This window comes from Micromonospora sp. CPM1 (assembly GCF_023896895.1).
Classification (GTDB): domain Bacteria; phylum Actinomycetota; class Actinomycetes; order Mycobacteriales; family Micromonosporaceae; genus Micromonospora; species Micromonospora tulbaghiae.
The window spans coordinates 1-56191 of the sequence record NZ_JAMHIU010000011.1 but is presented as its reverse complement, the minus strand read 5'-3'; the positions used below and the strand labels follow the sequence as shown (position 1 = coordinate 56191).

Genomic DNA, 56191 nt, shown 5'->3' with positions numbered 1-56191 from the left:
GCTTCACCCGACATGGTTCTCTCCGACCTTCGCGAGGCGTGGCGCGAGGCGCTGGCCGACCGCCTTCTGGGCCTGTACCTGCACGGCTCACTGGTGGCAGGCGACTTCGATCTGGGCCGCAGCGACCTGGACCTGCTCGCGGTCCTCGCCGGCGACCCGGACGAGAAGCTCCTCGACGTACTCGCCGGACTGCACGCGGATCTCGACCGGCGGCATCCGCAGTGGGCGGGCCGGATCGAGGTGGAATACGTGTCACTGGACGCGGTGCGCGCCGTCGGCGGCCGGGACCACCTGATCGCCCGGATCAGCCCCGGCGAGTCGCTGCACCTGCTGCCCGCCACCACTCACCGCGTCGTGACCTGGGTCGCCGTGCGCGACTACGGCCGTACGCTGCTGGGACCGCCGGCCGGCGAGCTGCTGCCCGTCGTCGACCCCGGCCTGGTCCGCGCGGCTCTGCTCGGCCACGTCCGCGACTGGCCGGCCTGGGTGCTCGAGATGACCCCACCCGGAGCCCAGTCGTACGCGGTGCTCACGCTCTGCCGGGCCTTCCAGCGGCTGCGCAACGGCCGGCAACTGTCCAAGCGGCAGGCCGCCGAGCAGACCGCCGCCGCCCTCCCGCGATGGGCGGACCTGATCGTCTGGGCGCGCGACTGGTGGTACGACTCCGGCCACGACACCGATCCCGGCCGGTTCGACGAGGTCCGGGCATTCGTGAACGAGGTCAGCGCCGCCATCCTGGCCGCGGAACGACGCAAGGCGTACACCGACCGCGCCCGGTGAATGCCGGCCCAGGATTGGGAACAGTGCGCCGAAGGGCACGGTCAGGCCAACCTGCCGGGGGCGTCGCTGACATGCGCCCACCCGTCGTTCATTCGGGCGGCAGCGCTGCCCGGTAGCGAAACGCGTCACCGATCATCTGACGGGCGGTTGCGGGGTCTGCGATGAGCTGACCTCCTCCGCCGCCTGCGAGGATGTCGGCTTGATGCCGGGCATGGTCACCTGCTCACCACCCGCCCTGGGCGTGGCGGATTCGGGCGCGGCGAAGGTGACCGGAGCACCGAATGCGGCCCGCCGGGCGGCGCGGCGCAGCGCGGCCAGGACGGCCGGGCCGGCGAGGACGATCGCCACGGCCGTGGTGATCGCCCGGCCGGTGTCCCAGCCGAAGGTGGAGGTGACGGCGGTGAACAGGGCGAGGCGGTGCAGGTTCTCCAGTACGGGCGCGCCGGCGACGTACGACAGCTGGGTGTCCGCGCCGACGCTGAACGGCCAGAACCACAGGTTCATCAGCAGGCCGTAGCCGTAGGCGGCGAGCACGCCGTACCCGGCCAGGACGGCGGTCTCGGCCCGGCCGCGCAGCCGGGCCGGGAGCAGGCCGGCGCCGAGGCCGATCCAGGAGGCGCAGAGCATCTGGAACGGCAGCCACGGTCCGACGCCGGCGGTGAGCAGGGCAGAGGCGAACAGCGACGTGGCGCCGAGCAGGAACCCGAAGCCGGGTCCGAAGACCCGGCCGGCGAGGACGAGCAGGAAGAACACGGTCTCGATGCCCGCGGTCCCCGCACCCAGGGGACGCAGGGCGGCGTTGACGGCGGCGAGTACGCCGAGCATCGCCAGGGTTTTGCTGTCGATGCCGCCGGACGTGAGTTCGGCGAGGACGAGCGCCACGAGCACCGGCAGCATGACGATGAAGACCAGCGGCGCCTCGCCGGTGCGGGCGGTGGTCTCCGGGTGTGCGGGGACGAAGAAGGGCCAGGTGAAGGTGGCCAGCGCGGCGGCCGAGGCGAGGGTCAGCACCACTGCGGTACGCGGGGCGACCCGCAGCACGTTCATGCCGGTTCCCTGGTCGCGCTGAGCGCGGCGGCGACCTGTTCCACTGTCAGCCAGGGTGCGGGGGCGAGGACCTTGGCCACCTGCGGCGCGAACGCCGGCGAGGCGAGCATGACCTCTGCGGTGGTGCCGTCGGAGACGATCTCCCCTTGGGCCATCACCATCACCCGGTCGGCGAGGGTCGCGACGAGTTCGACGTCGTGGGTGGCGACCACCACGGCCCGGCCGTTGCCGGCCAGCATCCGGACGACGGCAGTGAACTGCCGCTTGGCGTGGTAGTCCAGGCCGCGGGTCGGCTCGTCCAGCAGGACCACCGGCGGCGCGGCGGTGAGCTGCACGGCGAGCGCGAGGGCGAGCCGCTGGCCCTCGGACAGGTCCCGGGGGTGCCGGTCACCGGGTAGGCCGGGGACGAGCTGGTCCACCAGCGCCCGGCAGGTGCCGGCCGGCACGTCGGTCTCCCGGTCGGCCTGGGCGCACTCCGCGTCGACGGTCTCCAGGTAGAGCAGGTCGCCGGAGTTCTGCGGGACGAGGCCGACGTGCCGACGGGCCTGACCGGCACGCAGTGCCTTCGGGTCGGCAGTGCCCTCCGGACCGGTCACGGCGACGGTGCCGCCTTGGCGGGGCCCGCTGCCCTGCACCGCCCAGAGCAGGCTGGACTTGCCGGATCCGTTGCGGCCCATCAACGCGACGACCTGGCCAGCTCGCAGATCGAGGTCGACGCCGGCCACCGCGACGGTCCCCGGGTACCGTACGACGATCTTCCGCGCGGTCAGCGTGGGACGGGTGTCCGCGACCACCGGGGCCGGCGGCGGCTCCGCGACGGCGAGCCGGTGCCGGAGGTCGGACGCCCGTCGGCGGGCGTCACGGACCGACAGCGGCAGCGGTGTCCAGCCGGCGAGGCGGCCCAGCTCGATCAGGGGTGGCGCGATGTCGACGTGGGCCAGCCCGGTCGCCGGTGTCCCGTCGTGGACGTGACCGTCGCCGGGCAGGTACAGCAGCCGGTCGGCGTACTGGAGCACGCGCTCCAGCCGGTGCTCGGCCAGGACCACTGTCACGCCGAGGTCGTGCACCAGCCGGGTGACTGTGGCGAGCACGTCCTCCGCGGCGGTGGGGTCCAGCGCGGAGGTGGGTTCGTCGAGCACCAGCACGCGGGGATGTGCGGTGAGCACCGCGCCGATGGCGACCCGCTGCTGCTGGCCGCCGGACAGCGTCCGCAGGGGCCGGTCCCGCAGGTCGGCGATGCCGAGCAGGTCCAGCGTCTCCTCCACCCGCTTGCGCATCACCGCCGGCGACAGGGCGAGCTGCTCCATCCCGTACGCCAGTTCCTCCTCGACGGTGTCGGTGACGAAACCGGCAAGCGGGTCCTGGCCGACCACGCCGACGACGTCGGCGAGGTCGCGCGGCGGGTGCGTGCGGGTGTCCCGGCCGTCGACGGTGACGGTGCCGTGCAGGGTGCCGCCGGTGAAGTGCGGGACGAGGCCGTTGATCGCCCGCAGCAGCGTCGACTTTCCGGCGCCGGTACGGCCCGCGACCAGGCAGAGTTCGCCCTCCTCAATGCGGAGCGTCACGTCCCGCAGCGGCGGCGGGCCGCCCTCGGCGTAGTGGACGGTGACCCGGTCGAAAGTGATCATGGACGGTCTCCCGGTGTCGTCGCCGTCGCGGCGCGCCCTCCGTCTGCCGGTACCTCCGTGACGGGGATCGGCCGGTCCACCGCCGGCGGGCGTCCGGCACGTGCCGTCGGCGGTGGTGGCGGCGCCAGCCAGGCGGGTGCGGCCGCGACGCCGACGGCGAGAAGCATCAGCGGGGTCAGCTGGGGCCAGGTGAGCGGGCTGACCGGCGGGTAGAGCAGTTCCGGGTCCACCGAGCCGGCGAGCATGGTCAGCGCCGCGGCGGCCACCCCGCAGCCGGCCATGATCAGCTCGGCCGGGCGCCAGCGGTCCGGCCGGTAGCGGCTGCGGCGGACCCGGCGGCCGGCCAGCAGCATGCCGGTCACGGCGGCGGTCAGTCCGGCCAGGAGCATCGGCAGTCCCAGGTAGCCGGGTGCGGCGGTGTCGAGCAGCCCGTAGGTGCCGGCGCAGACGCCGACCAGCCCGCCGAGCCCGAGCGCCCCGGTGACGGTTCGCTGCCCGGCGGGCACCGCGCCGGTGCGGCCGTAACCGCGGGAGTCCATCGCCGCCGCGAGGGCCAGGGACCGGTCCAACGCGTCGGCCAGCACCGGCAGGGCGATCCCGCGCAACGCCCGCATCCCCCGCCCGGTCGCGCCGCGCAGCCGCCGGGCCCGGCGGACCCGGAGCACGCTCTCCACCAGTTGCGGGGCGACCGACAACGCGACCACGACGGCGGTGCCGACCGCGTACAGTGCGCCGGGTACGGCCTTGAGCAGCCGTTTCGGGTTGGCCAGGGCGTTCGCCGCACCGAGGCAGATCAGCATCGTCGCCAGCCGCAGCCCGTCGTAGAAGCCGCCGAGGATCTGCTCGACGGCGACCGGTCCGAACAGGCGGATGCCCGCCGCCCACGCGGGCAGCGGGATCTCCGGCAACCGGACCAGGATGTGCTCGCCCTGGCCGCCGCCGAACACGATGCGAAACACGACCCGCATCGCGACGATCACCACGCCGAGCCAGACGTACATGCGAAACGCCAACGCCCACGGCGCGTCCCCACGACGGCGCACCACCACCAGCCCGGCGACTGCCACGAGCAGTGCCAGCGGCAGCGGATTCGTGGTGTGGCTGGCCGCGGTCGCCAGGCCGAGCGCCCACAGCCACCATGCGCCCGGATGCAGCCCTCGGGGCAGCCACCACACCGACCACCGGCCCGGCAGACGACCGGCGGCAGCGGCCGGCGACCCGGTGGCCGCGGCGTCAGTCATCCGGGCCGGCGGCACGCCGCCGCCGGGCCGCGACCAGCGCGCCGGTGGCGAGCACGGCGAGCAGCAGCACCCCGGCGATCGTGCCCAGTGGCGGGCCGTCGTCGTCACGGGACGCGGCGACATCGGTCGCCACCGGCTCGTCGGAGGAGCCCTGCGGTGCCGTGCTGTTGTCAGCACCCGGCGTCGCCGCCAGGGGCGGCGTACCGGCCGTCGGTGACGTGCCGGCGGAGGTCGGCGGGCTGACGGAGGCCGGCGGGCCGGCGGTGCCGGCCGGCCGGGTGGGCTCACCGGGCCGGCCACCGCCGACCGGCGGCGCCACGACGGCTCCGCCCGCCGGTGGTGGCACCGCCGGCCCGCCGCCGGTGGGCGGCGGAGGGGCCGGTGGCGGAGAGGGCGGCGGCGCGGGTCGTTTCGGCGCGACGCCGGGACGAGGCGCGTCGTTGGCGTTGCGGTTGAGCGAGAACGACCAGCCTTCGAAGCTGCCGGCCGCCGGCTTGCGGTTGAGCACACCCTTGTCGCTGTACGTCCAGCTGCCGCCGTTCGGCGCGTGCCAGTACGACCAGTAGGCGCTGGCCGGTGGGGTGTCGACGCACTTCTCCGCCGCGGCGGACGGCTTGCCCTCGATCCGGCAGATGAACCCCTCGCCCCAGCGCAGCGTGCCGGTGATCGGGAAGCCCGCGTTCTTGAGCGCGGCCAGCCCGGTCGCCTGGGTGCCCGGTGCGCACCGCACCACTGTTCCGCCGCCGAGTTCGTTGAAGTCCACCACCACTGTGACCCCGGAGGCGTCCGGGCAGTAGCCGGCCGACCCGGCGGCCACCGCAGGACTGCCCGGTCCGATCGTTGTGCCTGCGGTGACCAGGGCGACGACCAGCGCGCCGCGGGCGGCACGGAGGCTCATCCCGCCCGCCGTCGGCCGAGCACGAGCAGTGTCACTCCGCCACCGATCAGCAGCAGCGCGATCAGCAGATGGCTGCCGATCGCCGCGCCGGTGGTCGGCAGCCCGCCCAGCCCCGACGCGGCCGGGGTCGTGATCGGCGGAGCGGCGGTGGTCGGCGCCGCGGTCGTGGGGACGGGTGTCGCCGGAGGGCTGGTCACGCTCGGCGTCGGGCCGGCGGTGCCGGTCGGCGGAGGCGACGTGGTGAGCGTGGGAGACGCGGGGGGCGTGGCGGGCACGGTGGCCGAGGCCGTGCCGGTCGGGGTGGGATGTGACGTGGGCGGCGGGTCGAGGCCGATCCGGCCCAGCGGGACCTGGGCCAGCCCGAGCAGGGCCTGCGCGGTGGCCCGGCGCCACTGGTCCCGGTCGGTGTCGGTGATCCCGGCCGACGTGGCGGCCGTGAATCCGTCGGTGTCGTAGGCGATCGCGCCGGCGTCGGCGGAGGCCGCCCCGCCGTTGCCCGTGGTGAGCTGCAGCGCGGCCAGAGCCTTCGCCGCGCTGGCGGCCTCGTCGTCGCGGCCGGCGGCGGCGAGGGCCTGCCCGGCCAGGCCGGTGCTGTTGGAGTTCGCGCCGGTGGTCGGTCCCGAGCCGCCGAAGGAGCCGTCGGCGTGCTGCTGGGTGACCAGCCAGTCGGCGCCCTTGCGCGCGGCGTCGCCGGCGCCGGTGGCGCCGTCCTCGGCCGCGGCCAGCAGTGCCTGCACGGCCATCGCGGTCGAGTCGACGTCGAGGGTGGCTCCGGGCTGGTCGTCGCAGGACGGCGACGGCCCGCCGGCGGCGTCCGGGTAGAGCCGGAAGCCACCGGCCGCACACTGCTGCCGGATCAGGAAGTCCACAGTTTCCTGTGGTAGGTCGCCGCTGCGGGCCAGGCCGAGCACGGCGAACGACTGGTCGAAGGTGTTGCTGTCGTCCGGGCCGCTGTCGGCCGTGGTACGGCTGGTGATCCGTCCCCGCTGGTGCCCGGCGTCGGCGCCGGCGATCAGCGACAGGGTCTCCGCCCGCAGGTCGTAGCCGCCGAAGTCGGTGGGGTCGGCGCCGGCGGCGGAGGCGGCGTAGAGCAGCTTCGCGGTGGCCCCGCCGTCGGTGAAGCCCTCGATGCCCCAGTCGTCGTAGCTGTTGTAGGAGCGCACGTGCTTGGCGACCTGCGCGGTTGCCGCCTGCCGGGTGGGCGCGTCCACGCCGGTGGCGGACAGCGCGACCAGGCCGTCGATGGTCAGCCCCCAGTCCTCGGGGGTGAACGGGCCGGGCAGGGAGCCGTCGGCGAACTCGCCGGCCAGCCAGGACGCGGCGTCGTGGGCGGCTGTGACGTGGGCCGGGGCGGGTGCCGCGACAACGGTCAGAGGGGCGCCGGTGATAGCGGCGAGGGTCGTGACCGTGGCTATACCGAGACCGGTGGTGAGACGCCGGGACAGGGGCATCAGGGGTGCCTTTCGCAGAGCGGTCGGTGAAACCTCCGGAAAGCACCCCGAGAAACTGACACCCCGCTCCGCGTGCTGCGGTGAGCGGGGGTGGTCGGACCTCGGCGGCCCGGACTTCACCCTGTAGACCTCGACAGTGGAAGCCGCTCGTCCCGGGCGGGGCATTCCGGCTCGCGAGAAGGCACTCTCGCTCACGGTTGCGGGTCAGCGCCGGCTTCGAACCGGCTTCCCCCCACACGGGACGTATGCAGTTGTGTGCCCGGCGCACCGGGTGCCGACACCGTACCGCCCGGGCGCGCGACGACGCCAGAGCAGCTGCCGGCACCCGGTGCGCCGCTGGTCACACCTAGGGAGCGGCGATGCTCGGCGGGGCGCCGGCGCCGAAGGACCAGCCCTCGACACTGCCCGGCGCTGGGTTGTAGCTGGTCGCCCCCGAGGTGCTGTAGGACCAGGAGCCGCCGCTCGGGGCGTGCCAGTACGACCAGTACGCCGTGACCGGCGGGGTGTTGACGCACGGCTCGGTCGCGGCGGTGGGCTTGCCGTTGATCCGGCAGACGAAGGCCAGGCCCCAGCGGGCGGTGCCGGTGACTGTGAAGCCGGCGGCCTGTAGCGCGGCCAGCCCGGTGGCCGGGTCACCCGGGGCACATCCGACCTGGACGCCGCCGCCGAGCGCGGCGAAGTCGACGACCACTGTGACTCCCGAGGTACCGACGCAGGCGGCGGCGTGCGCCGCCCGGGGCGCGGGTTCGGCGGCGGTCAGCGCGACGCCCGCCACGGCGGCGGCCAGCAGGCCGGCCAGCCAACTGCGGACTGTGGAACGGTGACGGAACACGGGTCCTCCTGTGATCGGGTGAGCGGCGAGGGGGTTCACGGGCAGGCGAGCGCCGGCGCGCCGGGTTCGGCACCGGCGGCGGACAGGCGGGCGTACCCGGTCCCGGTGAGACCGAGGACAGCCTGGGCGGTGGCTCGCGGTGCGGTGGCCGGGTCGAAGCCGCCGCCGTCGAAGTCGACCGCGCCCCGGTCCGCCGGTGCCCCGGCGCAGCCGACCTGGAGTCCGGCGAGGAACGCCCGGGCGCGCGCCCAGGCCACGGGCCGGCTGCCGTCGCGCAGGGCCTGCGCGGCGAGGCCGGTGCTGTTGGCGTTCGGCGTGCCGGCGGCGTTGGCGAAGCCGCCGTCGGCACCTTGGACGGACACGAGCCAGCGCAGCCCGGCGGCGGCGTCGGCCGGACGCCCCGCGGCGCGCAGCGCCTGCGTCGCGAGCGCGGTCGCGTCCACGTCGGACACGCAGACCGGTTGCGCGGGCAGCAGCGGGTAGCCGCCGTCCGGGCATCGGGTGCCGGCCAGCCAGGCGGCCGCCGCCGGTGGCGCCCCGGCCGCCGTACGGACCAGCGTGAGCAGCGCGAAGGACTGGCTGAACGCGTTGCTGTAGTCGCCGTACGCGGACCGGTCGCTGAACCTGCCGACCGGCGTCTGGAGCGAGCGCAGCCGGGCGATCAGGTCCACCCCGCCGACGTCGGTCGGATCGCCGCCGCGCACCTGCACGGCGAGGGCGAGCTTGGCTGTCGCGCCCGCGTACGCCTCGGAGACGCCGTCGCCGAGGTAGCCGCCGCGGATGTCCGGCCGGGTGACCCAGGCCAGCGCGTCGGCGCTGTGGTTGTCGGCGGCGCCGGCCGCGGCGAAGGCGAACACGGCGTCGAGGGTCAGCCCCTGGTCGGGGTAGGCGACACCGTCGAAGACCGCCTCGAAGCGTTCGCCGTCGACGAGTTGCCGGGCGAGCCAGCCGGCGGCGGCCTCGGGGCGGGTGACTGCGGCGCGCTCGGGTGCGGCGACGGCTGGTGTGGTGAGGGTGAGGGTGAGGGCGGCGAGCACGCCGCAGAGGAGCGCGAGCAGGCGGTGCCGGCTTCGGCGGACGACCATCGGAAGCGCCTTTCCGGCCCGGCGGTCGTCAAAAGCCCGGCCGACGCGGCAGCGCCGGGTCGGTCGGGACTCCGACCCGTGGGCCACGACGGGTGGGGAGCGGATTCACGCGTACGACGGGTATTCGGGCTCGCCGCCAGAGTCCACTGGACGGCCTACCGTTGCGGGCCAGCGCCGGATTTCGACCGGTCTTCCCCCGCACGTACACGCGGTGGTTCAGTTGTCGCGACAGTCTTATGTGGCCGTAGCCCCGGTGTCAATGCGCCAGGAGCCGCACACGTGCCGTGACGAGCGGCGGAGTCGGCGGTCTCACATTCCGTCGGCCACGACCGCGTTCCCGCCGGCCGGGGACGGGCCGGCGTCCCGGCGTACGCCGGGTTGCTGCTGCGGGCCGGACAGCTCGTGGGTCGCGCCGCTTCAGCGGGCCGGTGCCGGAAGGTGGAGGGCGCCGTCGTGGACTTCGGCGACCTGGTCGGCGGCGGTGAGGTGGGCGCGGTCGTGGGTGACCAGGACCGTGGCGGTGGCCTGCTGGTGGGTGAGGCGGGTGATCAGGTCGATGACGGCGGTGCCGCGTTCGTGGTCGAGGGCGCTGGTGGGTTCGTCGACGAGCAGCACGGTGGGGTCGTTCATCAGGGCGCGGGCGATGTTGACGCGCTGGCGCTGGCCGCCGGAGAGCTGGTGCGGCCGGCGGTCGGCCTGGCCGGCGAGGCCGACCGCGTCGAGGAGTTCCATGGCGCGGGTGCGGGCCGTGGCCGGCGGGCGGCCGTCGATGTGGGCCATGACCTGGAGCTGCTCGGCGGCGGTGAGGGAGGGCAGCAGGTTGGGCTGCTGGAAGACGATGCCGATCCTGCGGCGGCGCAGGTCGGCGAGTTCGCTCCTGATCATGCCGGTGGTGGGGGTGCCGTCGACGGTGACCGTGCCGGAGTCGGGGGTGATGAGGGTGGCGGCGACCGCGAGGAGGCTGGACTTGCCGGAGCCGGAAGGGCCGATCACTGCGGTCAGGCTGCCCTTGGGTACGTCCAGGGTGACGCGGTCGAGGGCGGTCAGGCGGCCCTCGCCGTCGGGGTAGGTGAGGGTGACGTCGGTCAGGTTCAGGCTCATCGGGCGCTCCCCAGGGCGGTCAGCGGGTCGACGGAGGTGATGCGGCGGATGGACAGAGCGGCTCCGAGGGCACCGAGGATGACGATCACGGCCGCGGGGAGCAGGACGGTCATCGGGGTGAGGAGGAACGGCACCGCGGATCCGGCGACGAGGGCGCCGAGGGCGGCGGCGATGCCGGTGCCGAGCAGGGTGCCGCCGGTGAGCAGGACGACGGCCTGTCCGAGGGCGTCCTTGAGAAGGTTGGCGGTGGAGGCGCCGAGTGCCTTCAGCACGGCGACGTCACCGCTGCGCTGGATGGTCCAGACGGTGAAGAAGGCGCCGATGACCAGGGCGGAGATGGCGAACAGGAAGCCGCGCATCAGCTGTAGGGAGCCGTTCTCGGAGGTGTAGGAGCCGATCGCGGACAGCGAGTCGTCGACGGAGACCGTCTCGGTGCCCGCCTGCCGGTCGATGGCCGCCAGATCGGCCCCCGAGGTGGTGGTCAGGGCGACGACGGTGGCCGTCGGGCCGCCGCCACCGGTCCCGGTGGGAGGCGCGATCCTCTGCCACGCGTCCAAGCTGGTCCACACCACAGGGGTGTGGCTGAAGGAGGCGTCGCCCCGTACGGCAGCCACTGTGAGTTGCTGCGCGGCCAGCGTGACCGAGTCACCGGCCTGCACGCCGAGGTCGTCGGCGGCCTTGGTGGACAGCACTGCCGAGCGCCCGTCGATCCGGTCGCTGTCGGGGGCCAGGCGGGAGCCGGGCCGGACGCCGAAGGCGGAGACCCCGGCGCTTCTGTCCCCGGCGGTGGCCTTGGTGGTGGTGATGCCCAGCGGTTCGGCGCCGGTGACTCCGGGGGCCTCGGCCCACCGCTGCCACTGCTTCTCGGTGACCGTGGAGTTGGAGTACGACACGTCCTGGCCGTCGCCGGGTGCCTGGAAGGCGATCCTGTCGGCGGGCAGGCCGGTGATGGCCGAGACGTTCTGCTGGCCCAGTCCGGCCGTCAACCCGGACAGCAGCCCGACCAGCAGGGTGATCAACACGATGACGGTCCCCATCAGGGCAAAGCGCCCCTTGGCGAACTTCAGATCTCTCCAGGCGACGAACACGGCCTCGGCCTGTCCTTTCCAGCGGTGGAAGCGGTACGACTCCACCATCGCGGCCGACGCCGGTGTGCGCGTCTGGCGTAGGACGGCACTTCGCGGGCCGGAAGACGGCACCCGGGTTCGAACTTTCGATAGAGGCCCCCGGACCGCCTGCCTCGGTAACGTGGGACTCACTGTGAGCACCGCTGCCCCCGTCCTGACGCCGACCATCCGGGCCCTGGCCTGGTGCCTTCACCTGCTGATCGCCGGCCTGCTCGTCCTGGCCGCCGGCCGGGCGGTGGCCGTCGACCGGCCCCACGCCGGACTGATCGTCGCTGCTGCGGCGGCGTTCGGCCTGACGTACGCCGCCGGGCCGTTCCTGCCCCGCATCCGCCGTTCGCGGCGGGCCGCCGCGTGGTGGCTGGCGGCCGTGGGCGCCGTGTGGCTGTTGCTGCTGGGCCTGTCCCCCGACGCGATCTGGGTGGCCTTTCCGCTGTACTTCCTCCAGCTCCACCTGCTGCCGCGCCGCGCCGGCCTGGCTGCCGTGATCGTCACCGCCGCGGCTGCCGTCGCCGGGTTCGCCGCCCACACCGGCTCCTTCACCCCGGCTGTGGCTATCGGTCCCGCGCTCGGCGCCGCCGTCGCCGTCGGGGTGGTGTGGGGATACCAGGCCCTGTACCGGGAGAGCGAGCAGCGCAGGCAGCTGATCGAGGAACTCACCGCCACCCGGGCCGACCTGGCCCGGGCCCAGCACACCGCCGGCGTACTCGCCGAACGCGAGCGTCTGGCCCGCGAGATCCACGACACCCTCGCCCAGGGCCTGTCCAGCATCCAACTGCTGCTGCGCGCCGCCGAGCGCGCCCTGCCCGGCCGGACCGACGCCGCCGCCGGCCACGTCGACGCGGCCCGCCAGGTCGCCGTGGACAACCTCGCCGAGGCCCGGCGCTTCGTCGCCGCCCTCACCCCGCCCGCCCTGGAGGGCACCACCCTGGCCGGTGCACTGGAGCGCCTGTGCACCACCACCAGCGCCCGCCACCGCCTCACCGCCCGCTTCCACCTCGTCGGCGACCCCGTGCCGCTGTCGACCCCCCAGAAGGTGGCTCTCCTGCGCGTCGCCCAGTCCGCCCTCGCGAACACGGTCCGCCACGCCCGGGCCACCACCGCCGAGGTCACCCTCAGCCGTCTCGGTGACCACGTCGCCCTGCACGTCGTCGACGACGGGCGCGGCTTCGACCCCGAACGGACGCCCGCCCCCGACGCCGACAGCGGCGGCTTCGGCCTGGCGGCCATGCGTGCCCGCATGGACACCCTCGGCGGCACGCTGGCCGTCGCATCCGCGCCCGGTCACGGCACCGCCCTGACCGCCCAGCTTCCCCTCACCCAACCCACCGAGACCGAGCCCGAGGGCCGCCCGTGACCGACGACGCCCCCATCCGCCTCCTGCTGGCCGACGACCACCCGGTCGTACGGGCCGGGCTGCGCGCCGTGCTGGAAACCGAACCCGGCCTCGTCGTCGTGGCCGAGGCCGCGACCGCCGAGGAGGCCGTCACCCGCGCCGCCGAAGGCGACATCGACGTCGTACTGATGGACCTCCAGTTCGGGAGGGGCATGGGCGGCGCCGAAGCCACTGCCCGGATCACCGCCCGCCCGGGGGCACCGCGCGTGCTGATCGTCACCACCTACGACTCCGACGCCGACACCCTGCCCGCCATCGAGGCCGGCGCCACCGGCTACCTCCTCAAGGACGCCCCACCCGAGGACCTGGCCGCCGCCGTCCGCACCGCCGCCGCCGGACGCACCACGCTGGCGCCCGCCGTCGCGGACCGGCTGATGAACCGCCTGCGTACGCCGGGCACCGCCCTGACCCGACGCGAGACCGAGGTCATCGCGCTGGTCGCGGACGGTCTGTCCAACCAGGCGATCGGCGCCCGCCTCTACCTGACCGAGGGCACGGTCAAGTCCCACCTGGCTCGCATCTACGCCAAACTCGGCGTCGACTCACGCACGGCCGCCGTCGCCACCGCCACCGACCTCGGCCTCATCCGCCGTTGACCGGCTCTCCGACGATCGCCTGTTCCCGCCCGTTGGTCACTGCTCACGCTCCGACGGCCAGTGGCCCCGGTTCCTTGGTCTCCTGCGGTGTCGCCGCGCCGACGCAGGTGCGGCGGTGGGCCGGCTTCCTCGGTGTCCGCTTTCCGGTGCGCGAGTGACCGACAGGTGACTGCGTCGTGACACGCCGTCTATACGCTGCCAACCATGGCCCCCGGTCCGCCGACCCTTCTGGAGGCTGCCGACGAGGCGGCCCGGCCACTGCGCGCCGTGCTGGAGGACGTCTGGCTGACCCTCGACACCACGGTCGAGGGCGAGGGCCGCTGGCTGGAGCTATACGGCGGCGCACCGGCAGATCCGGTGTTCGTGTGCCTCGACGCGATGAGCAACGTCCTGCACGTCCGCTTCGACGGCGCCGATTCGCTGACCGTGAGCTATCTGCCCGGCTGGTGCTACGAGGCCGCCACCGCGGCGCACGCGGACCGGCGGCCGGAGGCGTCCGCCGTCATGGTGACCGACGTCGACGCCGCCCAGCCGCTGGTCTTCGACCTGAGGGTCGAGCACCGGATCGCCGGTGCCGAACGGAGCGTCGTGGTCGGCGGAGAGTCGATCTCGTACGCGCCGCTGCCGATGGGATACGCGTTCACGCCCGCGCGCGCCTTCGAGATCGAGGAGGCGGAGCCGAAGGCCACCCCGCTGGTGCACTGGAGCGCGATGCGGCTGCTGCTGGCCATGGCGCCGGGCGTGTCGTTCTCGGCGCGGCCACTGCTCGGCGCGGACGGGCTGCAGGCGCTGCGAGCCGCGTACCTGCCCGGGGACGGACCCACCCGCTGCGACCAGAGCCTGGCCTTCGAGATCCAGCGCCACCGGCACCCGGACACGCTGCCAACGCTCGGCGGTCCGCTGCGGGCGGCCCCGCTCACCGAGCCCGACCTGGTGGCCGGGACCGTCGCGCTGGACGCGGCGGTCGAGGGGATCGGCGGCGCGCTGCTGCCCACATCCGTCCAGCAGGCCCGGGCGGACGGAGTCGACGTGGTGCTGATCCGCCCCGAGCAGGGCCGCCCGCCTCGCGGTCAGCCCTGGTCCTGGCAGCCCGACTGGTTCGTCGCCGCCGCCTCGGTCCTCGACGACATCGCGTTCACGCTGGCCAAGGACGTGTACGACACCTACATCGACTGGCTGGGCGGGATACCCGGCAGCGCGCCGCTGCCGATCCACATCCGGGTCGACCCGGCCGGCGCCGAGGACCGCTTCGCCTACCGGCTGGATCTGCTGGACTCCGACGGCGAGCCGGTCGCCGGTCCGGCCACCACGACGCCCGACGGACCGGTGTGGCAGCTGACCGTGATCCGCACCGCCGGGGTGCGGGTGTTCCTCGACGACTCGGTCGGCGCCGCCGGGGTGAGCACCGTCAAGGGGATCGTCCGCTACCGGGAGCGGGTGGCCACACACTTCGACGACGTACCCCTGGAGATCACCGACGAAGTGGTGCCGGTGCGGGATCTGCCGGCCCGGCCGGCCACTCTGGAGGAGATCGTCCACGTGGTGACGACGGTGGGCCAGTTCGTCCCCGTTCCCACCGTCCAAGCCATGTACGACCTACGTGATCTCGGTTCGGTCGCCGCGTACGTGTTGACCGGCAGGGACCTCGACGGGGAGCCGATGAGCGGCCTGACGGCCGCGCTGACGCTGGGTGGCGTACTGGTGCCGCCCGTGGTGGACCGGGTCGGTGGCTCGCTGCTGGCCGCCGGCCGGCGGGTGCTGACCCGTGGTGACGTGCCGCTCCCCCGACTGGCACGGGCGGCGGCGGCGGCCGCCCCGGTCGACGCCGACCTGGCCGCCACCCTGATCGACGAACTGCCGCGGGTGTCGCCGTGACCCGGCCGGTGGGGCTGGTGCAGCAGCAGGGGTTGCTGATGGCCCAGCAGAAGCTGACCGCCCAGGCCGCGAAGACGGCGGCGACCAGGGCGGTGACGCCGGGCCCGACCGCGTTTCTGCGCGATCCGGCGCAACTCGTCGACCGTTCCGGTGTCGCGCTGGAATCCGCGTACCTGCAGAATCTCTACCAGGCGGCCCGGCGGGACAACCCTCGGCTGACGACCGGCGAGTTCCTCGCCGGCGGTGCCGCCGACTCGCTGTTCCACGGCATCGTCGACTCGCTGCTCGGTCCCGCCGCCGCGACCATGCTGCGCACCACCGACCCCGACCTGTACCGCCAGGCGCTCGTCCAGGCGTTCCACGACTTCCGGTTCGGCCCGACACCGTACGACGGCGGCATCGCCTACAGCAGGTACCGCTACCAGATCGGGCACCACGTCGCGTTGCCGGAGGAGCTCAACGTCATCCCGATGAACGCGCCGACCGGGCCGGACCTGCACTATCCGGCTTACGGAAAGCTCGTCACCGCCCGCGGCAACCGCACCATCGGGATGGTGATGGCTTCCCGGGCGTGGGGGCGCGACATTCCGCTGGACGCCCGCGGTGTCACCCTGTTCCGGACGTTGGGGCTGAAGAGCGAGGACGTGCTGCACGCCTGGGACTACGACCCCGACCTGCTGCTGTCCGAACCGCAGATCGCCCACATGATCACGACCGGCGCCTCGCCGGTGTACCACTTCAAGCTCGTGCGGGAGAAGGTCAACGACCGGACCGCCGAGCAGGCGCGGTGGGAGTTGGCGGCCCGGCTGGAGGACGAGGCCTTCATCGAGGCCGACGACGCCACGCTGCACCGGCTGTGGAGCCACCACGGCAGCGACACCGCCGGCAGGACCGGAGACCCCACGAACCTCGAAACGCGGTACGCCCGGGATCCGTACTACCGGAGGTCCCGGGACGAGCTGTTCGAGATGGCCCTCCGCCTGCCGGGCGCCTGGAACGTGCGGACCCGCTCCCGCGAATGGGAGCACGGCCTGGTCCAGCGGTTCACCAAGCGCATGAACGACTGGGCGCATCGGCTGGGCAACCACCTGGACGAGACCGTCTGGGCCAGCCGGCTGTCGATGCTCACCGGCGCCGCCGAACCGGCCAACCTCCAGCTCCTCTCCCCCTGGGAGCACGCCCGGGTCGACCTGCACGCCGGTCGGATGTTCGACGGCGTCACGCGCGTCGACAGGTACGGCAACCGGGCCGTACCCACCCTTCGCGATGTGGCGGCGTACGACGACGCCGCCCGTGCGGCCGACTCCCCGCTGACGGGCGGCGGGGCGCTGCGGGCGTTCCCGCTCACCGACACGCCGCGCGCCGACGAACCGATCGTGGCGTTCGACCAGTTCACCCTCGCGGAACTGGTCGGCGCACTGCACGAGGACGAGTGGCAGAAGGCCGTGAAGACGACGGCCGGCCAGAACACACACGTGCGGGCCGAATGGAACCAGCTCGTGGACCGGCTCAACACACACCTCGCCGCGTACGGCATGCCCGCGGCCCTGCACCTGCCGAAGATCTGACCACAAGCGAGTCGGGAGACCGGAGGGGAACCATGACCACCCCTGTCACCACCCACGTGGGCCTGCGGTTCGTCCAGTTGCGCCGGGAGGGCGACGCCGCCCCCGACGCCTGCACCACCGGCCCGAAACTGATCGACGCGGTCGTCGACTTCCGGGACGCCTGGTCGGATCCGGTCCGGGAGGTCGTCACCGAGGGGGACGACGACCGGGCGCAGCGACTGCTGGCCAAACGGCTGGCGGCGCGGGACGACCGCCTCGACGAGCTCGGCAGGCAGACGCTGTGGCTGTTGCTCCGGGTGGCCGTCGATGCCCGGCTGACCGTCGGTGGGCTGCGCGACGGCGTCGCCGGGTGGGCCACCGAGCACGACCTGGACGCCGGACAGCTCACCACGGCCGCGGCGGAACTGACCGGCTGGGTGGTGGACGTGCTGGTGCTGGGCCGGTTCCTGCGGATCCCCCGGTCACCGGCAGCCGTCGTGCTGGTCCGCGTGCTGCGCGGGATGACGCTGCTGCGCCTCGCCCGCTCCGACGCCGACGCGGCGTGCCTGGTCCGGGCCCTGCTCGGCGGACGCGACGTGCTGCTTCCGGACCCGCCGGCGCCCCCGCGGACCGACCCGGACGCCGATCGGGCCGGCCGGTTCGCCGACCTCGGCCAGACCCTGCGGCGGCTACGCGCCCGGGCCGGCGCCGTCGGCCTGACCGACGCCACCGTACGGGACCTGCGGAACAGCGGCTTTCCCGATCTCGGTCCGGCCATCGCGGCCACCACGCAGGCCGCGGCCGACCTGGGTGTCCCGGACACCACGACGCTGAGCCGCCTCGCCCGGGTGTTCTCCGCCGAGCAGGACGACGCCCGGCGCCGGGCGACCGCGAAACTGGACCCCGGTGACGCCGAACCGATCCCGTCGCACCCCGGCCCGGCCGACCCGCTGCCCTACCCGGGGCAGCCGAAGGTGCCGGTACTGGACGCGTACACCCGCATCGCCGGCCGGGGCGACCTCATGGTCATCCGTACCGCGCTGCTGCGCTACCAGCCCGGCGAGATCTCGTACGTCGAGAACGTGCTCGCCAGCGAGACGCGCGGCCGGTCCCACGTGGCCGACACCCGCACCAGCGAAACCGTGACCACGATCAGTAAGACGATCGACGCGTCCACCGAGGAACTCGCGTCCACCGAGCAGAACAGCCTGGACCGGGCGCTGGCGACGGCGGCGTCGCAGCAGAACTCCACCTCGCTGGGCGTCAGCGTGTCCAGCGGCCTCGGGCCGGTCCAGGCCGGAATCGAGATCAACGCCGACCAGTCCACCTCGACCGAGACGAGCAGCAGCTCCGCGGTGTCGTACGCCAAGACGATCACCGAGAGCGCCACGCAGCTCCTGCGTACCGAGACCGGTCAACGCCGCACCACCACGAGCAGCGTCCGGGTCACTGAGACCAACACCCACTCCTTCGACAACGCCGCCGGCGCCGCGAACATCAGCGGCGTATACCGCTGGCTGGACAAGGTCGACCAGGCGCAGGTCTACAACTACGGCGAGCGGCTGATGCTGGAGTTCGTCGTCCCCGAGCCCGCCGCCACGCTGGTCTGGCTGAGCACCCGGACGTCCGAGGACACCAGCGCGGGCGCCGTCCCCAAACCGCCCGCCTGGTTCCTCGACGTCGACGACCTGGACGACGACAACTGGGCCGCCAAGGCCGCCCGCTGGGACGTCTTCGGCGTCGAGCCGCCCCCGGACCCGGAGGTCTTCGCCACCGCCACCTTCGTCGACCCGGCCGCCCGGCCGTTCGACTATCCCAAGAACTCCACCGACAAGTCCCAGCCCGAATGGGGGTACGCCTCCTACACCGGCGAGGTCGCGGTACCGGCCGGCTACGAGGCGAGCAGGGCGTACGTCTGGACCACCTGGGGCCTGTCCGAGGGCGAATACCCCACCGACGTCGGCAACCCGCCGCAGGCCGCGCAGGTCGCGGTCGGGGAGCACCGGGTCACCCTCAACGAGAGCGTCGGCAATGCGAAGATCGACTTCGACTCACCGGTCCCCGGTCCGGTCCCGATCGGCATCAGCACCGACCAGCGGGGCGGGCTCACCGTCGTGGTGCGGGTCCGGTGCACCCGGACCGACGGCGCGTTCGAGGCGTGGCGGCTGCGGGCCTGGGAGACGATCCGAGCCGGATACCTGGCCCAGCGCTCCGCCTACGACAACGACCAGGCACGCCGCCAGGCACGCACCGCCTACCAGGCGAGCGGGTCGGCGGCCGGCCTCCGGCAGCTGGAGATGCTGGAACTCAAGCGGGCCTGCCAGACCGTGCTCACCGGGCAGGAGTTCGACCTGTACGGGGCCCTGGACACTCCCGACGACGAGGCTCCCCGCATCGACCGGATGCAGATCACCGCCGAAGCCGACCACATCCAGTTCTTCGAGGAGGTCTTCGAGTGGGAGAACCTGACCTACCTGTGCTACCCCTACCAGTGGGCGGGCCGGGACCGCTGGGTCACCGTACGCAGCCGCACCAGCAGCGACGCGTTGCATCAGGCGTTCCTGCAGGCCGGCGCGGCCCGGGTCATCGTGCCGGTACGCCCCGGCTACGAGTACGCCGTCGGCGGGTATCTCGCCTCCTCCCAGGTGCCCACCCTGTCGCCACGGCCGTGGCGGGACGGCGGCAATCCGTACCCGCCGATCGAGGAGCTGATCGCCGACGCTCTCGACCGGCCGGGTGAGGAGGTGGCCGTCGGTGATCCGTGGGAGGTCGTCACACCCACCTCGCTCGTCCAGTTGCAGGCCGGCCCCGACCTCAACCCGCCGGTTGGTGAACCGGAGCCTGCCGGCGGTGACACCGACCCGGAGCCCGTCACCGGTTGATCCCGGTGACGAGGTCCGCGTCGGCCGTTGAGTCGGCAGGCGACGGCCGGGCGCCGGGAGGTCACCGCGCTGCGGTCTCCGCGCGCCGGTGTGGTCCGGGGATCCGGCCGGTGCGGTGCCGCACCACCCGCTCCCACCTCTCGCGTACCTGTCAGTCCGGCGGGCGGCGGGCGGGTTGGAACAGCTCGATGAGGTTGCCGGCGGGGTCGGCGAGCAGGACCTGACGTCCACCGGGGCCGCTCACCGGGGGGCTGCGGAACGGCAGGCCGGCGGTGCGCAGTCGGTCGATCTCGGCGTCGAGGTCGTCGACGGTCAGGTGAATCCGGTTGCGGCCGGCGGTGGCGGCGTCGGCCGGGGTGGCCCGGGCGCCGGAGCTGGCCGGCCCGGACAGCAGTAGTCGCAGCGGACCGCGGATCACGTCGGCGAAGGCGGGCGCGGCGCTGGTGTGCAGCGTGAAGCCGAGATGGGCGGTGTAGAAGTCGACGGCGGCCTGGACGTCGTCGACGAGGTAACGGACGCTGGCGTACTGATCGGAGGCTGTCACGGCGGGACCTCTTTCATGGACGGATGGCGTCGAGGACCGGCAGCAGGCGCCGGACGCGGGTGTCGATGTCGGCTGCGACGTGCTGGAAGGCGAGGTAGCCGGCCTGGTCGGTGTCGTCGGCTGCGGGGTCGGGAATGCTCCAGTGCGCGCGCCGGGGACGCCCCGGGAAGTCCGGGACGACCTCGCGGGCCTTGTCACACAGGCTGATCACGACGTCGAAGCGGTGACCGGCGACGGTGTCGAGGTGTCGAGGGCGCTGCCCGGCGACGTCGATGCCGAACTCGTCGTGCAGGACCCGGACGGCGTCGGGGTGAAGGCGGTCCTTGGGACGGCTGCCGGCGCTGATCGCCTCGGCTCGGCCACCGGCGCGATGCCGCAGCAGCGCCTCGGCGACCGGCGAGCGAGCGCTGTTGCCCGTACACACGAACAGCACGCGGACGCGGGGCGATCGGCGCAGGCCGGCCGAGGGCGGCGGGGGTGCCGGTTCGCGACGCAGCTCCGGGTGCAGCGCGGCGCCGGCGTCGGCCAACGCGACCGCGCAGCGGTCCAGGTCCAGGTGGTAGTAGGTGTCGCGGCCGTCGAAGCGGCTGCGCGTGGCGGTGACCAGTCCACCGTCGCGCAGCAGCCGCAGGTGGTAGGAGACGAGGCTCTGCGGCTCGCCCGTCCGCGCCACCAGCTCCCGGACCCGGTAGTCGCTGACGACGAGCTCGGACAGCAGTCGCCATCTCAGCGGATGGGCCGCCAATCGCAGGAATGCCGGGACGAGTCGACTCGACGCCACGATCCGCATAATACATCAAACCAAATTGATGGAATTTGTCCTGGCCGGGCGGTCAGACGTCGAAGCGGGAGCTAGACGGCAGGGCCCGGTCGGCGAAGCAGTCCGTTTGCGACCAGCTCGACGGTCACCGCGACGGCGATCGCCTCGACGGCCAGGAGCGCGACCAGGACCAGTAGTTGGGCCGCCCCGGCCTGGACGGGTGTGCCGCCGCCGAGCAGCACGCCGACGAAGGCGCCGGGGAGCGTGACCAGGCCGACGGTGCGTGTCTGGTCCAGCGCGGGCACCAGCGCCTGCCCCGCGCTGGGCCGGCAGATCTCAAGCGCCGCATCCCGCGGCACGAGGCCCAGCGCCAGGGCCGCCTCGTACTCGCCATGGCGGTCGCGAAGCTCGTCCAGCGCGCGGCGGCCCGCCAGGGACGTAGCCGTCATCGCCCCGCCGATGAGGATCCCGGCGATCGGAACGACCGCGACCTCGGTCAGTGGCACCGTGCCGGAGGCCACGACGAGGGCGCAGGCCGGGAGGGCGCCGACCGCGATCGGCGCCAGCACCGGCCAGCCGAGGCGAAGCGAGCTGACCCGGCGCGCGGAGGTCACCGCCGCGACCAGGATCATCAGCGTGACGAACCCGGCGCTGGCCCACCACGACCGCAGGACGGCAGTGATGAGCAGCGCCACGGCGCACAACTGCACCACCGCGCGCAGCGCCGCCGTGGCGATGCCACGGGCGTGGCCGAGCCGACCGGCCCGCACCGTCGCCACGGCGACGAGCACAAGAGCGACGAGTACGGCGGCGAGCGCCGGACCCACCGCGACCGCACCGTGGTCCATAGGAGCATTCGACCAGCCGGCGCTTGCTCAGATGTTGGAGCCGTCCGGCGGCAGCCCTGGCGGTGGCTGCGGGGATCCGCCCTGGCCGGCAGCCGGTGGACAGGACATGCCCAGGGTGTAGGCCGTCATGGACAACGAGCCGTAGGCGTAGCCGTCGACGAGGACCTCGGTGTCGGGGGTGTCCGTGGCGGCGGCCAGACCGGCGAGATACAACGCGGGGATGAAGTGATCCGGTGTCGGTACCGCACGGCGGAAGTCCCCGTGAGCGTCGAGGGTCGCGTACTCGCCCGGGTCGGTCAACATCCGGGCCTTGGCGTCCTCGTCGAAGCGCCGCGCCCAGTCGAAGCCGTCGTCGGCCAGCGCCCAGTCCATGCCGCGCAGGTTGTGCACCACATTGCCGCTCGCCACGATCAGCACACCGCGCCGGCGCAGCGGAGCGAGCCGGGCGCCGAGTTGAAGGTGGTAGTCCATCGGCTTGTCGGCGTTGATGCTGAGCTGGACGACGGGAATCGACGCGTCCGGAAAAGCGTGCATCAGCACCGACCAGGTGCCGTGGTCGATGCCCCAGCTGTCGACGTCCGCCCCGACCCAGGTCGGATGGACGACGTCACTGACCTCCTCAGCCAGCTCGGGCAGCCCTGGCGCCGGGTACTGCACGTCGAACAGTTCCTGGGGGAACCCGTAGAAGTCGTGAATGGTCCTCGGCCGGGGCATCGCGGTGACGGCCGTGGCGTTGATGTACCAGTGGGCGCTGACCACCAGGATCGCGCGGGGACGCGGCACCGCGGCGCCGAACGCTTTCCACGCCGAGGTGTACCGGTTGACCTCGAGGGCGTTCATGGGGTTGCCGTGGCCCAGGAACGCCGCGGGCATCAAGACCTCCGAGCCCGGATGTACGTCTGAAGGCACGTGAACTTCCCTCCCTGGAGGACCGGTTCGCACGGCGCGGCCTGCCGGACCTGAGGGTCACGATAGTGCCACCTGGCAGCGGTTCCGGCCTGAATCACGCTCCTCCGGAGAGCGGTGATCGAGTCTCCCGGATCGTGGCTGCCGACCGAGTGCGGTCACACCGCGGCGGCAGCCTGTCCGTTCGGGCGGCTGCCCAGTGACTCCTTGCGATGGGAGCATGATCGGGTGACGCCCTTCCGCATCGATGTGCCCGAAGCCGTCCTGGACGACCTGCGCGCTCGGCTTTCGCGGACGAGGCTCGCGCCGGCCGCACCAGGAGAGCCGTGGGCCGCCGGCACCGACCCTGGGTACCTGGCAGATCTGGTGCGGTACTGGCTCGACGGATTCGACTGGCGTGCGGTCGAGCGTGCCCTTAATCGGTACCCCCAGTTCGTCACCACGGTCCGGGGCGCGCCGGTCCACTTCGTTCATGTCCGCTCGGCATCGCCCGACGCCACGGCGCTGATCCTGACCCATGGCTGGCCCGGCACGTACACGGAGATGCTGCCCCTGGTGTCCCGGCTCGCAGACTTCGACCTCGTCATACCGAGCCTGCCCGGCTTCGTCTTCTCCGGACCACTCGCCGAGGGCCCGACGACCGAGGCGGCTGTCGCGGACGTGTGGGCTGAGCTGATGACCCGTCTGGGCTACGACCGCTTCGGCGCCTACGGTGGCGACATCGGTTCCGGCGTGACGACGTGGCTCGGCGCCCGCCACGCAGATCGGGTCATCGGCGTCTTCTCGCAGCACATCAAGTTCCCGCCGGCGGACCGCAGGAACGACCTCAGCCCGGCCGAGGAGGCGTTCGTCGCCATGCTCGACGCGAAGGCCGAGGACGACTGGGGCTACGGAATCATCCAGGAGACACGGCCCGACACCCTCGCGGCCGCGCTGAGCGACTCGCCGTCCGGCCTGGCCGCGTGGATCGTCGAGAAGTACCAGCGCTGGAGCGACTGCGGCGGCGACATCTCCCGTCGGTTCGGCTTCGACGAGCTGCTGACCACCGTGATGCTGTACTGGGTCACCAACTGCGTCGGCACGTCCTTCCGGCCCTACCGTGACGACCACCTGGCCCCGCATCTGCCGATGGTCGACGTGCCCGCCGGCATCACGGTCAGCGTGGAGGACGCCGGCCTGCCCCGGTCGTTCGCCGAACGCACCTACGCCAACCTCACCCACTGGCGCGAGCCCACCGTCGGCGGCCACTTCCTCGCCCAGGAAGAGCCCGACCTGCTCGCTGCCGACCTGCGCGCCTTCTTCAGCGCGCTGCGGTAATCCAGGAGCCCGACCGGCGGCACCGCTGCTGGTCCCGTCAGGGTGGAAGGCCGGCCCGCGGTGGATGCAGCTGAACGCCGTCGGGTGCCGCCGGAAGCCGTTCGACGCCGTTCAATGCACCAGTCTGCTCCCAACCCGCTTCCCTAAGCTCGGCGCGGTGACCAGGTCTGGGAGCTCAGCGACCGGCACGGCGGGCTGAGCGACCCGTGTCCCGGGTCGGCGGGGCCGGACCCCATCGACCCGCCAGGCCATCGGGTGCCTTCGGGACACGTGCCGAATGTGATTGTGGACAACTGATGCGAGGCGCCGCTTCCTCGCCTAAGCTGCGTCACATATACATCGATATTGATCAATAGTAGGTGTCGGCGGCGGCCGGGGCCGGCCCAGCCAACCACGGCCCCCGCATTCACCGACTCCGATGGGAGTACCCGATGACCTGGCGTCCAACCATCGCCGCACTCACCGGCCTGTGCCTGGTGCTCACCACCGCACCGGGCCTCGCCGGTGCCGCACCCCCGGCACCTCGGGACGCCTCTGATGTGAACGTTCACACCTACCCGTTCACCGGCCCACCCGGCGCTCCACCCGGGGCCTGCCCGGAGGGCGCCGGGTACGGCCCGCCCCTGCCGACCGGCTCGGTGTCCGCGACGAAGATCCGGAGCGGGTTCTCGTTCCTCGAAGGACCGGTCTGGATCGCCGACGGCGGCTACCTGCTGATGTCCGACATGGCCGCGGGCACCGGGCCGGGCAACGTGCAGCCCTCCACGATCCGCCGGTTCACCCCGCCGGCGACCTTCGACACCTTCATCGCCGACGCCGGCAGCAACGGCCTGGCACTCAGCCCCGACGCCCAGCAGGTCATCGCCGCCACCCACGACCAGCGGAACGTCTCCGCATACCGGCTGAGCGACCAGGCCCGCAGCACCGTCGCCGCCGACTACCAGGGCCGGGCGTTCAACTCACCCAACGACGTCACGGTCCGGTCCGACGGCGTCGTCTACTTCACCGACCCCAACTTCCAACGCGGCAACCGACCCGACCAGATGAGCGGACGTACCAGTGTCTTCCGCGTCTCCGGCGGCCAGGTGTCGCTGGTGGACGACCGGCTGCGGCAACCCAACGGCATCGCGCTCTCCCCGGACGGCAGCACGCTCTACGTGGGCACCTACTCCGAGAACAAGATCTACAAGTACGTTGTCCAGCCCGACGGCAGCGCCGGCGCCCGCGGCGTCTTCGTGAACTACCTCGGGGGTCCCGACGGGGTCACCATCGACTGCGCCGGCAACGTGTACTGGGCCTCCGGCTCGGACGGGCTGATCCACGTCTACTCGCCCGCCGGCGCGCAGCTCGGCACGATCCGCTCCGGCGGCACCGGCACCACCAACGTGGCGTTCGGCGGACCCGACCGGCAGACCCTCTACATCACCTCCGGCCGGACGAACGACTCGGGCCTGTACAGCGTGCGGCTCAACGTCCCCGGCTACCCGTACTGACCAAGAACCCGGGAAGGAAAGCATCCGTGCGGATCAATCCTCGCCAGTTCCGACACCGCGTACCGCTCGCCCTGCTGATCTGCGCCGGCACCATCCTGACCGGCGTACCCGCCAACGCCGCGACGGCCGCGCCGGCGACCGGGAGCCGGCCGACGGCCGGGCTCGCCGCCGACACCAGCCCGCCCACCCGGCCGACCGGCCTGCGCAGCACCCGGCTGACCTGCCAGTCCGTCACGCTCTCCTGGTACGCCTCCTGGGACAACGTCGGCGTCGCCTTCTACGACATCTACCACGACGGCCAGCTCGTCACCTCGGTCCCGGGCCGGACGCGGACCGCCACGCTCAGCGTCGTGCAGGGCGTCACCTGGGGCTGGTACGTCAACGCCCGCGACGCCGCCGGCAACGTCTCGCAGGCCAGCTCGACGCTCTCGGTCACCCCGCCGTTCTGCCAGCAGGACACGTCTCCGCCCAGCACGCCGGCCAACCTGGCCGCGACTGTGAACGGCACGGACGTGACCCTCACCTGGTCGGCCTCCACCGACAACGTCGCGGTCACCGGCTACACCATCCTGCGCAACGGTACGGCGGTCGGCTCCACCACCGGCACCGCCGGCAACCCTCCGGCGACCACGTTCACCGACACCGGGCTGGCGCCCGACACCGACTACCGGTACACCGTGACCGCCCGGGACGCCCAGGGCAACGTCTCGGGGGCGAGCGCCGCGGTCACCGCGCACACCGGCTCGGGCTGCACGAGCCCGATCTGTGGCGCCACGGCGATCACCACCGAGAAGGACCTGCCCTGGGGCCTGGTGCAACTGCCCGACGGCACGGTCCTCTACGGCCGGCGCGACCTGTTCGACATCGTCGCCATGAACCCGGACGGCACCGACAAGCGCAGCATCGGCACCGTGCCGAACGTGGCCGGCACCAGCGGCGAGGGCGGCGTGCTCGGGCTGGCCGTCTCGGCCACCTTCACCACCGACCGCTGGCTGTACATCTACCACACCACCACGACCGACAACCGGATCGTGCGCATCCGCTACGACGGCACGCTCCAGACCGGCACCGAGCAGGTGCTCGTCACGGGAATCCCGCGCAACAAGTACCACAACGGCGGCCGGCTGCGTTTCGGCCCCGACGGCAAGCTCTACGCCGCCACCGGCGACGGACAGGACCCGGACGTGGCCCAGGACACCAGTAACCTGGGCGGCAAGGTGCTGCGGCTCAACCCCGACGGCACCGTCCCGGCGGACAACCCCTTCGGCAACTACGTGTGGAGCTACGGCCACCGCAACCCGCAGGGACTCGCCTTCGACTCCCAGGGCCGGCTCTTCGAGCAGGAGTTCGGCAACAACGTCATGGACGAGACCAACATCATCGTCAAGGGCGGCAACTACGGCTGGCCCGCCTGCGAGGGCACCTCCGGCGACTGCGCCAACGCGAACTTCAGGGCCCCGATCCGGACGTACCCGGTCGCCGAGGCCTCGTGCAGCGGCATCGCGATCGTCCGGGACGTGCTCTACATCGCCTGCCTGCGCGGCAACCGGATGTACCGTGCGGAGATCAGCGGCAACACGCTCACCAACGTCCAGCAGTACTTCGTCGGGACGTACTTCCGGCTGCGCACCGTCGAACCGACCCTCGACGGCAACCTGTGGCTGACCACGAGCACCGGCGGGGACAAGGACAGCACCCCGAACAACAGCAACGAGAAGATCCTCAAGGTGACCCTCGGTGGGGCGGCGTCCGGCCCCACGAGCTGAGGGCGAGCCGGGAATCCGGCACCGCCGGCCCTCGGAGGGTGCCCGCGTCGCGCGGGCACCCTCCGAGCGGTCCGGGCTGGCACTGAAGCAGACCGGCGCAGCGGTAGCGCCTTGGCGTCAGCCCTGACGGAGGGGGCGCAGGTGGCGGTCGGCCCATTCGGCGAACGTAGTCAGGGGGATGCCGAGGGCGCGCGCGAACTCCGGCCGGGCCGGCTGCCCGGCGACGTTCAGGAACTCGTGGGAGGTGGTTGCCCACGGCGGCATGCCCGCGGCGAGCGCTTCCGCCTCGGTCATGTCGGGAGCGGTGCCGTCGATGCCGAGCGACTCACCGATGCTCTTCGCGATTTCCGTCATCGGCAGGTGGTCGCCGGCCAGTTCGAGTTCGACGCGGTGGAAGCGGTCGGGGTCGGCGACGGCCGCCGCGGCCGCTCGGCCGATGTCGTCGACAGCGATCAGCGACAGGTGGGTCTGCGGCCGGAGGACCGTCGCGAGCCCGCCCGCGATGCCCCGCGGTAGCAGGTAGGCCAGGTCGGGCAGGAAGTTCTCCATGAAGAAGCCCGGCTTGATCAGCGTCCACCGGTCGAAGCCGGCGGCCCGGACGCGTTCCTGCATGCCGGCCTTGGGCAGGAAGACGCGCTCCATCGCGGTCCAGCGCCCGTCGGTCCAGCCGGGGGCGTCCTCGTGCTGCCCGGCGCCGGACACCGAGGTGTGCACGAACTGGGGGACCTCCGCGGCCAGCGCGGCCTCGATCAGGTTGACACCCTGGGCGAGTTCGCTCTCGAAGTCCCAGGTGTCACCGCGCAGCTCCGGCATCTGCACGGAGAAGACGGCGCGGGCGCCCCGGGCCGCCGGGACCAGCGATGCGGGGTCGCGGAGATCGCCGGTGACCAGCTCGGCGCCGAGGGCGGCGACCGCGGCGGCCTTGGCGGCAGCAGGGTCACGGACCAGGGCGCGCACCGGGACGCCGGCGGCGAGCAGGGCGCGGGCGGTCGCCCCGCCCTGCCGGCCGGTGGCGCCGGTGACCAGGACTGGTGCTCGATCTGACATGGACACACTCCTCGACCCAAGAAACGGCGGGGGCCGCCGTTTACGCTTGCTAAGATACGGCGGACCCCGCCGCTTAGCAACGCCGAGGTGAGACATGCGAGCAGACGCCCGCCGCAACTACGAACTTCTGCTCACGGTGGCAGCAGAGGCGGTGGCCGAGCACGGGGCCGACGCGTCGCTGGAACAGATCGCCCGGACCGCCGGGGTGGGCTCCGGCACGGTCCGCCGCCACTTCCCGACCCGGCACGCCCTGCTCGAAGCCGTCTTCCGGGAGCGCATCGACGCCCTCTGCGCCCGCGCCGGCGAACTGGCGGGCGAACCGGACCCCCGGGCCGCGCTCGTCGAGTTCCTGATCGAGATCACGCGGGCTGCCGCGACGATCCGGGGCCTGGCCGAGGCGCTGAACCGCGGCCGCACCGAAAGCGTCTACTGCGCGTCCGACCAACTGTCCGAGGCGGGTGAGCCACTGGTTCGTCGGGCCGCCGAGGCCGGAGTGCTGGCGCCCGACATCACCTTCGCCGACCTGTCGACGCTGGTCACCGGGATCGCCCTGGCAACCGAGAACGACCCCGACCCCGGCACCACCGCGACCCGCCTGCTCTCGCTGGCCATGACGGGGTTCACGGTGACACCGCAGTAACCACTTCCGAAACCAGGGCCCGACCACGCCCTCGGGCCAGGGCCTGATCGCAAGCCGTAGCTCAGGCGGGCTTCGCCGGACCAGGTAGCGGTCCGAGCTACGGCTCGTGCTGGCCACCAGCCTGGCCGCTTGCCGCCGGAGGTTCGGGCCACCCGCTGGCGCAGCCTGTTGGTGTCCCTTGTTGACTCTCTCAGCGGGCACGCCTCCGCCCGAAGCGGCCGGCCGGGCCCCGAATGTGTGGGCGCTACGCCTGAGGGGTCCAGGTCTGGTATGGCCAGGTGCCGGCGGCACGGGCCCGGTCCACCAGCTCGGGTGCCTGGGCGGTGACCTCGATGACGAGCTGTCCTGCATATCCGGCCATCGCTTCCGGGTACGTCTGTAAGGCAACCAGCAACCGCCCGACTGCGCTGAGACGTTCGACGGCGATTCGCCAGTCCTGACGGTCGACGGCGAGGGCGGCGGTGAGCAGCAGTGTGTTCGCGTATTCCCAGGCTGCGCGCTGGTCCAGCACGGCCAGCTCGTGACGGATGGCGTAGGCATGTTCGGCCAAGGGCGCCGCGGTCGCCGTCTGCCGGCGTTCGAGCAGCGCGGCGGCGAGATTGTGCAGGGCCGTGCCGAGGATGCGACGCAGCCGTGGGTAGGCCGCGTCCGCGTCCGCGCAGCGGTCGATGACCTCGGACAGCAGCATGATCTGGTCTTCGTGACGTCCGGTGGCTTCCGCGACCACGGCGGCGTCGACCATGTGGGTGACCGCGTCGGCCAGCGCCTCCCGCTCGGTGGCGGTCCCGCGTAGCAGGCCCTCGTGCCGCCGGACGGCAACGACCACGGACAGCCAGGCAAGGTCCCAGGCGTCGTCGCAGTGACCGATCCGGTGCCGGAGCATCGCCCGCTGGTAGAGGGCTGCGGACCAGAGGCGCCGGACGTCCCGCCGGGCCGGGTCCGACGTCGCCCCGTCATACAGGCTCAACTCGTCGGCGAGCTCGGCGAGGACGCGGTCGGCCTCGATGATCTGGTCCGCGTCGGCCAGAGAGATTCCTTCATCGAGCCGGGCGGCACAATCGGCGATCACCGACGGGTCAGCGGGCGGGCGGTTGCCGGGTGCGGGGCCGGTCACCCGCGACTCCGCCGCCAGCCGCGCCGCGAACCCGCTGGCGGTAACGCCGGATGGTGAGGGCTGGGCCAGCAGATCCAGGTAGGAGCGGCGTATCCGCCATGCGCCCGAGTCGGGCACCACCAGGTTTTCCGGCGCGGCTTGTTGCAGCTGCGCCAGCGACGCCTCGATCTGCTCTAGTCGCTTCTGCGCTCCGGAGCCCTGGAACATCTGTTCCAGCGAGTACTGTTCGGTCAGCGCCACCCGCATCAGGTCCGGCCGCCCCAGAGTGCTGGCTACCCGCGCGAAGATGCCAAGGGCGTCCGCCAGGTCGATCACGGCGGCCGCTTCGCCGGTGTCGCGGGCGAGCCCACGCTGGAGGTCGACCATCTCGGCGGCTAACGGTCCCAGGACGGAGGGGTCCGTCTCCAGTCGCAGGGTGACCAGCCCAGTCAGTGCCGCGGTCCGAGCGCGGCGGGCGTCGAGGCCGTCGGCGGGCCGGGGCGCGATCAACCGCCACACCCGTTCGACGACATCGCGCCCGCGATCGACGAGCCCGCTGCCGGCCAGGATCTGGCCCGCCTGCACGGTGCGGACCACGGCGTCGGCATGCCAGTCCGGATCGGAGAGCAGATCGCCGGCGAGCGCGATGACCTCCTCGGCCTGTTCCCGCAGCTCAGTGACATCACCGCCATCGGCGAGCCGTTCCTGAGAGAGGTTCAGGGTGGCGCGGCCGAGGGCATGCAGCAGACGCCCCGGATCGCCGAGACCACGGGCAGCGGCAACGGCCCGCTCAACGGCCGCCCGGGTGTCCGGGCCGACACCGGCCCGCGCGGTGATCTCGTCGGCGGCGCTGAGCAGGCGGTCGACCTCGGCAGGTGTGCTCATCACACGCCTGGAGTCACACGGTCGGCAACGGCAGATGCTGGCTCACGCAAATGCGCTGGTTCGATCACCGACACCTCTGGCCACCTCCAGTGCTGTACGACGAGTTGCCCTGACCAGCAGCGAAAAGCGCCATGCCCCCGAATCGGTGCCCGCACTACGCACCGCGAGCAGCAGTCGACCGATGCACCAGCCGCGAGCCAGCACGTCGCGATCCGCTCTCATCCGACAGTCATGTGACACGCCGCGACGGCATGTCGCACTTCTACCAGGAGCCAGAGGAAAGATGAAGAAGGTCGAGACGGTCTCGCGGATGCCATGAAGTTCTGCGAAGACGCCGATATAACGACATTCGACGCAATCGCAACACCCATCCGCGCGTACAAAGCCGGTCACAGGCAGGTCAGGCGCCGAATTTCCAGAAACACTGCGTCGCGGCCCCCGCGCATCCGCTCATCGGCCATGAGCAAGCGTGCATTCCAGGACGATGCCCCGAAGCCCCGAAGGTCGACGCCTTCGGGCCCGCCGAAGAGGCCACCACTCAGGAAGCCCTGCTCAGAGGGTTGCCGATGGGATTCGGGTTTCAACTTGCGGGATCCATACCGGTGCCGCCACGACGACGCCCAGAGCCGTACGTCGATGCACGTGGCCCTCGTGGTCGGCGTCGGCAGGCGCGAGGCCGACAGCCAGCACAAGCCAGGCGGGGATCGCGAACCCTCACCACTTCGGTGTGAGCTGTCTGCGGGCCGGCCGGATCAGGCTCGATGCGAGGTCAGGCGCCCTGTTGGTGTGCTGCTCGGCCTCGTTCGGCTGGCTCGGTTGCTGTACTTCGCTGTTGTACTACCGGCATGAGGTGGCCGGTTTCCCTGGTCCAGCCAAGGAAGCGGCGGTGCAGCACGCCGGCCGGCGTCCAAGGCATGTCCTCGGTGGCCTGGACGAGGTAGGCACCAAGGTAGAGAGCCAGCGACACTGGAGCGTCCGCGTACTCCGCCCGCAGCTCACGCTTCCGGGTCGGGCAGGGCCAGGGCAGGTCGCAGCCGCCGCAGCTCCAGACCGGCATGACCGGGCCGTGGGTGGTCACCGCGCGCCCTCCAGGAACCGCGCGGTGACCGCCCGCGCCTGCCGACTCGTCGCCCATTCCACCTGCCAACAGGGGTACGGAGTCAGCCGCGCCCACCACGCTCGGCACCCGACACACATGCCGTCGAGCCCTCGCACATGAATCGCGACGATCGTCCGTTCCTGCTCACTGGTCACTGCTCACCCTCCGACGGCCAGTGGCCCCGATTGATCGGAATCCGATGCCGGACGCGGCAGGGCAGTTCGGACCCACAGCGGCAGATGCGCCGCCAGAGCCGCCACGACCACACCGGCCGGTGCCTGCGAGCAAGAGTCAGCGCGGTGGCAGACAGGTATTCGTCATACGAGACGCGCCGCACGGACCCTCCCTCGGTTCTGAGGGGGACGCGGCGACCAGGCGATACCCGCACCGCCCGCCGCATCCCGTGAGCAGGAAGCTACGGTGGGTCGCGGAGCGGAATGGGTAAGGTTCCTACCCCTGGATCAGGAGAGAAGCCCGACCTTGACCGCGAGGTCACGGGCGTCGTCACGGGTGGAGCGTGGGCCGTCGAGCAGGTCCAACGTGATCTGGCGGGCGTACCCGTTGAATCGGATCGTCTCCGGGGCCGACTCGTACGCCTTCCGCAGCGTCGTCACGGCCGCTTCCTTGTCGTCCTTGCCGTAGTGCGCCCGCGCCACCTCGATGAGATGGCGTGCCCGGCGCGGCCTCGACGGAATGGCCGCCGAGTCGTGGCGGCGCGCCTGCCGTACCGCCTCACCGGCCTTCTGCAACTCCACCGCCACTGTCACCGCGTGGGCGCCCATGATGACCTGGGAGAACGACGTCTGCGGCTGATAGAAATCCTCCGGCAGACGCTGCGCCACCCGGTCCGCCCGATCCCAGTACCGCCAGGCCCGGCCTTCCTCGCCGGCACGAGCGGCGGTGTACGCGGCCTCGAAGTTGAGCGCACCCCACAACGCCAGCAGATTCGTGCCCGCGTCGGCCGCCCTCGGCTCCAGAGCCGACAGGACATCCTGGGTCACCACCATGGCGGTGTCCCAGTCTCCGGCGTCACGATGCACCTGGCACAGGAACCATGCCGCGAGGGCCACCGCCTCCGGGTCACCGGAATCCTGCGCCGCCACCATCGCCCGGTCCGCGACCCGCCACAACAACTCGGCAGCCGGCTGGTACGCAAGGAACATCTGCGTCAACCCGAAGGTCTCCGCCAGCAGCGACTGCGCCTGCCGACGCTCAACGCCCTCGTACACCAGCGCGGCCCGCTGCACGTCGTGCAGAAGTCTCGGCAGCAGCCCACCCAGCACCGTCCGGTGATCGGACGCCTGATGACGCGCCCGCCACGCCACCGCGAGCCGCTCCCTCAAGCCGGCCAACGACTCCACCGCAGCCTCGTCGGCGAGCACGACACGGTTCACGGCGTCCCGCACCGACGCCAGCGCCGGATGCTCAGGCCCGTTCACCACAGCGGACCGGTCGCTCAGCTCGCCGGCCAGGGCGGACACATCGACCTTCAACGCACGCGCGATGCGATCCAGCATGTGGATGCGCGGCGGCAGGATCCGATCGGTCTCCACCGCCTTGACCCACTCGGCGCTGCGCCCCACCAGTCCGCCCAGCACCGCACGAGTCTTCCCGGACCGCTCCCGGTAGACCTTCAGCCGCTGCCCGAAGGTCAGCTCCGGCAAGGAATCCATCCCGAACCTCCTCATAGCGCGGGATGCGCCACCGGCCTCAGGCGGCCGCAAGCCAACGCTACCGACCTACCTGCGGCCCGCATAACCCCGACGGTGGCGGGTGTTTGACCAGTCGGTGCGGGCCTGGCCCGAGGGCGCCCAACTTGTCGTCTGGATTGATCAATTCACACTGGTCGAGGGACAGGCAGCCGCAGCCGATGCATTCGGTGAACAAGTCGCGCATGCGTTCCAGTTGTCGGATCCGCGAATTGAGTTCGACGCTCCAGCATTCGGATGCGCGGATCCAGAACTCGCGCGTCGGCGTCTGTCCCTCGGGCAGCAGGGCGAGGACGCTGCCGATTGCCGCCAGCGGGATTCCGACGTTCTGCGAGGCCCGGATGAACGCCACTCGGCGAAGGGTGGAACGGCTGTAGCGGCGCTGGTTGCCGACGGTACGCCGGCTGCGGATGAGGCCCTGGCGTTCGTAGAACCGCAGCGCCGAGGCGGCCACGCCGCTGCGGTCGGCCAGTTCACCGATCGTGAGTTCGTCGGCGTCGGGTACGAGCGATGTCACGGCCGCCACAGTACTTGACCTAAACATTTGTTCAAGTTCGAGAGTTGTGCCGGGGCGCCGTTGCCGGGTCGGCCGGAATCGGCGCGCGTTACGTCACGAACCCCGGGAGCGGTCGATGAGTACACACAGAACAGTCCTGGTCACCGGTGCTACCGGAAACGTTGGTAGGCACGTGGTGAACAGGCTGCTGGAGCTGGGCGCAGACGTCCGAGCTCTGGTTCGCGAACCGAGCGCAGCGAGGCTGCCCTCCGATGTTGCCGTCGCCGGCGGTGACCTGACGAGACCGGACACACTCGACGCCGCCCTGGCCGGGGTCGACTCGGTTTTCCTCGTGTGGCCCGGCCTGTCGACCGCGCCCGCACCGGCAACCGTGGAAAGGCTTTCCGAGCCCGCCCGCCGGGTCGTCTACCTGTCCGCGATGGGCGGGCGAGATGGCGATCGGCCGGTCGGATTCTGGGGCGAAATGGAGGATCTGATCGAGCGGACCGGGCTGGAGTCGACCTTCCTCCGGGCGAGCGGATTCGCGGCCAACACGCTGGGCTGGGCCGAACAGATCCGCACCCGGGGGGTCGTGCGGTGGCCGTACGGGCACGCCCGTCGATCGCTGATACACGAGAAGGACCTGGCCGGAGTGGCCGCCCTGGCGCTGACCGAGGACCGCCACGTCGGGGCGGCGTACACCCTCACCGGGCCCGAGGCTATCAGCCAACTGGAGCAGGTACGGCTCATCGGTACGGCGATCGACCGCGACCTTCGGTGGGAGGAGCAGCCTCGCGCCGAGGCGCGCGAGTCTCTGCTGGCCGAGTGGGGCGATCCGGCGTTCGTGGACATGGCGCTTGACGGGTGGGCTGCCATGAACGACACACCGGAGCCGGTCACCACAACCGTGGAGGACGTCACCGGGGTTCCTGCCCGCACATTCCGGCAGTGGGCCCTCGACCACGCAGCGGACTTCCGCTAGGGCGCACCAGCCGTCCAGGAAGATCACCGGGTAGACCGGGTCCAGGACACCCGCGTTGGGTTGCGCGACGGATCGCATTCGAGCTGGGTCGTAATGCCTGCCCTGAGCCAGTGCCGTTGCGGACTGTCGGATCCTGGCCCGGCACGGACTGCCCGTGGCGATGAGGCATCGCCGCGGCCGGGGCAACTACGTGCGGTGGGAACGGGCTCGGCCGATGGAGTTGTGGCAGATGGACGTCTTCGGCGGCATCATCCTCGCTGACGGCACCGAGGCAATAGTGGTCACCGCCACGTCGGCTAGACCGTCACCATCGACGTCACCCATACCACCCTCACCGTCGAATGCGACGATGGCCCCCGCACGTCCCAACGGACCAACGACCAACCGGTCCGCAGCATCAAAGCCCACCGACCATGCAGAACCGACCGTCCTCCGGCCGGGCGCTGACCTTCTGAGAGGTGACGGTCATGGATCGTTTCGAGGGCCGCTGCTGGCTGGACTGGTGGGCGAACACCTCCACCCTTCTCGGCAGTATCGAAGTCGCCGCTGTGATCACCGCCAGGGACCGCGGCTGGGACGCCCACGGCCGCCTGCTCAACAACACCGACGAGGACCGCGACGGCTTCGCGTTCCTCTGCGACCAAGATCCCGTCTTCACACTGCGCTTCGCAGACGGAAGCACCATCGCTGTCACCGTCCACCCCACCGAAGACCACCGCCGGTTCACCCTCACCGAATACACCGGCCCAGCGCGTCGCCCGGTCGAGCATCACATCGACCTAACCCAGCCCTGAGCCCATCCACGACGAACCCCTCCGCGTCTCCCTAGGCCACTCCGTCAACCATCAGCTGGCACGGAAACGTCAAGCCTCACCTGGGACTCGACAATCGCCACCGAAGCGAAGGACCAAAGGGGAGGTCATCGGCCGCCCATTGCTAGCCGCAGTTTCGTAGCCGCTGCCCACGGCGCATCAGGCTTGCGACGGTTCTGAAACGGAGGGGAATTAGGGTCGGCGAGGCGGCCGAGCGACCGGCCGGCATGACTGCAGACGCGGTTTGCAGCTCGGCGCCACCCACCGCGAGGCCCACAGCACCGGGCGGGCGAAGGTTCGCTGACCACCCGCTGACGCCGCTGCTGTACGACAGCAGAAAGGCCACCTCCCGAAGCCGGGAAGTGGCCTTGACCTGCGTGGGCGATACTGGGATCGAACCAGTGACCTCTTCGGTGTGAACGAAGCGCTCTCCCGCTGAGCTAATCGCCCTCAGCGCGCATGACTCTACCCGATCACCCGCCCGGACCAAAAACCGGCCCTCAGTGCGTCGCGAGGTAGTGCAGCGCCTCCGCCACCACGTCGATGCCGAAGCTGTACTTGAGCGACAGCCACACCACCACGGACACGAACGCGAGCCCGACCGCGCCCAGCACGAACCGCACCGGCAGCGACTGCCTGGTCACCCAGCGCGTCCAGGAGTTGACGTGCCGGCGGGTGAACGCGAGCAGCCGTCGCGCCCAGTGGAACTCGACCGCCCAGACGCCGAGGCCGGCGATGACCAGCAGCCAGCCGGGCCCGGGCAGCGGGATCAGCGCGATGCCGACGGTGACGACGATGGCGCCGAGGATGCCGATGAAGATCTTCAGGGCGACGCGGCCGGTGGGGTTGGCGCGGATCAGGTCGAGCGTGGTGTGCAGGCGTCCCCGCCAGCCCCGTCGCCGCCGGCGCTGCTCCATGAGAGCGCCTTGCGACCGCCCTTCCACCGGCACCTCGTACCCCCGACTTTCGGCTGCTCGGGCCGCACCTTTCGGCGATTCGGCCGTGGTCCGCGACGTCACCGAGGAGCCCCTCGTGACCATTTCCACCCCCAGTGTCGCGCGGGACCGTCACCCCTGCTCACGACTGGACGTTACCGGAGTAAGTCGACGACTGAACCACCCGTTGCCGGGCGGAACGACGGAGTGGGCGGAACCGGAAATTCTACGCGGGGCCAGGCGGTCCCGAGGGCTTTCGGAACCCCTTCCCACCACTGGGTGAAGTCAGCGTATGGCGGAGCGTAGCCAGGAGCAGCACCTGAGTATGGGAAAAGCGGGACACGCGCGTTCCGCAGCGGTGCCGGGGGGAGAACGTCCATGAGTGTCATCCGACCGACGACCGTAGAGGTCGAGACGTCGCTAAGGCTCGTCGCGCCTGACGCCACCGCCTTGCCGGTGCGTGCCAGTCTGCGTTACGACCCTGCTGACCCGTATGCGGTCCATGTCCTGTTCCATGCCGAGTCCGCCGGCGGCGAGGCGGTGAGCTGGTCGTTCGCACGCGAACTGCTGGTCACCGGGCTCGACGAACCGGCCGGCATCGGTGATGTGCGGGTCTGGCCGTGGGCCACCCCGCGCGGCGACTTCGTCGCGCTGGCGCTGTCGTCTCCGGACGGCAACGCTCTGTTCGAGGTTCCGCGCAGCGTGCTGGTGCGCTTCCTGCGCCGGACCTACGTCGTCGTCCCGCGCGGCCGGGAGGCCGAGCACCTGGACGTCGACACCGCGGTGAACCGGCTGCTCGCCGGTCGCTGATACGGCGACACCCCGGGGCCGCGCGGATCTGCCGAGTCCGCGCGGCCCCGGGCCGTCTCCAACCGGGGGTACGCCTCAGCCGCGCGTGGTGATCCCGCCGTCGACCGGGATGACCGCTCCGGTCAGGTACGCGCCGGCGCGCGACGCCAGGTAGATCGCCGTGCCCGCCATGTCCTCGGGCCGGCCGATGCGGCCCAGCGGCACCTGCTGCTCGATGGCGGCGCGCGACTCGGGGTCGTCCAGCGCGAACGCCATCATCTTGCTCTCGAACGGTCCGGGCGCGATCGCGTTGACGGTGATCTGCTCGCCGGCGAGCTGGTGGGCGAGGCCACGGGTGAGCATGTGCACAGCCGCCTTGGTGGCCGAGTACGCGTACACCTCCATCCACGGGACCCGGATGCCGTCGATCGACCCGATGTTGATCACGCGGGCCGGGTCGTCGGCGTCGGCCGCGGCGCGCAGTTGCGGCAGCAGCGCGGTGGTGAGCCGGAAGACGGCCTTGACGTTCACCGCCCAGAGCTTGTCGAAGGCGCCCTCCGGGTACTCCTCCAGTGGCGCGCCCCAGGTGGCGCCCGCGTTGTTGACCAGCACGTGCAGCCGGTCGTGGCGTTCCCGCACGGCCTCGGCGAGCGCCAGCGCGCCCGCGTCGCTGCCCAGGTCGGCCGGGATCGCCTCGCAGTGGCCCTCGGCGGACAGTTCCTTGGCGACCGACTCGCACACGTCGGCCTTGCGCGAGGAGATGATCACCTTGGCGCCGGCCCGGACGAAGCCGCGCGCGATCATCAGCCCGATGCCGCGTGAGCCGCCGGTCACCAGGACCGTCTTGCCGTCGACCGAGAACAGATCCGTCATGCCCATCCCATCGCCGTCGCCCGGCCGCGGGCCGGTCGGCCGGGGCCGCGTGGCCGGGTGCGCAACGCACGCCGGCCCGGGTCTTACCGATCGGTAACCTAACCGTCCGGCTCGGCTGCCGACAAGAGCGGCCCGGGCGGGTGAAACCGTCGAGATGCAACGTGCGGGCTTGCCGGTTACCGTCGGGATGATGGTCACTACCGGTCAGCCCTCCCCGGCCACCCGCACCGGCCTGCCGGAGTTCCGCCCCGGCACCGACGAGATCGTCACCGGTGTGCTCGGCGACCTCGCCGCCGAGCCCGGCTGGCCCCGCCCGGTCCTGCTCGACCGCGATCTGCTGATCCTGGTCACCCACGGCCACGGCACCGCCGAGCTGGACTTCCGGCCGGTCCCCTGCCGTCCGGGCACGCTGCTGCGCGCGCACCCAGGCCAGGCGCTGCGGTTCGTCGGCGCCCAGCTCGACGCGACTGTGGTGAGCTGGCGGCCGGACGCGCTGCGCGGCCTCGACGTCGACCCGGACGCGGTGCCCGCCCACCGCCAGCTCGCCGGCGAGGACGAGGACGCGGTGATCAGCGAGGTGAGCCAGCTCGCCGTGGACGCCGACCGGCACGCGCTGGTGCCGGCCGCCGCGGCGCTGCTGCGCCACCAGCTCGCCGTGCTGCTGCTGCGGCTGAGCCTGTTGCCGCATCCGCGCAACGGCGCGACGCCCCGGGCCGAGACGGAGACGTTCCGGCGGCTGTGCCGGGAGGTGGAACGCGGCTACCGGCACACCCGCCGGGTGGAGGACTACGCCGCCCAGCTCGGCTGCTCGGTGCGTACCCTGACCCGGGCCTGCCTGGCGGTGACCGGCCGCAGCGCCAAGCAGGTGATCGACGAGCGGGTGGCGCTGCAGGCGTGCCGGCTGCTCGCCGCCACCGACGAGTCGATCGCCGCGATCGGCCGGGAGCTGGGTTTTCCCGAGCCGACGAACTTCGGCCGCTTCTTCACCCGGGAGGTCGGGGTGAGTCCGGGGACGTTCCGGGCCGAGCGGGAACGCCCGCTGCCCGTCCGTCTGGTGCGACCCCGGCCGCCCGCCGACTCCCCCGCACCCGGCGGCCAGGCATGATGGCACTGTGCAGATCTCCGCGCGCGGCGACTACGCGGTCCGGGCAGCCCTGAGCCTGGCCACCGCGTACCCCACCCTGCTGTCCACCCAGGCCATCGCGGCGGAGCAGGACATGCCGCGCAAGTTCCTCGAGGCGGTCCTGGCGGACCTGCGCCGGGCCGGGGTCGTCCGGGCCCAGCGCGGCGCCGAGGGCGGCTACACGCTGGCCCGGCCGCCGCGGGAGATCACCATCGGGCACGTGTTGCGCGCCGTCGACGGCCCGCTCGCGGGGGTACGCGGGCTGCGCCCCGAGGAGACGCAGTACGAGGGGGCGGCGGAGAACCTGCCCCGCCTCTGGGTGGCGGTGCGCGCGTCGGTGCGCCGGGTGGTCGACGAGGTGAGCCTGGACGAGCTGGTCAGCGGCCGGCTGCCGGCCCACGTGCGCAAGCTGACCGCTCAGCCGGACGCGTGGGAGCCGCGCTGACTCACAGTGTGCTGACCACCTCCTCGTAAGGCAGGCGGGGCAGCCGTTCCCGCCAGGCGTCCGGCGCCGGGCGGCCGATGTTCATCAGCAGCAGCACCCGGTGCCGCCCGCCGGGGAAGAACTCGCGTTCCACGCCTGCGGCGTCGAACCCGGCCATCGGTCCGGCGGCCAGCCCGGCGGCGCGTACGCCGACCAGCAGGTAGCCGATCTGGAGCGCGGCGTTGAACCGGGCCTGCGCCTCCCGGCCGGCCGGGTCGCCGGTGAACCAGTCCCGCGCGCCGGGGCGGTGCGGGAACAGCTCGGGCAGCCGGTCGTGCCAGTCCACGTCGGCGGCGAGCACCGCGGTCAGCGGCGCGGAGGCCGTCTTGTCCCGGTTGCCGGCGCTGACGTACGGCAGCAGCCGCGCCCGGGCCGCCGCGGAGCGCAGCAGCAGCACCCGCAGCGGCTGGGCGTTCATCGCGGTCGGGCCGTACCGGACCAGGTCGTGGACGGCGCGGACGTGCTCGTCGCCGACCGGCTCGTCGGTGAACGCGTTGGCCGTGCGGGCCGCCCGGAACAGCAGGCCCTGGGCGGCCCGGTCGAGCGCGATCAGCTCGTCGGCGGCGGTGGTCACCACGCCTCGGGCCAGTCGCCGAGCGTGGTGGTGTAGCGGCCCCGGTGGTGCAGCAGCGGGTCGCCGTCCTCGCCCGCGCCGAGCGCGAGCGGCTCGCCGAGCAGGATGGTGTGGTCGCCCGCCTCGATCCGGCGGACCACCCGGCACAGCAGCACGGCGAGCGCGTCGCCGATCAGCGGCACGCCGAACGGCCCAGTGGTCCAGCCCGGGTGGGCGGTGAACCGGTCGATGCCGCTGGTGGCGAAGATCTGCGCGATCTCCTGCTGGCCGGAGGCGAGCAGGTGCACCGCGACGTGTTCGGCCTGCTCGACGGTGGGCCAGCTCGACGAGGCGCGGCCGAGGCAGACCGAGACCAGTGGCGGGTCGAGCGACACCGAGGTGAACGAGGTGGCGGTGAACCCGGCCGGCGGCAGGTCCGGCCGCATCCGGTTGCCACGCAGGCCGGGGGTGGTGACCACGGTGACGGTGGACGCCTGGCGGCGCAGCAGGCCGCGGAACGAGTCGACGTCGACCGGGCGCAGCTCGACGGCGGCGGCGCCGGGCCGGTCCACGGTGGTCACGACGCCACCAGCTCACGGGTCGCGTAGACGCTGGCCGGGCGGGGCAGGCCGTAGTGCTCGCGCAGGGTGCGCCCGGTGTACGCGGAACGGAACAGCCCGCGCCGGCGCAGCAGTGGTACGACGTGGTCCACGAAGGCCTCCAGTCCATCGGGTAGCAGCGGTGGCATGACGTTGAAGCCGTCGGCGGCGCCCTGGGTGAACCAGAGCTCGATCTGGTCGGCGATCTGTTCCGGGGTGCCGACCACGACGCGGTGCCCGCGTCCGCCGCCGAGCCGGCCGATGAGCTGTCGCAGGGTGAGCAGTTCCCGCCGGGCCAGGTCGACGACGAGCTGGTAGCGGCTCTGGTGGGACTGCACGGCGCCGGCGTCCGGCAGGTCGGGCAGCGGGCCGTCCAGCGGCAGCCCGGTCAGGTCGAGCCCGGTCATGCCGGAGAGCTGGGCGAGCGCGTGCTCAGGCACGATCAGGGCCTCCAGTTCGTCGGCAAGGGCACGGGCCTCCTTCTCGGTACCCCCGATGACCGGCGCGATACCGGGTAGCACCTTCACCAGTTCCGGGTCGCGGCCGGCGTCGGCGGTGGCCCGCTTGAGCGCCGCGTAGAACGCCTGCCCGTCGGCGAGCGTCTGCTGGGCGGTGAACACGGCCTCGGCGTACCGGGCGGCGAACGCGATGCCGTCGGCGGACGAGCCGGCCTGCACCAGCAGCGGCCGGCCCTGCGGCGGGCGGGGCGTGTTCAGCGGCCCGCGGACCCGGAACCGCTCGCCGGCGTGGTCGATCTCGTGCACCCGGCCGGTGTCCGCGAAGACCCCGGCGGCGGCGTCCAGGACCAGCGCGTCGTCCTCCCAGCTGTCCCAGAGCTTGATCGCCACGTCGACGTACTCGGCGGCCCGCCGGTAGCGGTCGGCGTGCGCGGGGTGGTCGTCGAGGTTGAAGTTGCGGGCCTCCCGGGCCTGGGCGGAGGTGACGATGTTCCAGCCGGCCCGCCCGCCGCTGAGGTGGTCGAGCGAGGCGAACGCGCGGGCCAGGTTGAACGGTTCGGTGTACGTGGTGGAGGCGGTGGCGATCAGGCCGATGTGCTCGGTCGCGGTGGCGATCGCGGCGAGCAGCGTGAGCGGCTCGAAGACGGCCTGGATGTTGTGCCGCACGGCCGGGCCGACGGCGAGCCCGTCGGCGAGGAACACCGAGTCGAGCGTGCCCCGCTCGGCGATGCGGGCCAGTTCCTGGAAGTGGCGTACGTCGGCGAGGCGGCTCGGGTCGGCGCGCGGGTGCCGCCAGGCCGCCTCGTGGTGGCCGACACCCATCAGGAAGGCGTTGAGGTGCAGGGTCCGGGACATGGCGGTTCCTCTCAGGCGGTGGTGACGTCGGCGCGCCAGGTGGAGAAGCGACGTTCCCCGGCGACGAGGAGCTGGTTGACCACCAGCCCGATGGCGGAGATGGTGATGATCCCGGCGTACATGTCGGGGATCGCGAAGTTGTACTGCGCGTAGTTGACGAGGTAGCCGAGCCCGGCCTTCGCACCGACCATCTCGGCGGCGACGAGCACCAGGATCGAGTAGGCCCCGGCGAGCCGGACGCCGGTGAACACGGTCGGCACGGCCGCCGGCAGGATCACCTTCTGGAACAGCCGCAGGTGGTTGAGCCCCATCGAGCGGGCCGAGCGGATCAGCAGCGGGTCGACGCCCTTCACGCCGGCGACGGTGTTGAGCAGGATCGGCCAGGAGCAGGCGTAGACCACCAGGGCGATCTTCGACGTCTCACCGAGCCCGAGGATGAGCACGAAGACCGGCAGCAGCGCGAGCGCGGCGGTGTTGCGGAACACCTCCAGCAGCGGGCTGAGCAGATCGGCGAGCGGCCGGTACCAGCCGATCAGCAGGCCGAGCGGGATGGCGGTGACCACCGCGAGCGCCAGCCCGGTCAGCGAGCGGGTGAGGCTGGCGCCGACGTGGTCGGCGAGCTGCCCGCTGCGCAGCAGCTCCCACCAGGCGGCGAGCACCTCGGACAGCGGCGGCAGGAAGACCCGGTCGACCAGCCCGGCGCGGGGCACCGTCTCCCAGATCGCGGCGAGCGCCAGCAGCGCGGCGCTGCGGTGCAGCACCCGGCCGCCGAGGCCGAGCAGGCGGCGGGGCCGGGCGGGCACGGCCGCCGGGGCGGGGGGCGCCACCGGCCGGACCGGCGGTGCGGCGACGTCAACCAACGCGGGCCTCCTCGCGTACGGCGGACTGCGCGGCGCGTACCTCGTCGCGCAGCAGCGTCCAGATCCGGTGCCGGTGGTGGCGGAACGCGTCGGTGGAGCGGACGTCCTCCTCCGCCTCCCGGTCGCCCAGCTCGATGTCGATGACCTGCTTGATCCGGCCGGGCCGCGACGTCATCACGGCGACCCGCTGGCCGAGGTGCACCGCCTCGTCGATGCCGTGCGTGATGAACACGATCGTCTTGCCGGTGGCCTGCCAGATCCGCACCAGCTCGTCCTGGAGCGAGTCGCGGGTCTGCGCGTCCAGCGCGGCGAACGGCTCGTCCATGAGCAGCACGTCCGGGTCGTACGCGAGGCTGCGGGCGATGGCGACGCGCTGCTTCATGCCGCCGGACAGCTCGTGCGGGTAGCGGTCGGCGAAGCCGGTGAGCCCGACCAGGTCGAGGTGGTGCGCGACCAGGTCGGCGCGCTCGGCGCGGGGCAGGCCCTTGGCCTCCAGTCCGAACGCGACGTTGCCGGCGGCGGTGCGCCAGGGCAGCAGCGCGTACTGCTGGAAGACGATGCCCCGGTCCAGGCCGGGCCCGGTGACCGGGCGGCCGTCGACGAGCACCTGCCCGCCGGTCGGGGTGGCCAGCCCGCCGAGCAGGTCGAGCAGCGTGGACTTGCCGCAGCCGCTGGGGCCGACGACGACGAGGAACTCGCCGGGGCGTACCCCGAGGGTGAGCCCGTCGAGCGCGGTGACCGCGCCGCCGCCGCCACGCCGCCCCGGGAAGACCTTGTGCACCCGGTCGAAGAGGATCTTGTCGGTGCTCATGCGCCACCGCCGGGGGTCGCGGCCGCGTTGAACCTGTTGGTGTAGAGGTCGGACGGCTTCGGCCGCTCGCCCTTCAGGTCGCCGGTGTCGGCCAGCCAGTCGATCCAGGTGGCGAACTCCCGGTCGGTGATGACGCCGCCGGGTTCGGCCACGCCGCTGGACTTCCAGTAGTCGACGAGCGTGGTGTCCTCGTTGCGCCCGCGCTTGCTGATGATCGTCTTGAGCCGGGCCACCACCGTCTCGCGCGGTTGCGTGCGCGCCCACTCGATCGCCTTGCCCACTGCGGTGACGAACGTCCGTACGGTGTCCGGGTTACGGGTGAGGAAGTCGTCGCGGAAGACGTAGCTGCCGGCGCTGAACGCGCCGAGGAGTTCGTAGTCGGTGAAGATCGTACGGATGCCGCCGTTGGCGACCGCCTTGTCGCGGATCACGCCGCCGAGCACGGCGACGTCGATCTGCCGGGCGCGCAGCGACTGCTCGGTGTTCACCGGCGGCAGCGCGACCAGCTCGACCTTGCCGATCTCGGCGGCGGTGAGGCCGCCCCGGGCCAGCCAGGTACGCAGGACGGCCTCGGCGTGCGCGCCGAGCGTGTTCATGCCGACCCGCTTGCCGATCAGGTCGCGCGGGCCGCGGATCGGGCTGCCGTCGAGCACGTAGTAGCCCTGGAACGTCTGCGCGTCGGAGCCGTAGTAGCTGACCACGGCGGTGATCGGGGCGTTCGCGGCCTGGAGCTTGACGATCGCGCCGTTGAACGCGCCGCCGAAGTCGCTCTGGCCGGTCGCGGTGGCCTGGATGTCGGCCGGGCCGCCGGTGACGTTGCCGATCCAGTCGAGCCTGACGTCACCGAGGTAGCCGAGGTCGGCGGCGAGTTCGGGGAGGGTCACCTGGCCCACCGAACCCTGGTAGCGCAGTTCCTTGGTCTGTGCGCCGCCGGCGGCGTCGGCGCCGCACGCGGTGGCGGTGGTGAGGGCGAGCAGGGCGACGGCGGCGGTGAGGGCACGCCGCGGTGATCGGGTCGAGGGCATGGCGGAGTCTCCTGATCTGTCCACGATGCGGTGGAGGGGGCCCGCGCGGGGCCGGGGAGCGCGCCGCACCGCGCCGGGCCACGGTGCGCCGGCTGCGGGAACGGACGGGCGGAGAGGGAACGACGAGCGCTCGGCTCAACAGAGCGCGCTCGCGTGCCGGACCAGGTCGACGTGCACGCGAGCGGTGAGGAGAAGCTCGTCCCGCTGCGACATGCCCTCATGCTGCCGACCGTTCTCCACGCCGGTCAACGCCCTTCCACCCAGTGAGACTTTCGTCGCTGGCCTTGTTACGACCCGCCTCCACCAGCATTTACGACTCCTTAACACCTACCCGTTGGATAGAGATTTTGCCGGGCGGCAGTCCCACCGTCCAGAGCAGACCGGGCAGGGTTTCGCGAATCGTCGATCCGGGCATGTTCGTTGCCGCGAAGGCATGCAGACGACTGCAGAGGCAGGGAGACGAAGGAGGCACCCCCGATGGGCGTCCAGTTCCGCAAGCGTAAGAAGTACGGGCCGCTGATCCTCCACTTCACCCAGAACGGCTTCTCGTCGTGGAGCATCAAGATCGGCCGCTGGTCCTGGAACTCGAACACCCGCGCCCACCGCGTGGACCTTCCGGGGCCGCTGTCCTGGAAGCAGGACAAGGCCTGACCTTCCCGGGCGACGAGCGGGGTGCCGGCTGACAGCCGGCACCCCGCCCGTCGTCTGCGGCCGGGTTTGCGGTTCCGCCCGTCACGGCGTCCCGGCGACCGGAGAATCGCCGCATGGCGGACGTGTTCCTGCGGCGGTTGCGACGACGGGCCGTGGCGGCCTGCGCGCTCATGCTGGTCGGCTACTTCCTCGTGCCGGTCGAGGCCGATCCGAACGGCCTGCGGCTGTTCCTGCGCTCGGCGGGCACGCTCGTCCTGGTGGCCGTGATCGCGTTCCTGGTCACCGGCCAGGTCCGCCGCCAGCTCGTCCGGGACCAGCCGACCGGCCGGGACGAGGACCGGGCGCTGACCCGCCTCGCGGTCGCGCTGGTCGCCGGGCTGCTGGTCTTCGCGCTCGGCGACTACGTGGTGGCGAACACCCGGCCCGGCGAGTTCGTCGGCCTGCGGACACGGGTCGACGCGCTCTACTTCGCGCTCACGACACTCACCACTGTCGGCTACGGCGACGTGCACGCCCAGGGCCAGATCGCCCGGGTGGCGGTGTGCGCGCAGATGGTGTTCAGCATCGGCGTGGTCGCCACCGGAGCGTCGATAGTGGTCAAGCAGATGACCCAGCGCTCGGGACGGCGCTGATCGACACGTCCCCGCCGAGCCGGCCGTGCTCCGGGTCGCGGGTCACCGCGCCGGAGGCGAGCAGCGAGGCGAGCGCCCGGTTGGCGTCGGCGGCCCGGTAGACGGTCGACGTGGTGGCGAAGCGGCGCAGCTCGGTGACCGTACGCGGGCCGGAGCGGGCCAGCTCGGCCAGCAGTTCCCGGCGCAGCGGGCCGGGTTCGGGTTCGAGCGAGATGTCGAGCAGCCGCCCCTGCGGGTCGGCCGGGTCGCGGTAGCGCACACCGGCGTACTCGTCGACCGCCCAGAGCGCCTCCTTGACCGCCTCCAGCCCACGGTCGGAGCCGGTGGCGTAGCCGAGCAGCCGCGCCGGGCCGTCCCCGTCGGGCACCAGCTCGACCTCGGTGACGAGCGGGAACCCGGCACCGGTGAGCGCCGGGCGCAGCGACCGGCCGGGCGTGGTGACCAGCAGCAGCTCGGCCGGTCGCCCGGACGCGGCGGCGGCCAGCAGGGCCGGGTCCGGGTCGGCGCCGTCGGCCACTGTGAGCAGCGGCGCGCCGGCCGCACCGGCGGCCTTGAGCGCCACCGGCAGCCGGTCCGGGCCGCCGGGCACGAGGTGCACGGCGACGTCGGCGGGCAGCGCGGCCTCGGCGGCGCCGAGGCGGGCCGGCAGGTCGGTGCCGTCGTCGGCCACCACGAGCACGGTCAGCCGTCGCCCGCGCAGCCGGTCGGCGAACTCGGCCACCACCCCCAACGCCTCCTCCGCGCCGGCGGCGTCACCCCCGGCGTACGCGAGCGCGAGCGTGGCCCGCCGCGCCCGGTGCAGCGCGGCGGGGAGCCAGTGGTCGAGCTGGCGGACGAGCAGCTCGCGCAGGACGGCGTCGGTCGACATGGTGCCGTTTCTACCGCACGGCACGGCGGGCCCGGCCGTGAACCCCGCTCAGACCGGGACGGAGATGCCCACGCCGCCGCGGGTCTGCCCGCCGTAGCGCTGCCGCTCACGGTCGAGGTCGAGCCGCCCGATGCGGGTACGCCCGGCGAGCGCGGCGTCGTCGAGCAGGTCGGCCGGGACGATCCAGACGATCTCGAACTCCAGCCCGTCCGGGTCGCGGCCGTAGAGGCTCTTGGTGGTGCCGTGGTCGGACGCGCCGACCAGCGCTCCGGCGACGGACAGCCGCTCGGCGGTGGCGGCCAGCTCGTCGAGCGTGTCCAGCTCCCAGGCCAGGTGGTAGAGGCCGACCGTGGCCCGGCCGGCCTGGGACGCCCCGGCGGCCGCGCCGATCTCGAACAGGCCGAGGTCGTGGTCGTTGGTGGAGTCGGGCGCCTGGAGGAAGGCGGCGCCGCGGAAGCCCTCGGGCGTCATCGGCACCCGGCGGAAGCCCAGCACGTCGCCGTAGAAGGCGACGCTGCGCTCCAGGTCACTGACGTAGAGGACGGCGTGGTTGAGTCGGTGGATGCCCATGCCGTCGACCGTACCCCGGTTTTGTTGAGCGTTCAACTATCGGCGCTATGATGGGCGTCATGACCCGGTGGCTGGACCCCGACGAGCAGCGGACCTGGCGCGCCTTCCTGACCGCCTCCCGGGCGCTGATGGAGACGCTCGACCGCGAGCTGCAACACGACGCGGGCATGCCGCACGCGTACTACGAGATCCTGGTCCGCCTCTCCGAGGCCCCCGACCGGCGGCTGCGGATGAGCGAGCTGGCCGAGCTGACCGGCTCGTCGCGCAGCCGGCTGTCGCACGCCGCCGCCCGGCTGGAGGCGTCCGGGTGGATCCGCCGGGAGGACTGCCCCACCGACCGGCGCGGGCAGGTCGCCGTGCTCACCGACGAGGGCTTCGCCACCCTGGCCGCCGCCGCGCCCGGCCACGTCGAGGGGGTACGCCGGCACCTGTTCGACGCGCTCAGCCCGGCCCAGGTCGACCAGCTCCGCCGGATCAGCGAGACGCTCGCCGACCACCTGACGGATTCGGGACCAAACTGATCCACTCCGGGTCTTGTACATACCGTCGCCGGACGAGCACGATGGGGCGTGTCCTCCGGCTTCGCTGACCTGACCGTCCAGGCGCACCAACTGGTGTCCGAAGGCGACCTCACCGGCGCGGAACGGCTGCTCGCCGACGCGCTCAGCGACGCCGATCCCCGCCCCGGCAACGCCTCCCCCGAGCTGGCCGAGGCGGCCGGTCTCCAGGCCCGGGTGCTGGTCGCGCTCGGCGAGCCGCACTCCGCCCGGGGCTGGGCCGCGTTCGCGTACGCGGCGGCCACCCGGCTGCACGGCCGCTCCGACGAGCGCACCGTCACCGCCGCCGCGACGCTCGCCGCGGTGCTGCACCGGGTCGGCAGCGACGCCCGGGCGGCCCGCCTCTACTCCGACGTCATCATCGAGCTGACCGCCCGCGACGGCCCGGAGTCGCAGCGGGTCCTCGCCGCGCACGCCGACCTGGCCACCGTGGAGTACGCGCGCGGCCAGTGCGAGGTGGCCCGCGACCGGTTGCAGGACGCCTGGGAGCTGCACCGGGAGGTCTACGGCGACGGCCACCCCAGCGGCATCAAGATGCTGGCGAAGCTCGGCGCGATGGAACGCGACTGCGGCCGGTACGCCGACTCCCACGAGCACCTGACGCTCGCCGAGGAGCTGTGCCGCCTGCACCTGGACCCCGACGACCCGCTCGCCGCCCAGGTGGCCGGGCTGGCCCGCGCCGCCGCCGACCCCGACCACGTCTGCCCCGCGCCCGCCGCTCCGGCGCCCGAGCCGCCGCCCGCCCGGACCACGCCCGTGGTGCCCGCCGCCCGGGTTCCCCCGGCCACCGAGGGCCCGCACGACCTGCCGCCCTACAGCCCGCCCGCGCTCGACGAGCCGGTCGAGACGCCGCTCTACCACCCGCCCGGCAGGGCCGCCGAGACCGCGCACGTGCCGACACCGCGTACCGCGCCGGAGGCCGACGGCGACGCGTTCGACGACTACCCGTGGCCGCCCGACGAGCCGGCCGAGCAGCCGTGGCGGCCCGGCGCCGACCCGCTGCCGCCCACAGTGGTCGGGCTCGCCGACGACGAGCCCGACGGCGTACGCCGGGTGCCGCCGCCCCCGCCCGAGCCGCCGTCGCGCTACCTCCCGGTGCACGTGCCCCGGCCGCCTGCCCCGGAGCGGCGCACGCTGCCCTGGCTGCCACTCGTGGTGCTCGGCGTCGTGGTGGCGCTGCTGCTCGGCACCATCGCGGTGATCGCCGGGGTGTCCCGGGTGGACGACGGCCGCGACACCCCGCCACCGGCCACCAGCGCACCGCCGCCCACCTCGGCCGCTCCCGCGCCGACCACAGCGGCGGCCGCCGCCCCGGGCACGCCACCCGGGCGGTTCACGCTCACCGACCGGCGCGACAGCATCGTGCTGAGCTGGACGTACCCGGCCGGCGCGGAAGGGCCGGTGGTGGTCGCCGGGGGCCGGTCCGGGCAGCCGCAGGGCACGTTCGCCACGCTGCCCGCCGGCTCGGCCGACTACATCGCCTACGGGCTCGACCGCACCACCGACTACTGCTTCACCGTCGCGCTCGTCTGGTCCACCGACACCGTCGCGCGCACCAGCCCGGTCTGCACCAAGCGCCGCCGCTGACCGCTCACTCCGCGTCCGGCTCGGCCAGCGCGGGCAGCCGTACCGTCGCGCGCAGCCCCGGCGCGGCGGCGCCGGGCGTCGCGTCGGCCAGCTCCACCGTGCCGCCGGCCCGGCGCACCAGCTCGCGCACGATGGCCAGGCCCAGGCCCGCGCCGCCCGCGTCGCGCGCCCGCGCGTCGTCGAGCCGGGTGAACCGGGCGAACACCCGCTCCCGGTCCGCCGCCGGGATGCCCGGCCCGTCGTCGGTCACCGTGATCAGGTGGTACGCACCGTCCGGCCCGCTCACCGCCAGATCCACACCGGTGTACGCGTGCCGCAGCGCGTTGTCCACCAGGTTCACCAGCACCCGGCGCAGCTCCCCCGCGTCCCCCTCGACCCACCGCGGCGCGTCCGGCGGCGTCAGGCGCACCGGCGGCGACGGGTAGCGGGCCGCCACACCGCGCAGCAGCTCACCCAGCTCCACCGGTCCGACCGGGGACGGCCGGGCGTCCTGCTCGTCGAGGCGGGCCAGCAGCAGCAGGTCGTCCACCAGACGGCTCAGCCGCTCGGTGTCCGCGAGCAGGTCGTCGGCGACCGCCGGCCAGTCGGTGTCGTCGCCGAGACGCCGGGCCACCTCCAGCTCGGTACGCATGTTCGTCAGCGGGCTGCGCAGCTCGTGCGCGGCGTCGGCGACGAACGCCCGCTGCCGGTCCCGGGACGCGGCCAGCCGGTCCAGCATGTCGTTGAGCGTGACCGCGAGCCGGTGGATCTCGTCCTGCCCCGCCGGTACGGGGAGCCGCTCCGCCCCGGCCCGGCCGGTGATCTCGGCGGCGCCGCTGCGCAACTGCTCGACCGGGCGCAACGTCGCGCCCACCACCCGCCAGGCCACCACCCCGAGCCCGGCGACCAGCAGCGGGAAGCCCACGAGCAGCAGGTTGCGGACCACGTGCAGGCTGTGCCGCACGTCGGTGAGCGACTTTGCGACGAGCACCGTGCGCGGCTCCTGCGCCGTGCCGGCCGGCACCGTGACCACCCGGACCGGGCCGGGCATGCCGGCGCGCCGCCCGTCCACCACCAGCCGCTGCCGCTGCCCGGGGCGCAGCTCGTCCGGGCCGAGCATCGGCACGAGGCGGTCCGCGTCGATGGACGCGGCCCGGATCCGGCCCTGCGCGTCGACCACCTGCACCCGCAACTGCCCGCCGGCCACCGGAAGCGGGTCCGGCAGCGCGTCCTCGGCGGTGAGCAGCGCCACCGCGTCGGCGGTGCGCAGCGCCTCCTCGTCGACCGAGCGCTGCAGCGTCCAGCCCAGCGCGCCGAGCAGCAGCGCCCCGCCGAACGCGAACCCGACCACCAGTCCCAGCACGCCCAGCGCGAGCAGCCGGGCCCGCAGGCCCAGTCGCGGCAGCGGGCCGCGTACCCACCGGCTCATGTGGCCAGCCGGTAGCCCGCGCCGCGCACCGTCTCCAGCCGCTCCCGGCCGATCTTGCGGCGCAGATAGCCGACGTAGACCTCCACCGCGTTCGGGGCGGTGTCGACCGACGCGTCCCAGACGTGGTCCAGCAGCTCGGTCTTCGAGACCACCTCGCCGGGGCGGCGCATCAGGTAGTCCAGCAGCGCGTACTCGCGGCTGGTCAGCACCACCTCGGCGTCGGCCCGGGTGACCCGGCGGCGGGCCGGATCCAGGCGCAGGTCGCCGACGGTGAGCACGGTCGGCCGCCGGGGCGCCCCGCGGCGCAGCAGCGCCCGCAGCCGGGCCAGCAGCACCACGTACGAGAAGGGCTTGGTCAGGTAGTCGTCCGCGCCGCAGTCCAGGCCGTCGGCCTGGTCGTACTCGCCGTCCTTGGCCGACAGCATCAGCACCGGCAGCCAGCGCTGCTCGGCACGCAGCCGACGGACCACCTCGTAGCCGGAGAGGCCGGGCAGCATCACGTCGAGGATCATCGCGTCGTACTCGCCGTGCCGGGCCGCGTCCAGCCCTTCCGGGCCAGTGGCCGCCACGTCGACCACGAACCCCTCCGCCGACAGGCCCCGGCGCAGCGCCGCCGCGAGCCGCGTCTCGTCCTCCACCACCAGCAACCGCACCGGTCCAGGGTGCCACCATGGGGTCACCCGTAGGGGATCTCCTCAGCGTGGTCACAGCGACGATCGCGCAGCATGGTGCGCAGGAGGTGCACACTATGTCCGTGATGAAGAACCGCGCCGTGCTGCGCTGGCTGGTCCCGGTGACCGCGGGGGTCGCCGTGATCGGCGGTGGCGCCGCCGTCGGCACGTTCGCCGCCGGCGCCGACCCGGCGCTGCCGCCGCGCAGCGCCGCCCAGCTCCTGGAGGACCTGCGCACGTCCCGCCTGGACGGGCTCTCCGGCACCGTCGTGCAGCGCGCCGACCTCGGCCTGCCGCCGATCGCCGCGCTCGCCGGCCGGGCCGCCGGCAACGACCTGGCCGGGCTGGTGTCCGGTACGCACACGCTGCGCGTCTGGTACGGCGGCGAGGACCGGCAGCGGCTGGCCCTGGTCGACACGCTCGGCGAGCAGGACATCCTGCGCAACGGGCGGGACGTCTGGACCTGGAACAGCCGGGAGAACACCGCCACGCACCGGACGTTGCCGGCCGACGCACCGGACCGGGCCACCGTGCCGGCCACCCCGGCCGACGCCGCGGACCGGGCGCTGGAGGCGATCGACCCGACCACGGCGGTCACCGTCGGCCGCACCGCGACGGTGGCCGGGCGGGACGCGTACGAGCTGGTGCTCACCCCGCGCGACAAGGCGTCCCTGGTGCACCAGGTCCGGATCGCGCTGGACGCGAAGGAGCACGTGCCGCTGCGCCTGCAGGTGCTCGCCGACGGGCAGGACGAGCCGGCGTTCCAGGTGGCGTTCACCCAGGTCGACTTCCGCACGCCGGAGGCCGACCAGTTCCGGTTCAACCCGCCGCCCGGCGTGAAGGTCACCGAGGCGACCGAGGACGAGCGGCCCGGGCCGGCGGGCAAGCGGTTCGACCGCAAGGACGCCGAGAAGCCGGACGTGCGTACCGTCGGCACCGGCTGGACCACGGTGGTGGTCGCCAAGATCGGCGACGCGGCGACCGGCGGCGGCGTGAAGCCCGGCGCGAAGCCCGGCGCGGACGCGCCGGACGCCCAGATGCTGGCGCAGGTGCTCGGTGACCTGCCGAAGGTCAGCGGCGACTGGGGCAGCGGCCGGCTGCTCAGCGGCAAGCTGTTCAGCGTGCTGCTGACCGACGACGGCCGGGTGATCGCCGGTCTGGTCACGCCGGAGCGGCTCTACGAGGCGGCCAAGGGCTGAGAACTGCCGTGCCCGGGGCTCGGTCGGCTGACGCCGGCCGGGCCCCGAGTCGTGTCCGGGCTTGGTCGGGTGGCGGCCGACGCGCTATCTTTCTCAGTTCAGGCACAAAAAAGGAATGGCTTCTGAATGCCATTCCTGCAGCAATTCTAGTCAATGAGGAGCCGGATTGTCAACGCACTCCGACGTGTCGGCTGACCTGCGCCAGGACGACGAGATCGGCCGGGAGCAGGAATACGTCTCGATGCTGTACGACCGGCTGGACGGCATGCGGGAACAGGCCGCCCGGCGGCTCGACGAGGAGTTGCGCCACACCGGCGGCACGCAGCAGGCCCGCTCGCAGCGCGACTCGACCGTGGCCATGTACGCCGACCAGGTCGAGCAGTTCTCCGCGGTGGAGAGCGGCCTGTGCTTCGGCCGCCTCGACGGCGACGACGGCGCGGTCCGCTACATCGGCCGGATCGGGATCTTCGACTCCTCCGGCGACTACGATCCGCTGCTGATGGACTGGCGCGCTCCGGCCGCCCGCCCGTTCTACCTGGCCACCGCCGCCAACCCGCAGGGCGTACGCCGCCGGCGCCACCTGCGCACGCGCGACCGCAAGGTGACCGGACTCAACGACGAGGTGCTGGACATCGCCGCCGCCTCCCCCACCGCGCACGAGGAACTGACCGGCGAGGCGTCGCTGCTCGCCGCGCTCAACACCGGGCGCACCGGCCGGATGCGCGACATCGTCGAGACCATCCAGGCCGAGCAGGACCGGATCATCCGCGCCGACCTGCCCGGCGTGATGGTGGTGCAGGGCGGCCCCGGCACCGGCAAGACGGCCGTGGCGCTGCACCGGGCCGCGTACCTGCTCTACACCCACCGCCAGCAGCTCTCCACCCGCGGCGTGCTGCTGGTCGGCCCGAACGCCACGTTCCTGCGCTACATCTCCCAGGTGCTGCCCACGCTGGCCGAGACCGGCGTGCTGCTGCGTACCCAGGCCGACCTGTTCCCCGGCGTGCACGCGCGCCGCGCCGAGCCGGCCACCACCGCCGCGCTCAAGGGCCGCGCGGTGCTGGCCGACGTGCTCGCCGCAGCGGTCCGCGACCGGCAGTGGGTGCCCGACGAGCCGGTCACCATCGAACTGCCGCAGCGGGAGGTGCTGACGCTCGACCCGGAGACCGTACGGCAGGCCCGCGACCGGGTACGCCGCACCGGCCGGCCGCACAACCTGGCCCGCGCCCTGTTCGACGTAGAGATCGTGCACGCGCTCGCCGACCAGGTGGCCGAGCGGATCGGCGCCGACCCGCTCGGTGGGGAGAACCTGCTCTCCGAGGCCGACCGCGCCGAGATCCGCCGCGAGCTGCGCGAGGAGCCGGAGATCCGCGCCGCGCTGGACGAGCTGTGGCCGGTGCTGACCCCGCAACGCCTGCTCGCCGACCTGTACGCCTCACCGGAGCGGATCGCCACCGCCGCGCCCATGCTCACCGACGCCGAGCGGGCCGCGCTGCACCGCGAGCCCGGCGGCTGGACGCCCGCCGACGTGCCGCTGCTGGACGAGGCCGCCGAACTGCTCGGCGAGGACGAGCGCGCCGCCGTGGCCCGCCGGGAGCGGATCCGGGCACTGGAACGCGAGTACGCCGAGGGTGTGCTGGAGATCTGGCGCGGCTCCCGCTCCATCGACGTCGAGGACGAGGCCGACGGCGGTGAGATCCTCGGCGTCACCGACCTGATCGACGCCGACCGGCTCTCCGAGCGGCAGGAGGAGTCCGACCGGCTCACCACCGCCCAGCGCGCCGCCGCCGACCGTACCTGGGCGTTCGGGCACGTGATCGTGGACGAGGCGCAGGAGCTGTCACCGATGGCGTGGCGGCTGCTGATGCGCCGCTGCCCGAGCCGGTCCATGACGATCGTCGGCGACGTGGCACAGACCGGCGCGCTCGCGGGCACGCCGTCGTGGGGCGAGGCGCTGGCGCCGTACGTGGCGGACCGGTGGCGGCTGGAGGAGCTGACCGTCAGCTACCGCACCCCGGCCGAGATCATGGCGGTCGCCGCCGACGTGCTCGCCGAGATCGACCCGGCGCTGCGGCCACCCCGCTCGGTACGCGCCACCGGGGTCCCGCCGTGGGACCGGACCGTACCGGCGGACCGGCTGGTGACGGAGCTGGTCGAGGCGACCGCCCGGGAGGCCGCGTCGCTCGGCGACGGGCGGCTCGGCGTGCTGGTGCCCACCGGCCGGGTGGCCGAGCTGGGTGGCGCCGTGGTGGCGGCGCTGCCGGAGGCGACAGTGGGTGAGCAGCCGGAGCTGGCGAACCGGGTGGTGGTGCTGACCACCGAGCAGGCCAAGGGCCTGGAGTTCGACTCGGTGCTGGTGGTCGACCCGGCCCGGATCGTGTCCGAGTCCCCGAGGGGCAACAGCGACCTCTACGTGGCCCTGACAAGAGCCACCCAGCGCCTGGGCATCCTCCGCACCCCCACTGCCTAACCCCCTGCCCTCCGCCCTCCGCCCTCCGCCCCGTTGATCATGAAGTTGGCGGCATTGTCGATCTCCAAATCGGCCGCCAACTTCATGATCGACGGGGTCGGGCATGTCTTGCCTCATGCCCCGCCGCGTCCCACCCTCCCCCTCGCTCCGCGATCATGGAGTTGCGGCCCCGGAAAGCTCCGCCAAACGGACATTTTTCGGGGCGGAAGTGCAAGATCTGTGAAGGTGGCTGTCAAGTGGTGGCTTCGAGGGTGCGCCAGATTTGGCGGGCTATGTAGCGTTTGAGGCTGCGGGTGATCTCGGCTGGGGTGCGGCCTTCTGTGGTGCGGCGGTTGA

53 protein-coding genes, 1 tRNA gene and 2 riboswitches (1 of these 56 cut by a window edge) are annotated in these 56191 nt (G+C 72.8%); of the genes, 21 read left to right on the top strand and 33 right to left on the bottom strand.

From position 1 onward, the window contains the following. A protein-coding gene (locus tag M8C11_RS15485) for a nucleotidyltransferase domain-containing protein (protein WP_252450051.1) crosses the window boundary here: on the top strand, window positions 1-780 show its 3' portion. Its footprint begins 3 nt before the window's first position; the window shows 780 of its 783 coding nt (coding positions 4-783); its start codon lies off the left edge, out of view; the stop codon is at window positions 778-780. A 132-nt stretch (window positions 781-912) separates the two neighbouring features. Here M8C11_RS15485 and M8C11_RS15480 read toward each other — a convergent pair whose 3' ends face one another. The 9 genes from M8C11_RS15480 to M8C11_RS15440 all read right to left on the bottom strand — a co-directional run bounded on the left by M8C11_RS15480 (window position 913) and on the right by M8C11_RS15440 (window position 11085). Beyond that, complete coding sequence (locus M8C11_RS15480; protein WP_252450050.1) at window positions 913-1827, bottom strand: ECF transporter S component; 915 nt, start codon at window positions 1825-1827, stop codon at window positions 913-915. Then, window positions 1824-3455: an ABC transporter ATP-binding protein gene (locus M8C11_RS15475; protein WP_252450049.1), complete on the bottom strand. Its 1632-nt coding sequence runs from the start codon at window positions 3453-3455 to the stop codon at window positions 1824-1826. Before M8C11_RS15475 ends, M8C11_RS15480 begins: the two co-directional genes overlap by 4 nt. Next, complete coding sequence (locus M8C11_RS15470) at window positions 3452-4696, bottom strand: CbiQ family ECF transporter T component (protein WP_252450048.1); 1245 nt, start codon at window positions 4694-4696, stop codon at window positions 3452-3454. Before M8C11_RS15470 ends, M8C11_RS15475 begins: the two co-directional genes overlap by 4 nt. Further along, window positions 4689-5594, bottom strand: a complete 906-nt coding sequence (locus M8C11_RS15465) for a hypothetical protein (RefSeq protein WP_252450047.1) — start codon at window positions 5592-5594, stop codon at window positions 4689-4691. Before M8C11_RS15465 ends, M8C11_RS15470 begins: the two co-directional genes overlap by 8 nt. After that, window positions 5591-7045, bottom strand: coding sequence for a prenyltransferase/squalene oxidase repeat-containing protein (locus M8C11_RS15460; RefSeq protein ID WP_252450046.1), 1455 nt, complete (start codon window positions 7043-7045; stop codon window positions 5591-5593). The genes M8C11_RS15465 and M8C11_RS15460 overlap by 4 nt, the downstream gene beginning before the upstream one ends. Window positions 7046-7182: 137 nt before the next feature. Then, a riboswitch (cobalamin riboswitch) is annotated at window positions 7183-7323 on the bottom strand. A 68-nt stretch (window positions 7324-7391) separates the two neighbouring features. Next, window positions 7392-7877 carry a hypothetical protein gene (locus M8C11_RS15455; RefSeq protein WP_252450045.1) on the bottom strand — a complete coding sequence of 162 codons (486 nt, stop codon included), beginning with the start codon at window positions 7875-7877 and terminating at the stop codon, window positions 7392-7394. Window positions 7878-7912: 35 nt separating this feature from the next. Continuing rightward, window positions 7913-8962, bottom strand: a complete 1050-nt coding sequence (locus tag M8C11_RS15450) for a peptidase (RefSeq protein ID WP_252450044.1) — start codon at window positions 8960-8962, stop codon at window positions 7913-7915. A 97-nt stretch (window positions 8963-9059) separates the two neighbouring features. Continuing rightward, window positions 9060-9205: riboswitch (cobalamin riboswitch) on the bottom strand. Window positions 9206-9379: 174 nt separating this feature from the next. Continuing rightward, window positions 9380-10063, bottom strand: a complete 684-nt coding sequence (locus M8C11_RS15445; RefSeq protein ID WP_252450043.1) for an ABC transporter ATP-binding protein — start codon at window positions 10061-10063, stop codon at window positions 9380-9382. Further along, entirely contained in the window at window positions 10060-11085 is a 1026-nt protein-coding gene (locus M8C11_RS15440; RefSeq protein ID WP_252450042.1) for an ABC transporter permease, read from the bottom strand. Before M8C11_RS15440 ends, M8C11_RS15445 begins: the two co-directional genes overlap by 4 nt. A 238-nt stretch (window positions 11086-11323) precedes the next feature. Between M8C11_RS15440 and M8C11_RS15435 the strand changes: the two genes are divergently transcribed. The 5 genes from M8C11_RS15435 (at window position 11324) to M8C11_RS15415 (ending at window position 19483) form a co-directional block, all read left to right on the top strand. Next, window positions 11324-12544: a sensor histidine kinase gene (locus M8C11_RS15435; RefSeq protein ID WP_252450041.1), complete on the top strand. Its 1221-nt coding sequence runs from the start codon at window positions 11324-11326 to the stop codon at window positions 12542-12544. Next, window positions 12541-13179, top strand: a complete 639-nt coding sequence (locus M8C11_RS15430; protein ID WP_252450040.1) for a response regulator transcription factor — start codon at window positions 12541-12543, stop codon at window positions 13177-13179. The genes M8C11_RS15435 and M8C11_RS15430 overlap by 4 nt, the downstream gene beginning before the upstream one ends. A 204-nt stretch (window positions 13180-13383) precedes the next feature. Then, complete coding sequence (locus tag M8C11_RS15425) at window positions 13384-15054, top strand: hypothetical protein (RefSeq protein ID WP_252450039.1); 1671 nt, start codon at window positions 13384-13386, stop codon at window positions 15052-15054. Beyond that, entirely contained in the window at window positions 15051-16622 is a 1572-nt protein-coding gene (locus M8C11_RS15420; RefSeq protein WP_252450038.1) for a hypothetical protein, read from the top strand. Before M8C11_RS15425 ends, M8C11_RS15420 begins: the two co-directional genes overlap by 4 nt. 32 nt (window positions 16623-16654) lie before the next feature. Further along, window positions 16655-19483, top strand: coding sequence for a hypothetical protein (locus M8C11_RS15415; protein WP_252450037.1), 2829 nt, complete (start codon window positions 16655-16657; stop codon window positions 19481-19483). Window positions 19484-19634: 151 nt separating this feature from the next. Here the strand turns inward: M8C11_RS15415 and M8C11_RS15410 are convergent, their stop codons facing one another. From M8C11_RS15410 to ygiD, 4 genes are all read right to left on the bottom strand, one after another. Beyond that, window positions 19635-20027, bottom strand: a complete 393-nt coding sequence (locus M8C11_RS15410) for a VOC family protein (RefSeq protein ID WP_252450036.1) — start codon at window positions 20025-20027, stop codon at window positions 19635-19637. A gap of 13 nt (window positions 20028-20040) precedes the next feature. After that, on the bottom strand, window positions 20041-20808 hold the full coding sequence (locus tag M8C11_RS15405) for an ArsR family transcriptional regulator (protein WP_374668302.1): 768 nt from the start codon (window positions 20806-20808) through the stop codon (window positions 20041-20043). 71 nt (window positions 20809-20879) lie between these two features. Then, window positions 20880-21635 (bottom strand): ABC transporter permease, encoded by a 756-nt coding sequence (locus tag M8C11_RS15400; RefSeq protein WP_252450034.1) that lies wholly within the window; start codon window positions 21633-21635, stop codon window positions 20880-20882. 27 nt (window positions 21636-21662) lie between these two features. Beyond that, window positions 21663-22508, bottom strand: coding sequence for a 4,5-DOPA dioxygenase extradiol (gene ygiD / locus M8C11_RS15395; protein ID WP_252450033.1), 846 nt, complete (start codon window positions 22506-22508; stop codon window positions 21663-21665). Between the two features lie 150 nt (window positions 22509-22658). On the opposite strand from ygiD, the gene M8C11_RS15390 reads away from it, so the two are divergent. From M8C11_RS15390 to M8C11_RS15380, 3 genes are all read left to right on the top strand, one after another. Next, the gene (locus M8C11_RS15390; RefSeq protein WP_252450032.1) at window positions 22659-23858 is read left to right on the top strand and encodes an epoxide hydrolase family protein; all 1200 of its coding nucleotides are present in this window, start codon (window positions 22659-22661) and stop codon (window positions 23856-23858) included. Window positions 23859-24289: 431 nt separating this feature from the next. Continuing rightward, window positions 24290-25351 (top strand): SMP-30/gluconolactonase/LRE family protein, encoded by a 1062-nt coding sequence (locus M8C11_RS15385; protein ID WP_252450031.1) that lies wholly within the window; start codon window positions 24290-24292, stop codon window positions 25349-25351. Window positions 25352-25377: 26 nt separating this feature from the next. After that, window positions 25378-27117: a PQQ-dependent sugar dehydrogenase gene (locus M8C11_RS15380; protein WP_252450030.1), complete on the top strand. Its 1740-nt coding sequence runs from the start codon at window positions 25378-25380 to the stop codon at window positions 27115-27117. A 117-nt stretch (window positions 27118-27234) separates the two neighbouring features. On the opposite strand, the gene M8C11_RS15375 is transcribed toward M8C11_RS15380, so the two are convergent. Further along, entirely contained in the window at window positions 27235-28164 is a 930-nt protein-coding gene (locus M8C11_RS15375; protein ID WP_252450029.1) for an NmrA family NAD(P)-binding protein, read from the bottom strand. 94 nt (window positions 28165-28258) lie between these two features. Between M8C11_RS15375 and M8C11_RS15370 the strand changes: the two genes are divergently transcribed. Next, the gene (locus tag M8C11_RS15370; protein ID WP_252450028.1) at window positions 28259-28804 is read left to right on the top strand and encodes a TetR/AcrR family transcriptional regulator; all 546 of its coding nucleotides are present in this window, start codon (window positions 28259-28261) and stop codon (window positions 28802-28804) included. A gap of 244 nt (window positions 28805-29048) precedes the next feature. On the opposite strand, the gene M8C11_RS15365 is transcribed toward M8C11_RS15370, so the two are convergent. The 5 genes from M8C11_RS15365 to soxR form a co-directional block, all read right to left on the bottom strand. Next, window positions 29049-30782, bottom strand: coding sequence for a hypothetical protein (locus M8C11_RS15365; protein WP_252450027.1), 1734 nt, complete (start codon window positions 30780-30782; stop codon window positions 29049-29051). A gap of 769 nt (window positions 30783-31551) precedes the next feature. Next, complete coding sequence (locus M8C11_RS15360; RefSeq protein WP_135239062.1) at window positions 31552-31860, bottom strand: hypothetical protein; 309 nt, start codon at window positions 31858-31860, stop codon at window positions 31552-31554. Then, window positions 31857-32036 (bottom strand): hypothetical protein, encoded by a 180-nt coding sequence (locus M8C11_RS15355; RefSeq protein WP_135239061.1) that lies wholly within the window; start codon window positions 32034-32036, stop codon window positions 31857-31859. The genes M8C11_RS15360 and M8C11_RS15355 overlap by 4 nt, the downstream gene beginning before the upstream one ends. Before the next feature lie 306 nt (window positions 32037-32342). After that, on the bottom strand, window positions 32343-33554 hold the full coding sequence (locus M8C11_RS15350) for a helix-turn-helix transcriptional regulator (RefSeq protein WP_252450026.1): 1212 nt from the start codon (window positions 33552-33554) through the stop codon (window positions 32343-32345). Window positions 33555-33612: 58 nt separating this feature from the next. Continuing rightward, complete coding sequence (gene soxR / locus M8C11_RS15345; protein WP_252450025.1) at window positions 33613-34107, bottom strand: redox-sensitive transcriptional activator SoxR; 495 nt, start codon at window positions 34105-34107, stop codon at window positions 33613-33615. Between the two features lie 115 nt (window positions 34108-34222). On the opposite strand from soxR, the gene M8C11_RS15340 reads away from it, so the two are divergent. Next, a complete protein-coding gene (locus M8C11_RS15340; protein ID WP_135243868.1) occupies window positions 34223-35068 on the top strand; it encodes an NAD(P)H-binding protein in 846 nt (281 codons plus the stop codon). A 467-nt stretch (window positions 35069-35535) separates the two neighbouring features. Continuing rightward, window positions 35536-35862, top strand: a complete 327-nt coding sequence (locus M8C11_RS15330; protein ID WP_252450024.1) for a hypothetical protein — start codon at window positions 35536-35538, stop codon at window positions 35860-35862. Window positions 35863-36258: 396 nt separating this feature from the next. Here the strand turns inward: M8C11_RS15330 and M8C11_RS15325 are convergent. Both M8C11_RS15325 and M8C11_RS15320 read right to left on the bottom strand, forming a co-directional pair. Continuing rightward, window positions 36259-36330 (bottom strand) — tRNA-Val (locus tag M8C11_RS15325). Window positions 36331-36380: 50 nt separating this feature from the next. Further along, the gene (locus M8C11_RS15320; RefSeq protein WP_252450023.1) at window positions 36381-36920 is read right to left on the bottom strand and encodes a TIGR02611 family protein; all 540 of its coding nucleotides are present in this window, start codon (window positions 36918-36920) and stop codon (window positions 36381-36383) included. Window positions 36921-37193: 273 nt separating this feature from the next. On the opposite strand from M8C11_RS15320, the gene M8C11_RS15315 reads away from it, so the two are divergent. Further along, window positions 37194-37625: an SsgA family sporulation/cell division regulator gene (locus tag M8C11_RS15315; protein WP_007457244.1), complete on the top strand. Its 432-nt coding sequence runs from the start codon at window positions 37194-37196 to the stop codon at window positions 37623-37625. Between the two features lie 75 nt (window positions 37626-37700). Here the strand turns inward: M8C11_RS15315 and M8C11_RS15310 are convergent, their stop codons facing one another. After that, a complete protein-coding gene (locus tag M8C11_RS15310) occupies window positions 37701-38477 on the bottom strand; it encodes a glucose 1-dehydrogenase (RefSeq protein ID WP_121683395.1) in 777 nt (258 codons plus the stop codon). A gap of 187 nt (window positions 38478-38664) precedes the next feature. On the opposite strand from M8C11_RS15310, the gene M8C11_RS15305 reads away from it, so the two are divergent. Both M8C11_RS15305 and M8C11_RS15300 read left to right on the top strand, forming a co-directional pair. Next, window positions 38665-39582, top strand: a complete 918-nt coding sequence (locus M8C11_RS15305; RefSeq protein ID WP_120570904.1) for an AraC family transcriptional regulator — start codon at window positions 38665-38667, stop codon at window positions 39580-39582. A 7-nt stretch (window positions 39583-39589) separates the two neighbouring features. After that, window positions 39590-40045: an Rrf2 family transcriptional regulator gene (locus M8C11_RS15300; RefSeq protein ID WP_104114498.1), complete on the top strand. Its 456-nt coding sequence runs from the start codon at window positions 39590-39592 to the stop codon at window positions 40043-40045. Window position 40046: 1 nt separating this feature from the next. Here M8C11_RS15300 and M8C11_RS15295 read toward each other — a convergent pair whose 3' ends face one another. From M8C11_RS15295 to M8C11_RS30715, 7 genes are all read right to left on the bottom strand, one after another. After that, entirely contained in the window at window positions 40047-40658 is a 612-nt protein-coding gene (locus M8C11_RS15295) for a malonic semialdehyde reductase (protein WP_252450022.1), read from the bottom strand. After that, window positions 40655-41218, bottom strand: a complete 564-nt coding sequence (locus tag M8C11_RS15290) for a flavin reductase family protein (protein WP_252450021.1) — start codon at window positions 41216-41218, stop codon at window positions 40655-40657. The genes M8C11_RS15295 and M8C11_RS15290 overlap by 4 nt, the downstream gene beginning before the upstream one ends. Further along, entirely contained in the window at window positions 41215-42549 is a 1335-nt protein-coding gene (locus tag M8C11_RS15285; protein WP_252450020.1) for an LLM class flavin-dependent oxidoreductase, read from the bottom strand. Before M8C11_RS15285 ends, M8C11_RS15290 begins: the two co-directional genes overlap by 4 nt. Window positions 42550-42560: 11 nt before the next feature. Further along, window positions 42561-43409 (bottom strand): ABC transporter permease, encoded by an 849-nt coding sequence (locus M8C11_RS15280; RefSeq protein ID WP_233585447.1) that lies wholly within the window; start codon window positions 43407-43409, stop codon window positions 42561-42563. Next, entirely contained in the window at window positions 43402-44220 is an 819-nt protein-coding gene (locus M8C11_RS15275) for an ABC transporter ATP-binding protein (RefSeq protein WP_252450019.1), read from the bottom strand. Before M8C11_RS15275 ends, M8C11_RS15280 begins: the two co-directional genes overlap by 8 nt. After that, the gene (locus M8C11_RS15270) at window positions 44217-45245 is read right to left on the bottom strand and encodes an ABC transporter substrate-binding protein (protein ID WP_252450018.1); all 1029 of its coding nucleotides are present in this window, start codon (window positions 45243-45245) and stop codon (window positions 44217-44219) included. The genes M8C11_RS15275 and M8C11_RS15270 overlap by 4 nt, the downstream gene beginning before the upstream one ends. A 135-nt stretch (window positions 45246-45380) precedes the next feature. Next, window positions 45381-45458 carry a putative leader peptide gene (locus tag M8C11_RS30715; RefSeq protein ID WP_349881247.1) on the bottom strand — a complete coding sequence of 26 codons (78 nt, stop codon included), beginning with the start codon at window positions 45456-45458 and terminating at the stop codon, window positions 45381-45383. Between the two features lie 264 nt (window positions 45459-45722). Here M8C11_RS30715 and M8C11_RS15265 point away from each other — a divergent pair, with 264 nt between their 5' ends. Both M8C11_RS15265 and M8C11_RS15260 read left to right on the top strand, forming a co-directional pair. Next, window positions 45723-45896, top strand: a complete 174-nt coding sequence (locus tag M8C11_RS15265; protein ID WP_064498970.1) for a DUF4236 domain-containing protein — start codon at window positions 45723-45725, stop codon at window positions 45894-45896. Window positions 45897-46009: 113 nt separating this feature from the next. Further along, window positions 46010-46528 (top strand): potassium channel family protein, encoded by a 519-nt coding sequence (locus tag M8C11_RS15260; RefSeq protein ID WP_252450017.1) that lies wholly within the window; start codon window positions 46010-46012, stop codon window positions 46526-46528. Here M8C11_RS15260 and M8C11_RS15255 read toward each other — a convergent pair. Together M8C11_RS15255 and M8C11_RS15250 are read right to left on the bottom strand one after the other, a co-directional pair. Then, window positions 46494-47396, bottom strand: a complete 903-nt coding sequence (locus M8C11_RS15255) for a hypothetical protein (protein ID WP_252450016.1) — start codon at window positions 47394-47396, stop codon at window positions 46494-46496. The two genes, M8C11_RS15260 and M8C11_RS15255, sit on opposite strands and share 35 nt — an antisense overlap. Window positions 47397-47444: 48 nt before the next feature. Beyond that, complete coding sequence (locus tag M8C11_RS15250; RefSeq protein ID WP_252450015.1) at window positions 47445-47966, bottom strand: VOC family protein; 522 nt, start codon at window positions 47964-47966, stop codon at window positions 47445-47447. Between the two features lie 50 nt (window positions 47967-48016). On the opposite strand from M8C11_RS15250, the gene M8C11_RS15245 reads away from it, so the two are divergent. After that, window positions 48017-48487: a MarR family winged helix-turn-helix transcriptional regulator gene (locus M8C11_RS15245; protein ID WP_151500744.1), complete on the top strand. Its 471-nt coding sequence runs from the start codon at window positions 48017-48019 to the stop codon at window positions 48485-48487. Window positions 48488-48535: 48 nt separating this feature from the next. Further along, window positions 48536-50110, top strand: a complete 1575-nt coding sequence (locus M8C11_RS15240) for a tetratricopeptide repeat protein (protein ID WP_252450014.1) — start codon at window positions 48536-48538, stop codon at window positions 50108-50110. A gap of 4 nt (window positions 50111-50114) precedes the next feature. Here M8C11_RS15240 and M8C11_RS15235 read toward each other — a convergent pair whose 3' ends face one another. Continuing rightward, window positions 50115-51518: a cell wall metabolism sensor histidine kinase WalK gene (locus M8C11_RS15235; RefSeq protein ID WP_120570914.1), complete on the bottom strand. Its 1404-nt coding sequence runs from the start codon at window positions 51516-51518 to the stop codon at window positions 50115-50117. Further along, a complete protein-coding gene (locus M8C11_RS15230; RefSeq protein ID WP_091427735.1) occupies window positions 51515-52171 on the bottom strand; it encodes a response regulator transcription factor in 657 nt (218 codons plus the stop codon). Before M8C11_RS15230 ends, M8C11_RS15235 begins: the two co-directional genes overlap by 4 nt. Window positions 52172-52266: 95 nt before the next feature. On the opposite strand from M8C11_RS15230, the gene M8C11_RS15225 reads away from it, so the two are divergent. Both M8C11_RS15225 and M8C11_RS15220 read left to right on the top strand, forming a co-directional pair. Next, window positions 52267-53388, top strand: coding sequence for a sigma-E factor regulatory protein RseB domain-containing protein (locus M8C11_RS15225; protein WP_252450013.1), 1122 nt, complete (start codon window positions 52267-52269; stop codon window positions 53386-53388). A 241-nt stretch (window positions 53389-53629) separates the two neighbouring features. Then, entirely contained in the window at window positions 53630-55855 is a 2226-nt protein-coding gene (locus M8C11_RS15220) for an AAA family ATPase (RefSeq protein WP_252450165.1), read from the top strand. The last annotated feature ends 336 nt before the right edge of the window (window positions 55856-56191 follow it).

Excerpts from the sequence above, each read along its gene's own strand:
- M8C11_RS15330 (WP_252450024.1), top strand. The coding sequence starts at position 35,536 with ATGGATCGTTTCGAGGGCCGCTGCTGGCTGGACTGGTGGGCGAACACC.
- M8C11_RS15255 (WP_252450016.1), bottom strand. The coding sequence starts at position 47,396 with ATGTCGACCGACGCCGTCCTGCGCGAGCTGCTCGTCCGCCAGCTCGAC.
- M8C11_RS15450 (WP_252450044.1), bottom strand. The coding sequence starts at position 8,962 with ATGGTCGTCCGCCGAAGCCGGCACCGCCTGCTCGCGCTCCTCTGCGGC.
- M8C11_RS15460 (WP_252450046.1), bottom strand. The coding sequence starts at position 7,045 with ATGCCCCTGTCCCGGCGTCTCACCACCGGTCTCGGTATAGCCACGGTC.
- M8C11_RS15470 (WP_252450048.1), bottom strand. The coding sequence starts at position 4,696 with ATGACTGACGCCGCGGCCACCGGGTCGCCGGCCGCTGCCGCCGGTCGT.
- M8C11_RS15480 (WP_252450050.1), bottom strand. The coding sequence starts at position 1,827 with ATGAACGTGCTGCGGGTCGCCCCGCGTACCGCAGTGGTGCTGACCCTC.
- M8C11_RS15320 (WP_252450023.1), bottom strand. The coding sequence starts at position 36,920 with ATGGTCACGAGGGGCTCCTCGGTGACGTCGCGGACCACGGCCGAATCG.
- M8C11_RS15365 (WP_252450027.1), bottom strand. The coding sequence starts at position 30,782 with ATGAGCACACCTGCCGAGGTCGACCGCCTGCTCAGCGCCGCCGACGAG.
- M8C11_RS15310 (WP_121683395.1), bottom strand. The coding sequence starts at position 38,477 with ATGACGGATCTGTTCTCGGTCGACGGCAAGACGGTCCTGGTGACCGGC.
- M8C11_RS15265 (WP_064498970.1), top strand. The coding sequence starts at position 45,723 with ATGGGCGTCCAGTTCCGCAAGCGTAAGAAGTACGGGCCGCTGATCCTC.
- M8C11_RS30715 (WP_349881247.1), bottom strand. The coding sequence starts at position 45,458 with ATGTCGCAGCGGGACGAGCTTCTCCTCACCGCTCGCGTGCACGTCGAC.
- M8C11_RS15285 (WP_252450020.1), bottom strand. The coding sequence starts at position 42,549 with ATGTCCCGGACCCTGCACCTCAACGCCTTCCTGATGGGTGTCGGCCAC.
- M8C11_RS15375 (WP_252450029.1), bottom strand. The coding sequence starts at position 28,164 with ATGTCAGATCGAGCACCAGTCCTGGTCACCGGCGCCACCGGCCGGCAG.
- M8C11_RS15245 (WP_151500744.1), top strand. The coding sequence starts at position 48,017 with ATGGGCGTCATGACCCGGTGGCTGGACCCCGACGAGCAGCGGACCTGG.
- M8C11_RS15275 (WP_252450019.1), bottom strand. The coding sequence starts at position 44,220 with ATGAGCACCGACAAGATCCTCTTCGACCGGGTGCACAAGGTCTTCCCG.
- M8C11_RS15415 (WP_252450037.1), top strand. The coding sequence starts at position 16,655 with ATGACCACCCCTGTCACCACCCACGTGGGCCTGCGGTTCGTCCAGTTG.
- M8C11_RS15445 (WP_252450043.1), bottom strand. The coding sequence starts at position 10,063 with ATGAGCCTGAACCTGACCGACGTCACCCTCACCTACCCCGACGGCGAG.
- M8C11_RS15260 (WP_252450017.1), top strand. The coding sequence starts at position 46,010 with ATGGCGGACGTGTTCCTGCGGCGGTTGCGACGACGGGCCGTGGCGGCC.
- M8C11_RS15385 (WP_252450031.1), top strand. The coding sequence starts at position 24,290 with ATGACCTGGCGTCCAACCATCGCCGCACTCACCGGCCTGTGCCTGGTG.
- M8C11_RS15425 (WP_252450039.1), top strand. The coding sequence starts at position 13,384 with ATGGCCCCCGGTCCGCCGACCCTTCTGGAGGCTGCCGACGAGGCGGCC.
- M8C11_RS15340 (WP_135243868.1), top strand. The coding sequence starts at position 34,223 with ATGAGTACACACAGAACAGTCCTGGTCACCGGTGCTACCGGAAACGTT.
- ygiD (WP_252450033.1), bottom strand. The coding sequence starts at position 22,508 with ATGCCCGCGGCGTTCCTGGGCCACGGCAACCCCATGAACGCCCTCGAG.
- M8C11_RS15270 (WP_252450018.1), bottom strand. The coding sequence starts at position 45,245 with ATGCCCTCGACCCGATCACCGCGGCGTGCCCTCACCGCCGCCGTCGCC.
- M8C11_RS15400 (WP_252450034.1), bottom strand. The coding sequence starts at position 21,635 with ATGGACCACGGTGCGGTCGCGGTGGGTCCGGCGCTCGCCGCCGTACTC.
- M8C11_RS15475 (WP_252450049.1), bottom strand. The coding sequence starts at position 3,455 with ATGATCACTTTCGACCGGGTCACCGTCCACTACGCCGAGGGCGGCCCG.
- M8C11_RS15370 (WP_252450028.1), top strand. The coding sequence starts at position 28,259 with ATGCGAGCAGACGCCCGCCGCAACTACGAACTTCTGCTCACGGTGGCA.
- M8C11_RS15305 (WP_120570904.1), top strand. The coding sequence starts at position 38,665 with ATGATGGTCACTACCGGTCAGCCCTCCCCGGCCACCCGCACCGGCCTG.
- M8C11_RS15220 (WP_252450165.1), top strand. The coding sequence starts at position 53,630 with ATGCTGTACGACCGGCTGGACGGCATGCGGGAACAGGCCGCCCGGCGG.
- M8C11_RS15315 (WP_007457244.1), top strand. The coding sequence starts at position 37,194 with ATGAGTGTCATCCGACCGACGACCGTAGAGGTCGAGACGTCGCTAAGG.
- M8C11_RS15250 (WP_252450015.1), bottom strand. The coding sequence starts at position 47,966 with ATGGGCATCCACCGACTCAACCACGCCGTCCTCTACGTCAGTGACCTG.
- M8C11_RS15465 (WP_252450047.1), bottom strand. The coding sequence starts at position 5,594 with ATGAGCCTCCGTGCCGCCCGCGGCGCGCTGGTCGTCGCCCTGGTCACC.
- M8C11_RS15350 (WP_252450026.1), bottom strand. The coding sequence starts at position 33,554 with ATGGATTCCTTGCCGGAGCTGACCTTCGGGCAGCGGCTGAAGGTCTAC.
- M8C11_RS15235 (WP_120570914.1), bottom strand. The coding sequence starts at position 51,518 with ATGAGCCGGTGGGTACGCGGCCCGCTGCCGCGACTGGGCCTGCGGGCC.
- M8C11_RS15225 (WP_252450013.1), top strand. The coding sequence starts at position 52,267 with ATGTCCGTGATGAAGAACCGCGCCGTGCTGCGCTGGCTGGTCCCGGTG.